The 57,671-nt window shown below is 34.3% G+C and carries 56 protein-coding genes (2 of these 56 only partly in view); 18 read left to right on the top strand and 38 right to left on the bottom strand.

All coding sequences use genetic code 11. The features are described from left to right. Nucleotides 1–2,199: the 3' portion of an AsmA-like C-terminal region-containing protein gene (locus tag H4V97_RS12345; RefSeq protein WP_209549858.1), read on the top strand. The gene continues 399 nt to the left of window position 1, outside the view; 2,199 of the gene's 2,598 nt are visible here — the last part of the coding sequence; its start codon lies off the left edge, out of view; it ends in the stop codon at nucleotides 2,197–2,199. A 54-nt stretch (nucleotides 2,200–2,253) separates the two neighbouring features. Here H4V97_RS12345 and H4V97_RS12340 read toward each other — a convergent pair whose 3' ends face one another. Continuing rightward, a complete protein-coding gene (locus H4V97_RS12340; protein WP_209549857.1) occupies nucleotides 2,254–3,048 on the bottom strand; it encodes a DUF2797 domain-containing protein in 795 nt (264 codons plus the stop codon). A gap of 255 nt (nucleotides 3,049–3,303) precedes the next feature. Here H4V97_RS12340 and H4V97_RS12335 point away from each other — a divergent pair, with 255 nt between their 5' ends. Further along, entirely contained in the window at nucleotides 3,304–4,830 is a 1,527-nt protein-coding gene (locus H4V97_RS12335; protein WP_209549856.1) for a GH3 auxin-responsive promoter family protein, read from the top strand. A gap of 118 nt (nucleotides 4,831–4,948) precedes the next feature. Next, nucleotides 4,949–5,473 carry an ORF6N domain-containing protein gene (locus H4V97_RS12330; RefSeq protein ID WP_209549855.1) on the top strand — a complete coding sequence of 175 codons (525 nt, stop codon included), beginning with the start codon at nucleotides 4,949–4,951 and terminating at the stop codon, nucleotides 5,471–5,473. Between the two features lie 320 nt (nucleotides 5,474–5,793). Here H4V97_RS12330 and serB read toward each other — a convergent pair whose 3' ends face one another. The 5 genes from serB to H4V97_RS12305 form a co-directional block, all read right to left on the bottom strand. Further along, on the bottom strand, nucleotides 5,794–7,023 hold the full coding sequence (gene serB, locus H4V97_RS12325; protein WP_209549854.1) for a phosphoserine phosphatase SerB: 1,230 nt from the start codon (nucleotides 7,021–7,023) through the stop codon (nucleotides 5,794–5,796). Nucleotides 7,024–7,565: 542 nt separating this feature from the next. Further along, complete coding sequence (locus tag H4V97_RS12320; RefSeq protein WP_196849732.1) at nucleotides 7,566–7,796, bottom strand: hypothetical protein; 231 nt, start codon at nucleotides 7,794–7,796, stop codon at nucleotides 7,566–7,568. 290 nt (nucleotides 7,797–8,086) lie between these two features. Then, nucleotides 8,087–9,319, bottom strand: a complete 1,233-nt coding sequence (gene clpX, locus H4V97_RS12315) for an ATP-dependent Clp protease ATP-binding subunit ClpX (RefSeq protein ID WP_196849731.1) — start codon at nucleotides 9,317–9,319, stop codon at nucleotides 8,087–8,089. Between the two features lie 86 nt (nucleotides 9,320–9,405). Then, entirely contained in the window at nucleotides 9,406–10,080 is a 675-nt protein-coding gene (gene clpP, locus H4V97_RS12310) for an ATP-dependent Clp endopeptidase proteolytic subunit ClpP (protein ID WP_126458632.1), read from the bottom strand. 419 nt (nucleotides 10,081–10,499) lie between these two features. Beyond that, a complete protein-coding gene (locus H4V97_RS12305; protein WP_209549853.1) occupies nucleotides 10,500–11,825 on the bottom strand; it encodes a trigger factor in 1,326 nt (441 codons plus the stop codon). A gap of 458 nt (nucleotides 11,826–12,283) precedes the next feature. Between H4V97_RS12305 and H4V97_RS12300 the strand changes: the two genes are divergently transcribed. The 7 genes from H4V97_RS12300 to H4V97_RS12270 all read left to right on the top strand — a co-directional run bounded on the left by H4V97_RS12300 (nucleotide 12,284) and on the right by H4V97_RS12270 (nucleotide 17,415). Then, nucleotides 12,284–12,883, top strand: coding sequence for a response regulator (locus H4V97_RS12300; RefSeq protein ID WP_196849729.1), 600 nt, complete (start codon nucleotides 12,284–12,286; stop codon nucleotides 12,881–12,883). Between the two features lie 6 nt (nucleotides 12,884–12,889). Further along, nucleotides 12,890–13,927 carry an ATP-binding protein gene (locus H4V97_RS12295; RefSeq protein ID WP_196849728.1) on the top strand — a complete coding sequence of 346 codons (1,038 nt, stop codon included), beginning with the start codon at nucleotides 12,890–12,892 and terminating at the stop codon, nucleotides 13,925–13,927. A gap of 167 nt (nucleotides 13,928–14,094) precedes the next feature. Continuing rightward, a complete protein-coding gene (locus tag H4V97_RS12290) occupies nucleotides 14,095–14,376 on the top strand; it encodes a hypothetical protein (protein ID WP_196849727.1) in 282 nt (93 codons plus the stop codon). A gap of 290 nt (nucleotides 14,377–14,666) precedes the next feature. Beyond that, nucleotides 14,667–15,215, top strand: a complete 549-nt coding sequence (locus H4V97_RS12285) for an REP-associated tyrosine transposase (protein WP_196849726.1) — start codon at nucleotides 14,667–14,669, stop codon at nucleotides 15,213–15,215. A gap of 416 nt (nucleotides 15,216–15,631) precedes the next feature. Next, nucleotides 15,632–15,850, top strand: a complete 219-nt coding sequence (locus tag H4V97_RS12280; protein WP_196849725.1) for a hypothetical protein — start codon at nucleotides 15,632–15,634, stop codon at nucleotides 15,848–15,850. A gap of 155 nt (nucleotides 15,851–16,005) precedes the next feature. Continuing rightward, nucleotides 16,006–16,755: a hypothetical protein gene (locus H4V97_RS12275; protein ID WP_196849724.1), complete on the top strand. Its 750-nt coding sequence runs from the start codon at nucleotides 16,006–16,008 to the stop codon at nucleotides 16,753–16,755. Between the two features lie 348 nt (nucleotides 16,756–17,103). After that, nucleotides 17,104–17,415 carry a hypothetical protein gene (locus H4V97_RS12270; protein WP_196849723.1) on the top strand — a complete coding sequence of 104 codons (312 nt, stop codon included), beginning with the start codon at nucleotides 17,104–17,106 and terminating at the stop codon, nucleotides 17,413–17,415. Nucleotides 17,416–17,592: 177 nt separating this feature from the next. On the opposite strand, the gene H4V97_RS12265 is transcribed toward H4V97_RS12270, so the two are convergent. Next, entirely contained in the window at nucleotides 17,593–19,137 is a 1,545-nt protein-coding gene (locus H4V97_RS12265; protein ID WP_196849722.1) for a hypothetical protein, read from the bottom strand. A gap of 321 nt (nucleotides 19,138–19,458) precedes the next feature. Here H4V97_RS12265 and H4V97_RS12260 point away from each other — a divergent pair, with 321 nt between their 5' ends. Together H4V97_RS12260 and H4V97_RS12255 are read left to right on the top strand one after the other, a co-directional pair. Further along, nucleotides 19,459–19,857 carry an NUDIX hydrolase gene (locus tag H4V97_RS12260; RefSeq protein ID WP_196849721.1) on the top strand — a complete coding sequence of 133 codons (399 nt, stop codon included), beginning with the start codon at nucleotides 19,459–19,461 and terminating at the stop codon, nucleotides 19,855–19,857. 277 nt (nucleotides 19,858–20,134) lie between these two features. Next, nucleotides 20,135–20,638, top strand: coding sequence for an SRPBCC domain-containing protein (locus H4V97_RS12255; RefSeq protein WP_196849720.1), 504 nt, complete (start codon nucleotides 20,135–20,137; stop codon nucleotides 20,636–20,638). A gap of 339 nt (nucleotides 20,639–20,977) precedes the next feature. Here H4V97_RS12255 and H4V97_RS12250 read toward each other — a convergent pair whose 3' ends face one another. After that, on the bottom strand, nucleotides 20,978–22,063 hold the full coding sequence (locus H4V97_RS12250; RefSeq protein ID WP_196851621.1) for a DDE-type integrase/transposase/recombinase: 1,086 nt from the start codon (nucleotides 22,061–22,063) through the stop codon (nucleotides 20,978–20,980). Further along, nucleotides 22,060–22,374, bottom strand: coding sequence for a transposase (locus H4V97_RS12245; protein WP_196851622.1), 315 nt, complete (start codon nucleotides 22,372–22,374; stop codon nucleotides 22,060–22,062). The genes H4V97_RS12250 and H4V97_RS12245 overlap by 4 nt, the downstream gene beginning before the upstream one ends. A 127-nt stretch (nucleotides 22,375–22,501) precedes the next feature. Here H4V97_RS12245 and H4V97_RS12240 point away from each other — a divergent pair, with 127 nt between their 5' ends. From H4V97_RS12240 to H4V97_RS12220, 5 genes are all read left to right on the top strand, one after another. Beyond that, nucleotides 22,502–22,804, top strand: coding sequence for a hypothetical protein (locus H4V97_RS12240; protein WP_196849907.1), 303 nt, complete (start codon nucleotides 22,502–22,504; stop codon nucleotides 22,802–22,804). A 270-nt stretch (nucleotides 22,805–23,074) separates the two neighbouring features. Further along, nucleotides 23,075–24,526, top strand: a complete 1,452-nt coding sequence (locus H4V97_RS12235; RefSeq protein ID WP_209549852.1) for a flavin-containing monooxygenase — start codon at nucleotides 23,075–23,077, stop codon at nucleotides 24,524–24,526. Between the two features lie 147 nt (nucleotides 24,527–24,673). Continuing rightward, nucleotides 24,674–25,045, top strand: a complete 372-nt coding sequence (locus tag H4V97_RS12230; RefSeq protein WP_209549851.1) for a hypothetical protein — start codon at nucleotides 24,674–24,676, stop codon at nucleotides 25,043–25,045. A gap of 52 nt (nucleotides 25,046–25,097) precedes the next feature. Then, complete coding sequence (locus H4V97_RS12225) at nucleotides 25,098–25,304, top strand: hypothetical protein (RefSeq protein ID WP_410505207.1); 207 nt, start codon at nucleotides 25,098–25,100, stop codon at nucleotides 25,302–25,304. A 206-nt stretch (nucleotides 25,305–25,510) separates the two neighbouring features. Next, nucleotides 25,511–26,419 (top strand): NmrA family NAD(P)-binding protein, encoded by a 909-nt coding sequence (locus H4V97_RS12220; protein ID WP_196849910.1) that lies wholly within the window; start codon nucleotides 25,511–25,513, stop codon nucleotides 26,417–26,419. 116 nt (nucleotides 26,420–26,535) lie between these two features. Here H4V97_RS12220 and H4V97_RS12215 read toward each other — a convergent pair whose 3' ends face one another. The 27 genes from H4V97_RS12215 to H4V97_RS12085 form a co-directional block, all read right to left on the bottom strand. Next, on the bottom strand, nucleotides 26,536–26,709 hold the full coding sequence (locus H4V97_RS12215) for a hypothetical protein (protein ID WP_196849911.1): 174 nt from the start codon (nucleotides 26,707–26,709) through the stop codon (nucleotides 26,536–26,538). A gap of 271 nt (nucleotides 26,710–26,980) precedes the next feature. Further along, the gene (locus H4V97_RS12210) at nucleotides 26,981–27,118 is read right to left on the bottom strand and encodes a hypothetical protein (protein WP_196849912.1); all 138 of its coding nucleotides are present in this window, start codon (nucleotides 27,116–27,118) and stop codon (nucleotides 26,981–26,983) included. Nucleotides 27,119–27,252: 134 nt separating this feature from the next. After that, the gene (locus H4V97_RS12205) at nucleotides 27,253–29,874 is read right to left on the bottom strand and encodes a multicopper oxidase domain-containing protein (RefSeq protein ID WP_231385428.1); all 2,622 of its coding nucleotides are present in this window, start codon (nucleotides 29,872–29,874) and stop codon (nucleotides 27,253–27,255) included. A 24-nt stretch (nucleotides 29,875–29,898) separates the two neighbouring features. Continuing rightward, complete coding sequence (locus H4V97_RS12200; protein WP_196849913.1) at nucleotides 29,899–30,036, bottom strand: hypothetical protein; 138 nt, start codon at nucleotides 30,034–30,036, stop codon at nucleotides 29,899–29,901. A 191-nt stretch (nucleotides 30,037–30,227) separates the two neighbouring features. Then, a complete protein-coding gene (locus H4V97_RS12195) occupies nucleotides 30,228–30,848 on the bottom strand; it encodes a membrane or secreted protein (protein ID WP_196849914.1) in 621 nt (206 codons plus the stop codon). 186 nt (nucleotides 30,849–31,034) lie between these two features. Further along, nucleotides 31,035–32,084, bottom strand: a complete 1,050-nt coding sequence (locus H4V97_RS12190) for a type II glyceraldehyde-3-phosphate dehydrogenase (RefSeq protein WP_196849915.1) — start codon at nucleotides 32,082–32,084, stop codon at nucleotides 31,035–31,037. 11 nt (nucleotides 32,085–32,095) lie between these two features. Then, complete coding sequence (locus H4V97_RS12185) at nucleotides 32,096–34,192, bottom strand: copper-translocating P-type ATPase (RefSeq protein ID WP_196850080.1); 2,097 nt, start codon at nucleotides 34,190–34,192, stop codon at nucleotides 32,096–32,098. 359 nt (nucleotides 34,193–34,551) lie between these two features. Beyond that, nucleotides 34,552–34,800, bottom strand: coding sequence for a hypothetical protein (locus tag H4V97_RS12180; RefSeq protein ID WP_196849916.1), 249 nt, complete (start codon nucleotides 34,798–34,800; stop codon nucleotides 34,552–34,554). A 22-nt stretch (nucleotides 34,801–34,822) separates the two neighbouring features. Further along, entirely contained in the window at nucleotides 34,823–35,851 is a 1,029-nt protein-coding gene (locus H4V97_RS12175; RefSeq protein ID WP_196849917.1) for a pesticidal protein Cry7Aa, read from the bottom strand. Between the two features lie 236 nt (nucleotides 35,852–36,087). Beyond that, nucleotides 36,088–36,450 (bottom strand): hypothetical protein, encoded by a 363-nt coding sequence (locus H4V97_RS12170; RefSeq protein WP_196849918.1) that lies wholly within the window; start codon nucleotides 36,448–36,450, stop codon nucleotides 36,088–36,090. Between the two features lie 108 nt (nucleotides 36,451–36,558). Further along, nucleotides 36,559–37,005: a universal stress protein gene (locus H4V97_RS12165; protein WP_196849919.1), complete on the bottom strand. Its 447-nt coding sequence runs from the start codon at nucleotides 37,003–37,005 to the stop codon at nucleotides 36,559–36,561. Between the two features lie 171 nt (nucleotides 37,006–37,176). After that, a complete protein-coding gene (locus H4V97_RS12160; RefSeq protein ID WP_209549850.1) occupies nucleotides 37,177–39,741 on the bottom strand; it encodes a heavy metal translocating P-type ATPase in 2,565 nt (854 codons plus the stop codon). Between the two features lie 143 nt (nucleotides 39,742–39,884). Continuing rightward, on the bottom strand, nucleotides 39,885–40,169 hold the full coding sequence (locus H4V97_RS12155) for a heavy-metal-associated domain-containing protein (RefSeq protein ID WP_209549849.1): 285 nt from the start codon (nucleotides 40,167–40,169) through the stop codon (nucleotides 39,885–39,887). A gap of 86 nt (nucleotides 40,170–40,255) precedes the next feature. Continuing rightward, nucleotides 40,256–40,774, bottom strand: a complete 519-nt coding sequence (locus H4V97_RS12150) for a helix-turn-helix domain-containing protein (RefSeq protein WP_196850081.1) — start codon at nucleotides 40,772–40,774, stop codon at nucleotides 40,256–40,258. Nucleotides 40,775–40,820: 46 nt separating this feature from the next. Further along, nucleotides 40,821–41,300, bottom strand: coding sequence for a DUF305 domain-containing protein (locus H4V97_RS12145; RefSeq protein WP_196849922.1), 480 nt, complete (start codon nucleotides 41,298–41,300; stop codon nucleotides 40,821–40,823). Nucleotides 41,301–42,026: 726 nt separating this feature from the next. Next, a complete protein-coding gene (locus tag H4V97_RS12140) occupies nucleotides 42,027–43,148 on the bottom strand; it encodes an efflux RND transporter periplasmic adaptor subunit (protein ID WP_209549848.1) in 1,122 nt (373 codons plus the stop codon). Nucleotides 43,149–43,150: 2 nt separating this feature from the next. Beyond that, the gene (locus tag H4V97_RS12135; RefSeq protein ID WP_196849924.1) at nucleotides 43,151–44,398 is read right to left on the bottom strand and encodes an efflux RND transporter periplasmic adaptor subunit; all 1,248 of its coding nucleotides are present in this window, start codon (nucleotides 44,396–44,398) and stop codon (nucleotides 43,151–43,153) included. Nucleotides 44,399–44,400: 2 nt separating this feature from the next. Further along, complete coding sequence (locus H4V97_RS12130) at nucleotides 44,401–45,597, bottom strand: TolC family protein (protein ID WP_245345235.1); 1,197 nt, start codon at nucleotides 45,595–45,597, stop codon at nucleotides 44,401–44,403. Nucleotides 45,598–45,640: 43 nt separating this feature from the next. Then, nucleotides 45,641–47,578, bottom strand: coding sequence for an efflux RND transporter permease subunit (locus H4V97_RS15955; RefSeq protein WP_196849926.1), 1,938 nt, complete (start codon nucleotides 47,576–47,578; stop codon nucleotides 45,641–45,643). Then, nucleotides 47,575–48,870: an efflux RND transporter permease subunit gene (locus tag H4V97_RS15950; protein ID WP_209549846.1), complete on the bottom strand. Its 1,296-nt coding sequence runs from the start codon at nucleotides 48,868–48,870 to the stop codon at nucleotides 47,575–47,577. The genes H4V97_RS15955 and H4V97_RS15950 overlap by 4 nt, the downstream gene beginning before the upstream one ends. 5 nt (nucleotides 48,871–48,875) lie before the next feature. Then, complete coding sequence (locus tag H4V97_RS12115; RefSeq protein WP_209549845.1) at nucleotides 48,876–49,346, bottom strand: heme-binding domain-containing protein; 471 nt, start codon at nucleotides 49,344–49,346, stop codon at nucleotides 48,876–48,878. Nucleotide 49,347: 1 nt separating this feature from the next. Further along, nucleotides 49,348–50,058 carry a DUF3347 domain-containing protein gene (locus H4V97_RS12110; RefSeq protein ID WP_196849929.1) on the bottom strand — a complete coding sequence of 237 codons (711 nt, stop codon included), beginning with the start codon at nucleotides 50,056–50,058 and terminating at the stop codon, nucleotides 49,348–49,350. 109 nt (nucleotides 50,059–50,167) lie between these two features. Continuing rightward, nucleotides 50,168–50,728 carry a helix-turn-helix domain-containing protein gene (locus tag H4V97_RS12105; protein ID WP_196849930.1) on the bottom strand — a complete coding sequence of 187 codons (561 nt, stop codon included), beginning with the start codon at nucleotides 50,726–50,728 and terminating at the stop codon, nucleotides 50,168–50,170. A 2-nt stretch (nucleotides 50,729–50,730) separates the two neighbouring features. Next, complete coding sequence (locus H4V97_RS12100; RefSeq protein WP_196849931.1) at nucleotides 50,731–51,606, bottom strand: DUF3347 domain-containing protein; 876 nt, start codon at nucleotides 51,604–51,606, stop codon at nucleotides 50,731–50,733. 149 nt (nucleotides 51,607–51,755) lie between these two features. Beyond that, nucleotides 51,756–52,121, bottom strand: coding sequence for a hypothetical protein (locus H4V97_RS12095; protein WP_196849932.1), 366 nt, complete (start codon nucleotides 52,119–52,121; stop codon nucleotides 51,756–51,758). A gap of 84 nt (nucleotides 52,122–52,205) precedes the next feature. Continuing rightward, nucleotides 52,206–52,550, bottom strand: coding sequence for a phage holin family protein (locus H4V97_RS12090; protein WP_196849933.1), 345 nt, complete (start codon nucleotides 52,548–52,550; stop codon nucleotides 52,206–52,208). Between the two features lie 54 nt (nucleotides 52,551–52,604). Then, nucleotides 52,605–53,366 (bottom strand): alpha/beta fold hydrolase, encoded by a 762-nt coding sequence (locus H4V97_RS12085; protein ID WP_209549844.1) that lies wholly within the window; start codon nucleotides 53,364–53,366, stop codon nucleotides 52,605–52,607. 248 nt (nucleotides 53,367–53,614) lie between these two features. Here H4V97_RS12085 and H4V97_RS12080 point away from each other — a divergent pair, with 248 nt between their 5' ends. Beyond that, nucleotides 53,615–54,973, top strand: coding sequence for a hypothetical protein (locus H4V97_RS12080; protein ID WP_209549843.1), 1,359 nt, complete (start codon nucleotides 53,615–53,617; stop codon nucleotides 54,971–54,973). A 51-nt stretch (nucleotides 54,974–55,024) separates the two neighbouring features. Here the strand turns inward: H4V97_RS12080 and H4V97_RS12075 are convergent, their stop codons facing one another. Both H4V97_RS12075 and H4V97_RS12070 read right to left on the bottom strand, forming a co-directional pair. Then, nucleotides 55,025–55,879: a DUF4249 domain-containing protein gene (locus tag H4V97_RS12075; protein WP_209549842.1), complete on the bottom strand. Its 855-nt coding sequence runs from the start codon at nucleotides 55,877–55,879 to the stop codon at nucleotides 55,025–55,027. Nucleotides 55,880–55,882: 3 nt separating this feature from the next. Beyond that, nucleotides 55,883–57,671 carry the 3' portion of a TonB-dependent receptor plug domain-containing protein gene (locus H4V97_RS12070; RefSeq protein WP_209549841.1) on the bottom strand. Its footprint extends 488 nt past the window's final position, so only the last 1,789 of its 2,277 coding nucleotides appear in the window; the start codon falls outside the window, past its right edge; it ends in the stop codon at nucleotides 55,883–55,885.

Below are 57,671 nucleotides of genomic sequence, written 5' to 3'. Positions count from 1 at the left end.
TTAAAAGACAAAACAAATAAAGACGGCGGAAAAAACAATCCACTTAAATTAAACATCCAAAATTATAAAGTTGAAAATTTCAAGTTTAAGTATTTTGACGAAAGTTCAAAAATAAAAATGGTAATCGATAGTTTAAACCATGAAGGAACTGGAAATTTTGCGGTTTCAAAATTAGATTTGGTGACTAAATCGACAGCTACTATTTCTTTGGACATGGACAAAGTCAATTACATGAAAAATGTACCGTTGACATTGGATGCCGTTTTGGGGATTGATTTAGAAAACAGCAAATACACTTTTAAAGAAAACAAAGCATTAATCAATCAATTGCCTTTAGAATTTGATGGATTCATTCAACTCGTTGATGCGGGTCAGCAATATGATTTAAAATTTAAAACTCCTACATCATCCTTTAAAAATTTCCTTGGGATTATTCCAGCGGCTTATGCTTCGAGTTTAGACAAGGTGAAAACAACGGGCGATTTTACTGTTTTTGGTTTTGCGAAAGGCTTGTATTCTGACACAACAGTTCCTAAATTCAATATAGCGATTGCCTCAAATAATGCTTCCTTTCAATATCCTAATTTACCAAAATCGGTTCAAAATATAGTTATTGACACTAAAATTATTAACGAAACTGGAATCCTGAACGATACTTATGTCAACCTTGACAAGCTTTCGTTCAAAATAGACCAGGATATTTTCAATGCCAAAGCAAATATTAGAAACGTCACTAAAAACCCTATAATCGATGCGGCATTGAAAGGCACCATCAATTTGGCCAACCTGACAAAAGCGTATCCAATAAAACTAAAAAAACCATTATCCGGTATTTTAAAAGCGGACGTCACCACTAAATTTGATATGGAATCAGTGGAGAAAAGCCAATATCAAAACATTAACAATGCGGGAACAATGAGTTTGTCCGGTTTTAATTATACCGATGAAAACGGCAAAACTATGAATATTAGTAATGCAATGGTTCAGTTTAATCCAAGTCAGGTCGATTTAAAGCAATTTGATGCAACCACTGGAAAAAGTGACATTAGCGTAACTGGGGTTTTGGAGAACTTTTATGGTTTTATATTTAGAAACCAAGAATTAAAAGGAAACTTCTATATGAATTCCAAGCAATTGGCGGTTAGTGATTTTATGACTGCGGGTGAAACTACTAAAACTCAAACCAAAAAAGCAGAAGCAATGAAGATTCCTGCTTTCTTGAACTGCACCCTTACCGCAAAAGCTAATACGGTTTTATATGACAATTTAACATTGAAAGATGTTTCTGGGAAATTGATTGTAAAGGACGAAAAAGTCACTTTACAAAATGTAAAAACATCTATTTTCGGTGGGACAATCGGAGTGAACGGAGCCGTTTCTACGAAAGGAAAGACACCTGTTTTCGACATGAGTTTGAATTTAAATCAAGTAGATATTGCGCAATCATTCACGCAACTGAACATGTTGAAAAAAATAGCACCAATTGCCGGAATCATCAATGGAAAGCTAAATTCAACCATCAAACTCAACGGATTTCTTGACGCTATTGCTCTTACTCCGGACTTAAAAACGCTTACTGGAGATTTATTAGGACAATTGCTTTCTACTACTGTAAATTCCACAAATTCCACTTTGTTGACAGCGTTAGGTTCAAATTTGAAATTTATTGATGTCAGTAAAATCAATTTGAATGATTTGAAAGCAGCCGTTACTTTCAAGGACGGAAAAGTAAATGTAAAGCCATTTAATATTAATTACAAAGATATCAAAGCAACTATCGGAGGAACGCACGGTTTTGACCAAAGCATGAATTACAACCTGAAATTTGATGTTCCCGCTAAATATTTGGGCTCAGAAGCCAATGCACTGATAGCAAAACTATCCGCTGCCGATGCCGCAAAATTACAAAGCTTTCCCATAAATGCTGTATTATCAGGTAATTTTACAAATCCAAAAATCACAACTGATATTAACACTGCTGTGACCAAACTAACGACTCAACTTGTTAACCAACAAAAAGAAAGACTGGTAAAACAAGGAACGTCTGCATTAACGGATTATATAAATAAAAACAAGAAACCAAGCGATACGACAAAAACTTCAACAACAAAAGAAGACGTAAAAACAAAAGCCACCGATTTACTCAATGGCTTATTTAATAAAAAGAAAAAAGTCGAGGAGCCTACTAAAACTAATTAACTTTATTTATTCCAGTAACAAAGCCTATAAGTAATTTAACTTTTAGGCTTTTTTTTATACATTAATCGTTACTACATATCCTTCGGAACTACGGACATTAAAGACCGTTCCGTCTTCAAAAATGAGATATTGACCTTTTATTCCTGTGAGTTTTCCTTGAAATTGCGGTGTTTTGTCTAAACTTAAGCTGTTTACTTTCTTCGGATATTGTAAAACGGGATAATGCATTTCGTACAAATCATTCTTTTGCGAATAAAAATATTCCTGCACTTCTTTTGGAATTAAATGCTCCACTTTCAATCTTTCGGCAATCAAATCGACATGTTCAATCGTATTGGTTAACATTTTTCTCCAATTCGTTTTATCGGCATAATGATTTTTCAAGGCAACTTCAGTAATTCCGGCCAAATATCTGTTTGGAACTTCCACAATCGAAATGGCTTCATTTGCGCCCTGATCAATCCATCGCGTAGGCATTTGTGTTTTCCGGGTCACGCCTACTTTTACTTCGCTTGACAAAGCCAAATACACGATATGAGGTTGCAACTGTACTTTTTCTTCATAAACCAAATCTCTGTCGGCAATCCCAAGATGAGCAGTACTTAATTCAGGTTTCATAATCCAATCCCCAACGGCTGCACTGGAATAAAAACAATCGTAACAAAACCCCTGACGGAATATTTTTTTCTTTTTTCCGCAATTCAAACATTGGTAACCAACAAAATTAATTTCTATTTTTTTGTCCAATAATTGATTTACATTCAAGAAACTATTTTCAAAAACCAGATAATATTGAATTGGATTTCCAAATTCGGTTTGCATTTTGGTAAGTACACCTTCGTAAGTCATTGTGATTTTTGATTGTTGATTAGCGATTTATGATTTTAGATTTAGCAATCCCATTGTAGAATTCCGATTAGTAGAATCCCTTTACTGAGTTCAAATCTTTACTGTGATATAGAATTGTTTTTTGCAAAAAAACACTATTTTTGATATTTTGACAAAGTTAGTATTTGTCAATCGATATTCAAATCTTAAATTTCAGCCTTTTCCAATAGAAAAAACCTGAAATTTAAAATCGCTAATCAATAATTTGAAATCTATATGGCTTTAACCATAATCAATTCGTTTGCTTCCTGGGTTCTAAAACAACGAATCCATCAGATCGAACTTTTCTTGAAATATCCAAATGAGGTTCAGGAAGAATTGCTTATGAATTTAATTCAGTCTTCTAAAAATACTGTTTTAGGTAAAAAATATGAATATTCTTCGATAAACTCCTATGCTACTTTTGCAGAAAGAATTCCTATTTCGACTTACGAAGAATTGCAACCAATGATAGAAAGGACTCGTAAGGGAGAGCAAAATGTTTTTTGGGAAACGCCTATAAAATGGTTTGCCAAATCCAGCGGAACAACGAATGCCAAAAGCAAATTTATTCCCGTAAGCAATGAAGCGCTGGAAGATTGTCATTATAAAGGAAGTAAGGATCTATTGTGTTTGTATTTGAATAACAACGAAGACTCCGAACTCTTTGTTGGAAAAAGTCTTCGCCTAGGCGGAAGCTCCCAGATTTATGAAGACAATGATACTTTTTTTGGGGATTTGTCTGCCATCCTTATCGAAAACATGCCCATTTGGGCTGAGTTCAGCAGCACTCCAAGCAATAAAACATCATTAATGAGCGAATGGGAAACCAAAATAGCCGCCATTATAAAAGAAACCAAAAACGAAAACGTAACCAGTTTTGCAGGAGTTCCTTCTTGGATGCTGGTTCTAATGAATAAAGTTTTAGAAGATACCGGTAAAGGAAATTTATTTGAAATCTGGCCCAACTTAGAAGTTTATTTTCATGGCGGAGTAAATTTTGAACCATATCGCGAACAATACCAAAAAATACTACCCAAAAAAGATTTCAATTATTACGAAATATACAATGCCTCCGAAGGTTTTTTCGCCATTCAGGATTTGAACAATTCGAGTGATTTATTGCTAATGTTAGATTACGGGATTTTTTATGAATTTATTTCAATGGATACTTTTGCCACCGCCAATCAAAAAATAATTCGATTGGCTGATGTACAGCTTTTCAAAAATTATGCTTTGGTTATTACCACCAATTCCGGTCTATGGCGTTATCTAATAGGCGATACGGTTCGTTTTACTTCTTTAAATCCTTACCGCATTCGGGTTACGGGCAGAACCAAACATCATATCAATGTTTTTGGCGAAGAATTGATGGTCGAAAATACCGATCAGGCTATCGCCAAAGCCTGTAAAATGACTCAAACTCAAGTAGTCGATTATACCGTTGCCCCAATTTTCATGATTGATAAAGAAAAAGGAGCACATGAATGGGTGATTGAATTTAAAGAAAACCCAAAAGACATTGCGGTTTTCCAAAAAGCACTGGACGAAGCCATACAATCTCTAAATTCCGATTACGAAGCCAAGCGATACAATAACATGACATTGAATCCATTGGTGATCAATGTAGCGCGTAAAAATTTGTTTTATGATTGGTTAAAAGAACACGACAAATTGGGTGGTCAACACAAAATCCCGAGACTATCCAACCAAAGAGATTATCTGGAACAATTGAAAAATATGCAGGTTAAAATTGTTGTTTAGATTAACTAGCTAATCTTTGTTTATTTAGCAGAATGTATAATATCGTATAAAATTTGGAACCTTTATCGAGTAGGAATGTTTGAATAATAAGATTACTTTTACTACAAAACGATGAAATATGAGTAACCAAATTACTATTCCTGACGAAATCATCAGTAGCAAAATTTATTTGATTAGAAATCAAAAAGTAATGTTGGACAAAGACTTGGCGGAACTTTACGCTGTAGAAACCAAACAACTCAAAAGACAAGTACGCAGAAATATAGAACGATTTCCCGATGATTTTATGTTTGAACTTAACCAACAAGAATTTGAAAACTTGAGGAGCCAATTTGGCACCTCAAGTTGGGGAGGAACAAGATATACACCTTTAGCATTTACAGAACAAGGAGTAGCGATGTTATCGAGCGTGCTTAATAGTGCAACATCTATCAAAGTCAATATCCAAGTCATTCGGGTATTTACCAAAATAAGAGAAATGCTTACTGATACTTTGGGCATGAAACTTGAGATTGAAGAAATCAAAAAAAAATTGACGAACAACAGCAAAAATATTGAACTCGTTTTTAATTATCTTGATGAATTGATTGATAAAAAAGAAAATACTGAACCTAGAAAAAAAATTGGATATAAAAATGATTGATAGGATTACAAGATTATCTCTATTTCAAAGTTAGAAACTTTACGGAGCTGAGATTATTTGGAACAATTGAAAAATATGCAGGTTAAAATAAAAGTCTAAAAATGAAAAAAATAACTTTCTTAGTAATTATAACGTTTTTTATCTTTTCATGTTCCTCATCAAAAGTGTGTGGTGGACGCGGCGGGAAAAGATGCGTACAGATTGAAAACAAAGAGATACTTCATACAAAAGAAACATAAGAAACAATCCATTCGACATCAAGAAAAAGCCCATTTCATCATCAATGGAATGGGCTTTTGATTTATAATTTTGACATTTAACTACATCATATCGATATGCCTGTCATGATATCCCAATAAGTATAAAACACCATCAAGGCCTAGGCTGGAAATAGAACTTTCTGCATTTTCTTTAACCGTAGGTTTTGCATGAAAAGCGATTCCTAAACCCGCTAAGTTCAACATAGGTAAATCGTTTGCTCCATCACCAACAGCTATGGTCTGATTGATGTGTATCCCTTCTTTATCTGCAATGGCTTGTAAATACTCGGCTTTCTTATCGCCATCTACAATTTCGCCTAAATATTTACCAGTCAATTTACCGTCTATAATTTCCAATTCATTGGCATGAACATAATCAATCCCCAATTCTTTTTGCAAATAATGACCAAAGTAGGTGAACCCTCCAGATAAAATAGCGGTTTTATATCCGTAATACTTTAAGGCTCTCATCAAGCGGTGCGCCCCTTGTGTTATGGGTAGATTTTCGGCAACAGTTTGCAGCACATCTTCGCTTAAACCTTCTAGCAACGCCATACGTTGTTTAAAACTTTCTTTAAAATCAATTTCACCATTCATCGCCGATTCTGTAATTGCTCTCACCTGCTCCCCTACACCTGCCAGTTCCGCCAGTTCATCAATTACTTCGGTTTGAATCAAGGTTGAATCCATATCAAAACAAACCAATCGTCTGTTTCTTCTATACATATTGTCTTCTTGAAAAGAAATATCCACATCTAAAGATCTGGAAATCTCCATAAAATTGGCAGTCATTAAAGTCTTGTCTACAATTGTGCCTGATACAGATAATTGCACACAAGATCGAGGATATTCCTCTTTAATAACAATAGACGCTCTACCCGTCAACCTTTTGATGGAATCAATATTCAAATTTTGGTCAGACATTATTTTGGTAACAGCAGCCAATTGCTTTGCAGCCAATGTTTCGCCAAGAATATTAATGATGTACCGTTGTTTCGATTGTGTTTGTACCCAACTTTCGTAATCATCAATAGAAATGGGAACAAACTTCACCTTAATCCCCAATTCATATGCTTTAAACAACAAGTCTTTTAAAACGGGTGCAGAACTAGAACCTGCTTCAATTTCGAACAAAATCCCTAAGGATAATGTTTCATGAATATCTGCCTGACCGATGTCTAAAATAATCGCATTGTACGTCGCCAACACAGAGGTTAAACCAGCAGTTACCCCGGGTTTATCTTGTCCAGAAACTTTTAATAAAATAATCTCCTTATGTTCCATTGTCATTTTAACTCCATATTGATTTAACAGTAACAAAAATCGGCAATCTATTTGTTTATAGAAAAGAATATCCTTTGTTTTTTCAAACAATAGCAAATAGTTCAAGTTACCCACAAAAAAACCCGTCCAATTGAATGAACGGGCTTCTGTTTTTGAGAAAAATGCAATTGTTAGAATGCAATCTCCAGTAGTTTGAATCAATTTAATATTACCATAATGAAATAATTCCCTCTTTTGAAACCAAAAAAAGCATCACTTTAATTTTTGTTCTAAATTTTCAGGATTTTCGAGGTTTTTCCAAAATAAATGAACCACAATTTCGTCTGATTCTAAGGTATAAAAGAAACTTGTTTTTGAATTTATAACTCCTTTTAAATAAGAATTATCATGCTCCCATTTTTGAAAGCAATGCGGATATTTTTTGATCGTAAGCATAATTTGCCTCACCGAAATTATAAACTCTTGAGTTATTTTAAAATTCCAACGAACCATTAAATATTCCTCAATTTCATTATAGGATTCTTTAGCAATTGGTGTCCAAACTACTTTTATTTAGAAAAATACTTCATTTCCGATTCGTTTAGAATACTTTCGTAATCGATTCCTTCCCCGTTTTGATATTGTTTTTCGCTTTTTTCTAATTGTTTTTTTATTTCAATCACATCAGTCTCGCTTTCAGAACTACTTTGCAATATTTTTTTAATCGCCAGTAATGATGACTGATTATTTTCCTTCAAAAGCATTTCAATCAATTCTATTTTTGTGACTTGAGTATTCATTTTGTTGTATTTTTAACAAAGTTAAGCAAATTTACAATACGCTAACTTCTGCCTATTGTTTATTAACACATCTAAAAATAACTACTGACTCCCAACACATTAATTGTACAAGTTAAATCAGCTCAAAAAATTTCGCCCTCATTTTTTAAAACTAAAAGACAATTCAAATAAAAAAGAAAACAAGTAAAATCAAAAAATAAAACCTTCTAATTAAGTGCACTTCTAAAACAAATAAAGCTCAAAAACGATTGTTTTTGAGCTTTATTTTAATTTAAATCTAACCTTAAAACTTATGAAGCAATCTCCAATCGTTTCAATAAATTTTTATTCAAAGTTTCTTTGGCATAATCCACGTCGATTTCTAATATTTTAGTATCAGAACTTGGCAATTCATACATCGCATCCGTTAAGACTGCTTCACATAATGAACGCAATCCACGAGCCCCTAATTTGTATTCCAATGCTTTGTCAACGATAAAATCCAATGCCTCATTTGTAATGGTGAATTCCACATCATCCATCAAAAATAATTTCTCATATTGTTTGATTAAGGCATTTTTAGGTTGTGTCAAAATCGCACGCAAGGTTTCTCTGTCTAAAGGATCCATGTGTGTCAATACTGGTAAACGACCAATAATCTCCGGAATTAATCCAAAATCTTTGATATCCTTTGGAATAATATATTGCAACAAATTGTCTTTATCAATATTATCCACATTTTTTGAAGTACTGTAACCAACTGCTTGACGATTCAATCGTTTCGAAATAATTCTTTCGATTCCATCAAAAGCACCACCGGCGATAAACAAAATATTCTGTGTATTTACCTCAACAAATTTTTGATCTGGGTGTTTACGTCCACCTTTTGGTGGTACGTTTACAACGGTTCCTTCTAGTAATTTCAATAATGCTTGTTGCACTCCTTCACCCGAAACATCACGAGTAATAGATGGATTGTCACTTTTACGCGCAATTTTATCTATTTCGTCAATGAATACAATTCCACGTTCGGCTTTGGCTACATCATAATCAGCGGCTTGCAATAGACGAGTCAAAATACTTTCGACATCTTCCCCTACATAACCTGCTTCAGTAAGAACTGTCGCATCCACAATGGCTAAAGGCACATCCAACATTTTTGCAATGGTTTTAGCCACTAATGTTTTTCCTGTTCCTGTTTGTCCCACCATGATGATGTTACTTTTTTCAATTTCAACCTCATCGTCTAATTGCTGTTGCATCAAACGTTTGTAGTGATTGTAAACCGCAACCGACATTACTTTTTTAGTTTGGTCTTGTCCAATTACATATTGATCCAAGAACGCTCTGATTTCTTTTGGTTTTTTCAAAATCAAATCACCAACGATTTTTGAACTTCCGCTGGATTTTAATTCTTCTAAAACAATTCCGTGTGCCTGTTCGATACATTTATCACAAATATGTGCATTGATTCCAGCAATCAATAAATTGGTTTCTGGTTTCTTTCTTCCACAAAACGAACACTCTAATACTACTTTTGCCATTCTTTTTTTGTTTAAAGTTTAAAAAGTTTAAAGTTTAAAGTTCCCGCAGCAACCTTAAACCTTAAACCTTAAACTTGTAACTATTTTTATCCTCTTACTAAAACTTCATCAATCATTCCGTATGCTTTTGCTTCTTCGGCAATCATCCAATAATCGCGTTCGCTATCCGTATGCACTTTGTCAAATGTTTGTCCGGAGTGGTGAGAGATAATTTTGTATAACTCATCTTTCAGTTTCAACATTTCGCGTAAGTTGATTTCCATATCCGTAGCAACTCCTTGCGCTCCTCCTGATGGTTGGTGAATCATTACTCTTGAATGAGGTAATGCCGAACGTTTTCCTGCTGCACCTGCACATAAAAGCACCGCTCCCATAGAAGCTGCCATTCCTGTACAAATAGTTGCAACATCTGGTTTGATGTATTGCATTGTGTCATAAATTCCCAATCCTGCGTAAACGCTTCCTCCTGGAGAATTCAAATAAATTTGAATGTCCTTAGAAGCATCTGCACTTTCAAGGAACAATAACTGTGCTTGAACAATGTTTGCAATTTGATCATCGATTCCTGTTCCAAGGAATATAATTCGGTCCATCATCAGCCTTGAGAAAACGTCTAATTGAGAAATATTCAACTGACGTTCTTCAATGATATATGGAGTCATGTTTTTAGGAGTCATTGCGCCTACGATTTTATCGTAATACATGGAGTTTACGCCGTGGTCCTTTGTAGCAAATTTTTTAAATTCTTTACCGTAGTTCATTTATATAAGTTTAAAAGTTTGAATATCTTAAGTTTGAAAGTCGTAAAACATAACGCAAAGGTCGTACCTCTTTACAAATAATGTCAATATGTCTTATTTTTAGCCCAGATAGCAGTGAAAAGCTTTTTGAAATCTTGTCTCATTTTTTCTTGCACGAAAAGAGCGACCAACGGAAGCTCCTTTTCTTGCTTAGAAAAAAGGGAACAAGATGAAAAAACTTGCAACGAATAGCTGGATTGGCTCCTGAAAAAAAAATCCAGAATAAATTCAAACAAAAGAGCGCCAAAAAAATATTTTTCTGACGCTCAAATATAACTATTTTTTATTGTTTACAATCTGTAATAAAATCATAAAGTTTTAATAATCACTTGCGCTCTTAGGGCTTTTGACTTTCGACTTTACGACATTACAGACTCGATTTATTCTCCGTAAGACGCAGCAATAAATTCGTCGTAAGTAACTTCTTTAGTCGTTGGATTTGCTTTTTCTTTAAATAATTCAAGCATTTTCTCTCCTACAACTTGGTCAGAAAGTCTTTTTACTTCGTCTTGGTTAGACAAAACTCTTGCTACAATTCCTTGAACTTCTTCGTCAGTAGGATTTGTTTGTCCGAATTGCGCCATTTGTTGACGGATATTTTTAGTTGTGAATGCTTTCAAGTCTTCAAACGTAACTTTGATATCGCTTGTAGCCATTGCTCTACCTTCGATCAACTGAAAACGCAATCCTCTTTCAGATCTTGCATATTCTACTTCAGCTTCTTCTGGAGACAATTTTTTCTCACCTACAGTTTGCAACCATTTTTTCAAGAATTCAGATGGCAAGTCGAATTTTGTATTTTCGATCAAGAAATCCTGAACATCAGCTAATAATTTTTGGTCAGCTTGTTGCGCAAATTGGCTTTCAGCATCTTCCTTGATTTTTGCTTTCAATTCCTCTAGAGAAGCTACCGTTCCAGCTCCAAAAAGTTTGTCGAACAATTCTTGGTTCAATTCTGCTAATTCAGCACCGTTGATTGCTTCGATAGTAAAATCTACATCAACCTCAAGTGTATGAACTTCATCATGACCTACTTTCATTACGTCCATCAATTGATGAGCGTCTTCAAATAAACCTTTAGTATTTACCGTAACCACATCGCCTACTTTTTTACCGATGAATTTATCAGCAGTCGCTTTGTCTTTGAAAAGTTCCAAAGCAATAGTCGTTGCATTGTTGATTCCAGCTTCTTCATTTGTGAATGTACCAGTAATATCTGATCCTGCTTCAACCACTTCTTGAGGAATGGCTTTACCAAATTGTTTTTGGATTCTTTCCACTTGACCTTCAATCAATTTATCATCAGCCGAAACTACATATTTTACGATGTCGTTTTTAGCCTCTAAGTCTAAAGTGAAGTTAGGCACTAAACCAATTTCATATTCAAAAACCAATTCGTCAGCATCCCAAGAGAAATCCTCGTTTACTTTAGCAAGTGGCGTTCCAAGAAGGTTTAATTTTTCTGATTGTACAAAACGCTCTAGAGCCAAGTCAACTACTTTAGTAATTTCTTCTTGTTTTATCGCTTTCCCGTATTGTTTTTCAACAAGATCTTTAGGCACAGCCCCTTTTCTAAATCCTTTAACGGTTGCCAAAGGCATTTTTTCGTTTATTCTTTTTGCTACTTGACCTTTGTAATCCATAGGAACTACAGTCATTACAATTGTCTCGTTTACTGCGTCTATTGCTACTCTTTTGATATCCATCTTCTTCTTTAATTTACATTATAAATTCGGTGTGCAAAATTATAAAATTTTTCCAAGCCAACCAAGTTTTTTACCGCTGAACCTTCTTGATTGAATTTCAGCGGATTCTAAAGCCAGAAATCTAGGATATTTCGATTGTTTTGGGCGTGTCCCGCCTTCGTTTCACTGCGGCGCGTCAGGCTTTGCGCTGCAATCTTTTATTACGCTACGCTTCATAAAAGGATTTCCACTGCAATCCTTCACGCTGGGAAGTCAAAAGTTAGAAAGTTCCAACAGAAAAGACACAATCTAATTGTTGACAACGAATACTAAAAGACAGAAAAAAATTACAAGTCTTACACCAAAAGCGAAAAAAGTTGTATACATTTGATGTTATATGCTAGTTAGGGCTAATACTAGGTAAAGCTTGAAATAAATAATGAAAAATAATTTAACCAAAAAACAAACCAAAATAAAAAATGGAAATCATTAGAAATAATTACGAATGGATATTTAGCGGAGTCGGAGTTTTAATAATTGGCTACATTATCACATTTTTTTTATCACATAAAAATCAGAAACAAGAAATTCCAATAATCAATACACCTAGTACAAACACAAATACTAATTCTTTCGTAGTTAATAATATTATGGGAAATACAAACCAAATTGACAAATCAAGTACAGAAAATACTGATGATCGATTAAAAGGAAAAACTAAAATTTTATTTATTGACGATAATCATACAGAATATAAAATGGTGTCAATTCTAAAAAAATCCGGATGGATAAATACCAAATCTGTAAAAGATGTTATCGACCTTGATGACCCTAAAGTTAATGAAGCAGATATTATTTTTGTTGATATTAATGGAGTTGGAACTACTATGTTTCAAGATCAAGGGTTAGGATTGGCCTCAGCATTAAAAAAGAAATATGAGAGCAAAAAAATCATTTTGTATTCCGCAGAAATTACTGGAGATAGGTTTCATAGAGCCTTAAGAGAAGTTGATGGGTGCTTATCAAAAAATGCTGAACCATATCAGTTTATTAATTTAATTGAGGAATTTGCTAAATAATCAGATATGAAACATTTTTCAATTATAGATTTTTCTGGTGTTGTAATTTCCGATAATTTAGAAAAAGAATGCAAGGTCTGTTTTGACAATAATAATACAAGAGGCAATTTAATTCCAAATTGTCCAAAATATAGCGGAGAAAGACGTCAAGGTAAAATAACTAATAATAAAGGCATTACATTTTTATGTTGTGACACAACTAAAACAACAAAACTATTTAAAAGTAAATTAGAAGGACTGTCTTATGCCTATTACGACCTTATAATTCCGAAAAAGCAAATTGAGGATGATATAAAGAAATCTGAGCAGCAAAAAGTAAATCGCCTAGTACATAATTTAACTTCAATAAACGCACACAATATCCAAGAAATTTATGACTTAATCCCTCAAGAAATACTTTCTTCTAATTGGCGGACACAAATTGAGTATATTGAAAATGAACTAAAGAGAAATTCAAAAAAAGCATCAATGATGTTTTTAAGAATTGCTAAACATAATATACACATGAAGTCAGAATTTTCAATTTACAGAAAACTTGATAGAACTGATGCAGTATCTCTTGAAATTAGAAGTTGGTCAGTTCGAAATGTTTTGCTAAATGTTCTGCATACTTTTTTTGCAGATTTCACAAAAAACAGAATTTACGTTCAAGTAAACGATTTTTTTGGTAAAGTAAAGTTCGATTATGAGACAATTCAGGTTGCTTTTTATCATTTAATCGAAAATGCGTCAAAATATGCAAAACCAAATTCTACAATAGATATTAATTTTGTTGACAATCTCGATTCAATTACTTTATCTATAGTAATGATAAGTTTATATATTAGTCCATTAGAAAGAGAGAAAATATTTTTAGAAGGTATATCTGGCAGCTTAGCGAAATCAATTGGGAAAAGTGGTGATGGAATTGGAATGTGGAGAATCAAACAAATGATGGAATTAAATGAAGGTACATTTGAAATTGTTTGTGGTGAGAATTCGGAAAAATTAAGAGGAATACAATTTAGCGAAAATCGATTCAATCTATCTTTCAAAAAGTACTAGCCCTAAACGCCATTTAGCGAGATTGTGGGTTTAGTAAAATTTCAGTTTTTAATGACGATTACGTTCAGCCGAAAGTACTCGTTTTAAAAAGTTCACAACCGCGGTAAGTAGCAAAACATTATATGCAAGCTTACAGGAACTCAACGTAAATCAACAAAACATAAAAAATGAGAGACAAAAAACATGAAATTTTCGAAACGATTAAGAATCTAGTTGAAGCAAGAGATATCATTTTTACACAAATTGTAAACCTTGCAATGTCGGGAGAAATGAGTGGTATCGAAAGTGCTTTTGATATTGGAGAAGAATATAGTTTTACTCTCTCTCATTTTGAAAATGTTGAAGATGAAAACGTGAAAAAATTAGTTTCGCTTTGCAAAAAAACCGAAAAAACTATTTTCTCCCTTATGAACTTAAATGGAATTAGCGAAAAAGACATAAATTTATGAGAAATAAAACCACTTCATTTATTGGTTTAAAAAAAACAAACTGACGAAACCAATTGATTAAATTGAAACTCAACAACAATGGATGAAAATTTAAAAAATTTCCTATTATATTCTGCTCCAAACGGCGAAGTTCGTGTGGATGTATTATTGCAAAACGAAATGTTATGACTCTTGCAAAAAGCCATCCCGGCAGTGTTTGGGTGTAGTACTGATAATGTTTCATTGCCCCGCTAGCGCGAGCGTCCCGCTCGTGCCCACAAAAAAGAGTTAGAAAACCAAAAGCTAAATCTATGAGCACAAAATATAAATTTGGAGAAAGTACAGGAGCATATTTTGTAAGCTTTGCCACAGTAAATTGGATCGATGTATTTACTAGAGATGCGTATTTTGGGAATATCATTGAATCATTAGACTTTTGCAGAAAAAATAAAGCAATGGAAATTTACGCATATTGTATTATGCCAAGCCATATTCATTTAATTTTTCGTTCCGGAAATGGTGATCCTTCGGGACTGATGCGAGATTTCAAAGGATTTACATCAAAAAAAATGCTCCAAACAATCGAAGAAAATACTCAAGAAAGCCGAAGAGAATGGATGCTCTGGATGATGGAACGAGCAGGTAAAAAGAATAGTAATGTGACGAATAGACAATTTTGGCAACAAGATAATCATCCAATTGAAATTTGGTCCTTAAAGGTTTTTGAACAAAAACTTGATTATATACATTACAATCCCGTAGAATCTGGCTTTGTAACAGATCCAATAGATTGGAAGTATAGCAGTGCGAGAAATTATGGAAACAATGATCAAACCATCTTAGAAATTGATTTGAATTGATTTTGATAATGGGCACGAGCGGGACGCTCGCGCTAGCGGCGCTTCAACAAAAGCAAAAAAAAAAATGTTAATCAAAAAATATTAAATAATGAAAATTGAATGGATAGCAAAACACGAAGAACCCAGCTCCGCAAAGTGTTCATTCAAAGAAAAAATTTGTCGTATAAGCTGCGTAAACGTCTCTGAATTTGCGCCCCACAGCTCCGCAAAGTGTTCATTTAAAAAATAAATTTATCGTTTAAGCTGCGCAAACGTCTCTGACTTTGCACCCACAATAATGAGCCAATAATCAATTGATGTAAAGTGTTACCAGCATATAGGATTTGGTACAAAGTCGAGAGACTTTGCGCAGCAGGAAAGTTGGTAATATTTTGGAAAAAAGGCGTAAATTTAACAGCATTTTAAAAATATAAATTATGATGAAATTTTGGATAATTGCAATTCTAATTTTTATTGTTTCAACATATATACTGGCGAAATATACTTTAAAATCAAACAGAGAAGAAGCTGGTGAACGAATTTGGAGATTTGGGAATGGAAGGTCTGTTTATTGGCGAATTCTTACTTTGTGCAGTTTTGGAATAACTGTTGTAATAATGCTTATTATGCATTGGATAGGAATTCCTATTCTGTAAAAAATTGAAATATTTTAAATAAGCAATTTAGGTCCAAACACGTTGAAGTAGCAGAACGAAGTTTAAAAATTAAAACCTGCCAGCAGAAACTTGAAAAGTTTTGCCCCGCGAGGGCGAGCGTCCCGCTATCAACAATGTCGTCAAACTTAACATCTATGTACACAATCAATACTAGAAGATCATTAATATTTATACCTATTACTCTATTAATAGTCTATTTTTGTGCTGGAGTTTTTTATAATCCGGCACATATAATTTATATTAAACCTTTTATAATTCCAACTTTTATAATTTATGCCGTATTGAGTAATTTTGAGAAACTTACTCTAAATTATTATTTATACGTTTTTTTCTTTTATCTAAATGAGATATTACTTTTGTTGTGGGAAGATGCAATACCGCTGTACAGAACTGCATTAGTGGCATCCTTCTTTTGTTATTCAGCAATAATAAATTTAGGCTACAATTCAATCAAAACTAAAAAACTTTACACGATACCAAAAGGATTTTCACTTTTTATATTAGTCATAAATTGTGTGTTTTTAGTAGCAATCTTATATGTTTTAATGTCTATTATTGATGATAATTTTCTTAACATCATTTTGATTTTTAATGCAATAGTAGCTGTATTTCTTGGAGTTACAGCAGTTTTATATCTGGGGAAATTTGGAAACAAAAAAGCGTACTATTACTTTTTTGGTGCATTTGCTTTAATTTTTAACGATATTTTTGCCGCTATTGGAACTTATTTTATTGAAGATGTAGTTTTGAACACCTTTGATAGAATATTGCATTTCACTTCGTTTTATCTCATTTATCGATTCATTATAAATGATAAAAAAAAGGTTGAAAATCTTTCGACAGATTCTCAATCCCGCTCCGCAAAGTGTTCATTCAAAGAATAAATTTGTCGTATAAGCTGCGTAAATGTCTCTGACTTTGCGCCCACAATAATGAGCAAATAAAATACAGCAAGTGTAAAGTGTTAATGGTATATTGGATTTGTCACAAAGTCGGGAGATTTTGCCACCGGCGAAGTTCGTGTGGATGTATTATTGCAAAACGAAATGTTATGGCTCTCGCAAAAAGCGATGGCGGCATTGTTTGATAGTAGTACCGATGATGTTTCATTGTATTTAAAAAATATTTTTGAATCTAATTAATAAGAAGAAAATTCAGTTACCGAGGTTTTCTCGGCAACTGCTTCTGACGGCAAAAATTATAAAGTAAAACACTTTTAAATAATATCTAACATGAAAAAGAATCCAACGATACCGATTACCTCCAACAAAAGACTGTTGGCTATTTTAGTTGGCATAGCTTTTATACTACTCGTTCCTTTGGTAGCCATGCAATTCACTGATGAAGTAAAATGGACATTCTTTGACTTTATCGCAGCAGCTGTTTTACTGTTTAGTTCCGGACTTGCATTAGAACTTATTCTGCAAAAAGTAAAAACAACCCGATCCAGATTTATAGCTGGCGCTGTCGTTTGTATAGCTTTGATGCTTGTATGGGCAGAACTAGCTGTTGGTATCTTCGGGACTCCTTTTGCCGGCAACTAAAATAGAAAAATAAGCGCGTACAACGACAATTATTTCTCCTGCTCGAGCAGCCGTTCTGCTTTGGTCAACAAGTACGTACCATCCTAAAATAGAGAAGCAATCCTACTTTACTCCGCTACTAAAAACGCAAAAAGGGGATGTTTTACCATCCCCCATTTACAATCTACAAATTTAAAACTAGTTGGTAATGGTAATCGTTCCCGTCATCAAACCGTGAAATTCACAGTTATAATAAAGGGTATTTGGAGCATTTGCAGGAACAACGATTTTTACTGATCCTGATACTGCACCGTTATTTGTAACTCCTGAGGTAAAGGCATTGGCTGTACCAGTTCCTTGTACTGTATTCAAATAGAAAGGGTGACCCGGAGTGTTAACATTGAAAGTGTAGGTGCCACCTCTTTTAAAAGTAAAGTTTGGATTGCTTACGTTAGTTAATCCTTCACCGTTAAAAATATAAGCAGTAGTCCCACTATTGGTTACACTATAAGTTTTTGTTTCCACACTTCCAGAACCACTTCCTACGCTTGAACCAATATTCCCTTGCGCCACTATGGTAGTTAAATCAGCACCACTTAAATGGACATTCACATAAGCGCTAAGTGTTAAAAACTGAGTGTAAGTTACCGCAGCACCGCCTACTAAACTAGCTACTTGTGTTTTACTAATCCCAGTGTCTCCGTTTACAGGATTCAAACCAGCAATGATATTTCCTGATGTAGCAACATTGTTTTCATGAATGTGCGCTGGATGACTTCCGCCAGCAGGAGTGCCTACAAGTTTAATGGTTACCAATGTCGTTTGGTTGACACGTTCCGCAAATTCAACCGTTCCATTGATACCGGCAACGTCTTTTTGGGCTAATACGTAACTTACTTTTTTGCCAGTCAATTCATTCTGACCAATATCCCCTTGAGCAACTAGCGTAGCTAAATTAGTTGCACTTAAATGAAAGTTGATGTAGCCATTATAGGCCAATACTTGATCGTACCCAAAAGCAGTACCATTATCTAGTTTAGAGACGTTAGTTGCGCTCAATCCTGTATCCCCATTTACGGGCTTAAATGAAAAAGCAATTCCACCTCCTTGAGCGGCTGTATTGGTATGGATGTGTCCAGGGTGCAATCCACCAGCTGGAGTATTTTGTAATTGTACTATCGCTAATGCTTCTCCATTTACTCGTTTGTAAAAAGTAGCAGTACCAGATATTGCCGGAACAGCGACGCTGCCTAGAGGATATACTTTAGAAACCCCTGTAAGGTCATTTTGTCCAATATCACCTTGTGCAACAAGTGTAGTCAATTTGTCGGCACTCAAATGCACATTGATGTACCCGTCAAAATCAAGTAGCCCTTGATATGTGATGGGGCTGCCGTTATCCAGTGCTTTGAATGTAGTAACACTTTTTCCAGTCGTACCATCGACCGGTTTTAAGGTAAGTGCAATATCGCCACCCTCAGCAGCCGTGTTCAAGTGAATGTGTGCGGGATGTAAACCACCTGCAACAGTGTTTTTTAAATCTAATTCAATACTTAATGTGGCATCACTTTTTTCAATTACAGTTGCTGTTCCGGTTACTCCCGAAGTCCCAACCGCACCTAAATCATACACTTTTGAATTCAAAACTGTTGGGGCTGGAGCATCATCATCATTGTTACAACTACTAAAAATGAAGGGAACCAACATCACTAGTACTACTAGACTTTTTTTTAAATGTTTCATTTTGTTTATTATTTTCAGGTTAATGTTAAACAAATTTAATATTATTTTTTTTTAAATCCAACTAATATTTTGTTTAAATAAGTAAAATTTAATTTTAACCAACTGATATATAGAATTATAAAGATATAAGTGGATTTTAGCATAGCTGCAAAATAATTACAAAAAAAAGTATCATTAATCGCAAAAGAATTAAACAAAAAAGGAAGTGCATTTTCGGCTATACTGGAATAGCTAGTTTCATGCTAACATTTTTGTTACATTCACAAACGTCAAGAATAGGAACACTTACAAAACACTCAAAAACTAAAACAGTATCCATATATGAAATCAATTGACAAACTGGCTTGGATTGAAATGCAAAACAAATCCATTCTCTCTACAAAAAGTTATGGAAAGGACAAATATTATATTCCTGGCGGTAAAAGAGAAATTGGCGAAACGGACCAGCAAGCTTTAGTGAGAGAAATTCAAGAAGAACTTAATGTGAGTATTGATACAAATACATTAAAATTTGTTGGCGTTTTTGAAGCGCAAGCTCACGGACATCCGGAAGGCGTTTTGGTAAAAATGACTTGTTATTCTGGTGCATTTTCCGGAGAACTAAAAGCAAGTTCAGAAATTGAAGAAATAATGTGGCTTACATACGCGGACAAAGACAAAATTTCAGAAGTGGATAAATTAATTTTTGACTATCTGAAACAACATAATTTATTAGACTGACAATATTATTTTTTTGAGGGCATGCGCTAGATGGTGTACTATTCTAGAACTTGGCTTTCTCGTTCTACAAACTAACACCAAATAAAGACAATGATTTATTTGCTGTACGATTAATTGTTATATTTGATAAACCGAAAAAGGATGCTATTTGGTAGAATTATCAACTTCTATCCGCTTGTTTTGGTGACACTTTATTCTATTAATCCACAATTCAGCAGTAATTTAGGACGACCAAGCAAATCGACAATTACTAATAACCTTTTTAATATTCCGAAAAATGAAGACTAATTTGTTATTTGATTTTACCGTTGACAAAGCAAGCAAAACTGTATTCGTAAACAGAGAATTTGCTGCCGATCTTTCTCTGGTATGGGATGCTTTTACCAAACAAGAAATTCTTGACCGATGGTGGGCACCTACTCCTTGGGAATCCAAAACAAAATTTATGAATTTCAAAGTTGGCGGACGACGATTTTATGCTATGGTAAGCCCGGAAGGACAAAAGCATTGGTCAATTCAGGAATATTCTTCTATTAGTCCAAAAACTAATTTCAAAATGAATAATGCTTTTGCAGACAAGGATGAAAACGCAGAATTACCCGGTTCTGATTGGGATTTGAATTTCAGCGAACAAAACGGAATTACAAAAGTTAGTATTATTATTAAAAACGAATCCCTTGCGCGCTTCGAGAAGATGATTGAAATGGGCTTCCAAGGAGGTTTTACGATGACATTGAACTTCTTGGACAAGCTGTTGGAAACTTTATCACAACAACAGTAGAAAGAAAATTTGCTAGTTAAACCATATATTAAACATAACTAATATAGGCTTGCCGCAAGGTTGTTGTTTGTTTTCAAAGAACGCCAAATAAAATAGTATGGGACCGCGAAATGTACTTTTTTGACTTTTAAAATAGAACAGATAAAAACGGTTGTAATGCACTTAAAAAGAATCCTATGAAAGCACTATTTACTTTTTTAATTTTAATTTCCAATTTAACTTTATTCGCACAATCGGATGGTTTAGCCCCCTAATAATCGGACTTTAACATTTTAAGTTTTACAAACATACGCAATTAGTCAATATCTTTGTCTTGCAAGGAACAAACGAAGGCGAGTTTTACACCGATGTTTGTAGAAATGTTTCAGGCCTGGTCATTTCGATTTCACTAAAATTTAGTTCACCCACAAAAAAAGGCGGAATCTCTAAATTTTGCAAGGAACTGCACTTCAGACTCGTATTGCCCGATATTTGTTGGTATGGGATTTTGAGTTTGAATGTTATTTTTCGTTTTATTTCATCTCTTTTTTGTTCGATTAGCCCTTTATTCCAGCATTCTAAAAAGATATTTGGAGGTAAATTACAAACTGAGGAATGTAGACGTTCATTATTGTATTTCTCATAAAAAATGGTCAAAACACCTTCCAATTCATCGATTGTCCAAAAATGAAAAGGTCTTAGTTTTTTTGCTAAAATAGCATGAAAACTCTCAATATGTCCATTTTCCTGTGGGGTATATGGATGTGTAAAGACTTGATTCAGGTAGTTATCTTTGAAGAAATTTTGAATCATTTTTGCCGAAAATCGACTGTCATTATCATTGCGAACCTCAATATGAATCCCTTTTTCTAGGCAATTATTTGGTTGTAAATGATTTATTATAATATGTTCCCATGCCCTTTTAACATCTTCTTTTTTGATGGAATAGGCAACCGTCCAATGCAAAACAAGTCTGGTAAAAGTGTCAATAGTTGTTAGCACATAGCTATGCATTTTATACTCCTCGACCCACACAAATTTAATGTCCATTTCCAAAACTTCAAAGGGCTGACTTGGAAAAACCTTACGGTATTTTACCCTGGTTTTACTAGGCTTTTGATGTTGTTCCTTCAATAATTGTGCGCCTTTCATCAATCGATATACTTTCTTATGATTAATATCGTAACCCATCAGTTGTAATCTAGTTTCCATTTTCCGATGACCATAATCTGTGTCGAGATCTTGATGAGCTTGCTTTATTTCTTCAATAATCACATCATTTGAAACTTCAAATTTTTGCCCGTACTTGTCAGTGTAAAAAGTCGTCGTAGAAGGACTTCTTCCTTGATTAGTCCGCTTGTTTTGATAATAATACTGGTGCTTGGTTATTGCTGAAATTTGAAATGCTACTTCTTTCTTCAAGCCCTGAAAAATGTAGCCTCTCACGAGTTCCTTTTTTTCTCCAAGGCGAATTTCTTTTTTAGCAATTCGTCTTTTAACTTGCCTTCAAGCTCTTTTTGAATAACAATTTCTTTGAGTAGCTTGTTTTCTTTTTCCAGTTCTCTGATTCGTTTAAGCTGCGCGGGGGTCATTCCATGTGCGAAGCCCTCTTCGCCCATAGTATCCATCTTCTTCTTCCATGAGTAATAACTCGCAGGAAATACCGAATATTTCTCTAATGTAGGTTTAACACCTTGTTCTGAAGCTTCCTTTATGATCTTTAGCTTCTCTTCTTTGGTAAATTTTCTCTTTTCCATCGTACAAAATTATAGATTTCTATTTATAATTGTGTCCGATTATTTAAGGGGCTGAAACACGGATAAAGTAGCTGGTGATTATACACTTACATTTGGAAATAAGGAAAATCACTTATTTGAATATAACTTGAATTTAAATCAAGATGGAACATTTTTCTTCCAGTATTACTCAAACATTAAAAACGGGATTCCGCCTGAAGTAAATAAATACGGAAAAGGGAAATGGACTATAGAAAACAATGTGATATCATTTTTTGTCGATAAGCAAAAAGACTTTGACCAAAAACATACGTTGGACTTTACTAAATCCAAAGCCAGACTTATAATAAAATCTCCGAGAGACAAAACTGACCGAATAATTAAAACAAGGCTCAGGTACTTGGAATCTGAAATCTTCTGGATGAAAGGAATTGAAATGATTAAAATATAAAAAGGTCATAAAAGCGCAACACGTTTTTTTAACGATATGCTGTGATTGTCAAGAACAAGATACAAAATGCCGCAACTAGGAATGCTTGATTCCGATAGCTGTCTGAACTCGCAATGACTGAGCAAAGCGCTAACCAAATCCTCCTTGATTTTCCTCTTCTAAAAAATCATCCTATAAACTAAAAACACCATTAAGCTTGAAAATTTAATGGTGTTTTTTTGTTGATTCTATTTTGTATTTTGCAACAGCATTTCATTCTAAAATAACAACATGAACACAACGCATACCGATATTATCATAATAGGAGCTGGCTTGTCCGGAATAGGGGCTGCCTGTCATTTATCCCGTAAAAATCCTGAGAAAACCTATGTTATTTTAGAAGCAAGAGCGGAACTTGGAGGCACTTGGAGTTTGTTTAAATACCCGGGAATCCGTTCTGATTCGGATATGTATACTTTTGGGTATTCCTTTAAAACATGGGATGAGCAAAAATCTTTCGCGGACGGACCTTCAATCTTGAAATACCTGAATGAAGCTGCCGACGAATATAAAGTACGAGATCATATCCGATACAGACAAAGTGCTGTTTCTTATAACTTCGATACCAAAGAGAAATTATGGACGATAACTACCGTAAATACAGCCACAGAAGAAGAAACAGTTTATACGTGCCAGTTTATCTTTAGCTGTAGCGGCTATTATAATTATAGCAAAGGCTACACCCCAGAATTTAAGGATCAATCCAGTTTTGAAGGACAAATAATCCACCCTCAAAAATGGCCTGAAAAATTAGATGTCGCCGATAAAAAAGTGGTCGTAATTGGCAGCGGAGCAACAGCGGTCACCATCGTACCCGAGCTTGCCGCCGAAGGGGCGCAAATTACAATGTTGCAGCGATCGCCAACCTACATTGCTGCTTTGCCCAATGAGGACAAGATTGCCGCCAGACTGAAACGACTATTTCCAAAAAAAATAGCGTATAAGCTGATTCGATATAAAAACATTTTTTATGCGATTGTCTTTTTTAATCTCTGCAAGTTCTTTCCCGAAGCGATGAAAAAATTCATTATCAAAGGTGCTAAAAAAGGTCTGGGTAACTTTCCGGTGGACCCTCATTTTATACCCAACTACAATCCGTGGGAACAACGTTTTTGTATCGCGCCAAACGGAGATTTTTTTAGAGCCATCAGGAAAGGGAAAGCGACAGTAGTTACCGAACCTATCGATCGTTTTGTAACCAATGGAATTTTATTGAAGTCTGGTAAAACATTAGCCGCCGATATTATTATCACGGCAACAGGACTTAATTTAGTGGCGTTTGGAGGAGTGAAAATTCAACTGGATTCAAAACCATTTGATGTTTCTAAATCTTTTGTCTATAAAGGCCTTATGTTAAGCGACCTGCCCAACTTCTTTATTTTTGTAGGCTATACCAATGCGTCGTGGACGTTGAAAAGTGACCTTACCAGCGAATATATTTCACGGGTTTTAAAATATTTAGACAAACATAATTATAAAGCGGTGCAGGCAAAAGTAGTGGAGACTGATTTAAAACCAGTTCCGTTACTCAACCTCAATTCCGGATACATTAACCGGTCAGCGAATATGCTTCCCAGTCAAGGGAATAAAGCGCCTTGGCGCATATACCAAAATTATGTTCTGGATTATAAAATGCTTCGTCTGGATTCAGTTAAAGACAAACGTCTTACTTTTTTAAAATAAAGGTGGTTAAAGAGTATTTAAATCCAATAACACGGATTTGGCCAATGGTATTAATCCGAAAAATAAATAGTATTTCAGCTCCAAAATCCTAACCAAGATTAGGAAACTTGTACAGATCAATAAAAATGATAATTCAAATTAAATAAATTGACAAAGTATTTAAAATATCTGATTTCACTCTTTCTGGCTTTTGGCCTGATGGTCAATGATTGTATTTTAGATTCTCAATCAAATTCAGCGGATTATTATCAAGTTTCATACGTCAAGATTAGAAATGAATTTCGTGATGCTCATTCGAAATTATACCTATTCAATCAGATAAATTCGTCTGAAAAAACCCCATTCGTATTTCAGTTAGCTTATCTCCAATTTCAAGATATTTATAGTCTTCAAATTCGGGTTCTTCTAAAATTACAAACGCTGCTTTATCAAAAAGTAAGTTCATTTACCATAAAACATCTCTTTCTAAATGAGATGATTACCTCAAGAAATTCCTATAAAAATTTATACATAGCCTAGAAATTCCTTTCTAAGCATTTATGCAACTCCATGCATAAAGATGATAAAACAAATGTCTAAATCATTTATCATTTACACAATGTATAAACACAATAAAAAAACACGTTTGGAGAAATCTAAACGACCTACTCTTTGGATAAAAAGAAAAATAATGCTAATTATCACTGCCTTCATGATTGGAATGTCAAACGGAATGAACGCGGGAGATCATACGATTAACGGAAATCAAAATCACACGGAACAACATAAAAAAGATTGATTTGATTGCTTGCAAATATGTTCCGCTAAAGCCCATTGCTTAGATTTATAATCCAATCTCTTTTTATAAAAAAACTAATTACAATCTTAATCATCTATATTTACTTTGTAATTAAGACGAAACAACCCAATTTGCCGATTTTTAGGTAAACTGACGTTGATTAATTATAAAACCTTTCTACGGACAATAGAAAATAGTATAGAAAAATGAAAAAAATAATTTTAGTAGCAGGTGCGACAGGTAATTTAGGGCTAAGAATAGTAAAGGCTTTACTAAATAAAGATACTGAAATACGTGTAGTTGTTCGTTCGACCAGTGATATTGAAAAAATAAAAGAACTTGAAAATTTAGGTGTTAAAATTTATAAGGTGAGTAGTTGGAATTTGGAAGAATTAAAAACTTCTTGCATTGGTGTTTCGTGCGTAGTTTCCGCTTTAGCCGGATTACGTGAAGTGGTTATAGATGCCCAAAAAGTTTTGTTAGATGCCGCCATTGCAGCCGGCGTTCCTCGCTTTATTCCATCAGACTATTCATTAGATTTTACTAAGTTTTCATATGGCGAAAACCGAAACTTGGATCTAAGACGTGAATTTCACGAATACCTTGACAAAACTTCAATTACAGCAACTTCAATTTTTAACGGAGCCTTTACTGAATTGTTAATAAATGAAATGCCTATGATCCTTTTCAAGCAGAAAATGATTCTATACTGGGGAAATAAGGATTACAAATTGGGCTTTACCACAATGGATAATACCGCAGAATTTACAGCTAAAGTAGCTCTGGACTCAAATACTCCCCGATACCTTAGAATTGCAGGTGACCTAGTAAGTCCGCGCGAAGTAAAAGCAATAGTTAGTCAGGTAACAGGACAGAAGTTTCGCTTATTTAGACCTGGCGGACAAAGACTTCTTACGATAATTATAAAGATTGCACGAAAATTAGCGCCAGGAGAAAAAGAACTTTATCCTGCTTGGCAAGGAATGCAATACATGCACAATATGATCGATGAACGTTCGAAAATAGCAAAACTCGATAGTAGTCGCTACCCAGAAATACATTGGACAACGGTAAAAGATTTTCTATTCAAACATCATGGGAAAAAAAATATTTAAACTATCTGAAAGTTAAGTTATTTAGCGAATGAAAAAATCGACTAACGCTAGAAACAGATTTACACTAGTCAGGATTTCTTGCTATGAAAACTCTTTTATCAGCTACATTTTTTTATCTAAACTCCTTTTACAGTAGTTCCTATTGCCAAAACAACAAAACCAATTAGTAATAGCGTGTAATTATACTCCGATAAAATCTGAATATGTGCAAAATGTCCGATGATTCCTAGTATACCGCAAATCAATCCTATAATCCAGGTAATTTTCTTTGGTGCTGAAGGGTTATTCATATAAATAATTTTATAGTTGCTCCGAAGTTAATATATTTCGGCAAAACAAAAATAACGGTATAAAACTGATAAAATCTACCACAATTAGAGATTATAATTACATGATTCACACATTTTTAGCAAACAAGCTAAAAAATCTAATGTATTTGTGGATTTTAAAAAATTATCTTGTAACTACAAATACCACTAAATAATCAGACTTTAGGTCGATTTCCTGCATTTTTTAAAAGTTAATATCTATTTCAAATTAATTATGGAGTAAAATTCAGAATCATTTTCTTCTTCTGTAACGGTGCGCCACTGCTAATAACACAAGTGCAAAAAATATTATAGAGACCCACCAAAACATATGTAGTCCCATGAATGTGTAGGCGTTCATGTGCATTTCTCCATTTCCTTTATCCATCATAGCATTATTTTTTTAAAAAGTTAACAACAATTTTCATTGCAGGATTATGATCCTATTTATTACTTCCGTCTTTTATCCATTTCTTTTATCAATACGCAGCTGCGCATTCGAAACAAAAACTTCCCAAAGGATATTTAATAATTCAAATTCACACCAAAACCAATTCCCATATCGCTATCATAATGTGTAGTCACACCAAGATTTCTCGTGATAATGTATCGCAAACCTGCCATGTATTCTTTATCTGTATTCCACATTAAATTCATGCGCAATCGTTTAGAAACCGGAATATCCATACGTTCAAATTGCAATCTGAAATTTCCGTCCGTATAGACTTCAGCTTGTGCTTTGATGAGCATGGGCAAAGTATATTCCACCCCTGCACTGAAAACGGCGCGATTGTCTTTGGTATTAGTTTGACCAAAAAGATTTTCTTCCATTACTCCCATTTCCATTTTTCGATACCTCCAGTCAAAACCAATGAACGGCATCAGCCATTGCATTTTTCCAATGTATCTTCCAATATGAGTTTCGGTTTCATATCCATGATGATCGTTGTAACCCAAACGCCATTCGGTACCAATACTCCAACGCGTGTTTTGAATCATCAGCATTCCATCGTTTCCATTAGTAGCAAAATCATTTTCCGCCATCACATGGAAAGCTCTGTCATCTGCGAATAATTTGCGTTGCGCCAATTTAGGATTTGGTATTTCTGGATTAGCAGGAGAATTTTCATAAGAGAAAACCCTTCCCATTCCGCTCATCATGTGATACAGAATATGACAGTGAAAAAACCAATCACCACTTTCGGTGGCTGCAAATTCCAACGTATCCGTTTCCATTGGCATGATGTCAATGATGTTTTTCATGGGGGCAAAATCGCCTTGACCGTTGATTACTCTAAAATCGTGTCCGTGCAAGTGCATCGGGTGACGCATCATCGAGCCGTTATGCAATATCAAACGGATATTTTCTCCTTTTTTAATTAGAATCTTATCTGCTTCCGAAACTACTTTGTTGTCTAAACTCCAAACGTAACGGTTCATATTTCCGGTTAGTTCAAATTTCAATTCTTTTACCGGCGCATCTTTTGGAAGTGTTGTTTTGATTGGCGATTTCAGCATCGCATAGTTCAATGTAACAATATCCGAAAGTTCGTTGCTGTTATAATCGTCCTCCGTCATTTTCATACCGTCCTTTTTTGGCGAAGAATCATCCATTTTCATTTTTCCCATATCATGTGAAGAATGATCCATTGCACTTTCCATTTTCATTTCGCCTTTAGGAGTTAGAGGCCCTGTAATTTCCGGATACATCACTACGTTCATGTCCATTTGGTTCAGTGACATTTGCATTCCCATATCGTCTAAATCACCATTCATTTTCATCATTCCGTTCATCATCTTCATCCCTTCAAAATATTTTAATTTTGGTAAAGGAGTTGTCAATTGCTTAATCCCGTCACCTAGATACAGGGAAGCTGATTTTGTGCGATCTTCTGAGGTGACCAAAAATTCATAAGCCGTTTTATCCGCAGGAATGGTAACAATAACATCGTACGTTTCAGAAACGGCAACAATTAGTCTATCCACCTCAACTGGCTCTACATCATTACCGTCATTGGCAACAACGGTTATTTTTCCGCCTGCATAAGTAAGCCAAAAATAAGTGGAAGCGCCACCATTTGAAATTCGCAATCGGACTTTATCTCCCGCTTTAAATTGGGACAATTGACTTTCGCTTTTTCCGTTGATTAGAAACTTATCGTAATACACATCACTTACGTCCATGGCGTTCATTCGTTTCCACTCATTCTTAACTTTAGTTTTGAAATGACCGGCTTTTATCGCTTCCGAGTAGCTTTGAGTTGTTCCTTTTTGAATCGCAAACCAATCCGAGGCGTTATGCAACATTCGATGCACATTTTTCGGGTTCATATCCGTCCATTCACTCAAAATTAGGGGAATGGTTGGAATATCAAGATCTTCTCTTTTGTTCAAAATCATAGAACCGTACATCCCAATTTGCTCTTGCAAACCAGTATGACTGTGATACCAATGTGTTCCATGTTGAATAATTGGAAAAGTATACACATGTTCCGTATGTGGTTTTATAGGCATTTGTGTCAAATTAGGCACGCCATCATATTGGTTGGGCAGCATTAGTCCATGCCAGTGCAACGATGTCTCTTCATCCAATTCGTTATGCACATGAATTTCAGCCGTATCGCCTTCGGTAAAAGTAAGCGTTGGCATCGGAATCTGACCGTTTACGGCAATGGCTCTTTTAGGAGTTCCTGTAAAATTTACGATGGTATCACGAACGTATAAATCGTATCTGACTGTTCTTGGAGCAATTTTACTTACTACTGTTTTGATTGGTCCTAAGCTAGCTTTTGGCATATCCATAGTACCCATATCATGTCCTTTATGAGCATCCGCCTCATTCATTTTCATGCCATCCATTTTAACTTCTTTTTTGGAAGTTTTCGTCATGGGTGTTTTGACACTTTTTGGCTTTTGTATTACTACTTTCTTAACTGTTTTTGCCTTCTCCTTTATTAATACCATTCCGCATTTTGGACAATTTCCCGGTTTACTTGCGTGAATTTCGGGGTGCATCACACAGGTATAAGTGGTTGCCTGTACCTTTTGTTGCTTTTCATTTTTTGACATATTCATCCCTTTCATATTCTGCGCTTGCGCACCGGAATAAAAAATCAATATGAACGCTGCTACTATTATTCTTCTCATTTTTATTATTCTAAATTGTACTAATTATTTTCTTTTTCTGAATCGGCTAAACATTACCAATATGAAAACAAGCAATACAATTATTAAAACCAACCAATACATTTGCATTCCCATGAAAGAATATCCGTCCATGTGCATTCCATTGTTATCGCTATCATGCATAATTTTATAATTTTAGAGTTAACCCGTAAAGTGTAATTTATTATTTTAATTTATTGATATAGGTATTATTTATATTTCTTGACTAAATTTATTTATGAACCACATAATTCCATTAACTATCGGGACTATGTGGTTAAAACTAATAAACATAATTAATATAATTACATGAAACAGGTAATTATACTTAAATATTAATGATGTGCTTTATGATCTTCTTTCTTTTCCATTTTTTTATCCATCGTTTTCATTTTTTTCATGTCCATTTTTTCACCTTTCATTTTCTCCATCATTTTCATCATTTCGGGATTTTCCATCATCGATTTACACATTCCAGACATCATAGCTTCATCATTTTTACATTTTTCCATCATTCCTGCCATCATACTTTTCATCATTTCTGGATTATCTTGCATCATTTTCATCATTTCCGGCATCATGCTTTTCATCATTTCGGGATTATCTTTCATCATCCCCATCATTTTAGCATGATTTTCTTTCATCATTTCTGGATTATTCTTCATCATTTCCGCCATCATATTTTTCATCATTGCAGGATCGTCTTTCATCATTGCCATCATTTTAGCATGACTTTCTTTCGTCATCATCATTTCCTTTTCCTGCATCATCATTTTACCGCTTTTGCTATTCATAAGCATCCCCATCATCTCTTTGGACATACTATCATCATTAGCAATTTCATTCATAATTTCCATTCTCTTATCTGATTTTGAGAGAACCTGTTGTGTTGACTGGCAAGAATATAGAAGACCAACTAAACCAACCATTAACGTAACTTTTTGTAATGTTTTCATAATTTTTATTTATTGTTTTTAAATTCCACTTTGTGACTATCACTCCGTTTTACTTTTAAAGTATTTATTACATTGTCTTTTTTTATTCAATTTCAAGTCAAAAAAAATATTATTTTTAATTCATTGTGCCTGTAACTGATTTAACTACTAATCGTTTTTAAACTTTTTATGAATGAACTGCATTTTTTATTTAAACAGATTTTTGAAAACATCTCCCTGAATTATTCCCATTGAATTATTTGTTTTGTTGATGGAAGCAGTTGCCTCTTTCTCTATACCTGTCAAAGCCCTGATGGCATCAATGGTTTCGGGTACAACGATGGCTTGATTGTACACTTGGTAATTGAAATAAAGTTCATTGCCTATCACTTTTAAACTATCGATCCATAAACCTACTTCCCACATATCACCTCTTGGCCTCCCTAAATCACTCATCAATTCTATGGTATGATTTAATGCTGTAAGCCCATCACTTTCCCTGAGAAAAATAACTCTTGGCGTTTTTTCAAAAATTGAAATTATTTCTTCCCTTGAACAAGGACGTGCAAGTTCTACATGCCAGCTATGAAAATGACTGGTTGTTTGGGCAGCAACTAATGCAACGGTTGTAATTTCAAGTCCAGGAATTATTGTTTGTGCATCAGGACCCTGATGCGATGGAACCGTTGTTTCAGGAACGATAGTATTCATAATTCCTGAATGGTCAGATTCCCAAGGATCGGTAGCTCTGCGAACAAGTACTCCATTGCCTTTTTTGAATAAACCTGATTGATGCAATGCGCCATTTATACGAACGATGCTCGTTGTATTACACGAAACAACTCTTGTAGAATCCCTTCCTATAGCACTTGCATAATTTGCTTGTGCAACAAATGAATGTCCAGTAAGCTCATGTTTTTCTCCGCCCTGAAAAATTGATTTCACGCCTGCATTTTTATACTTTTCGAAATTTAAAGCAGCAACTTTTTTTGGTGTTGCATCACAAACCAAATCAACATTTTTAAGCAAATCATCTAATGTTCCTTTAACATCAATACCTGATGCTTTCATTTTTTGAAATGAGTCATTATCAAAAGCAAAAACAGGAAGATTGTTTGTTGCCCCTGCTTTAATTCTCCAATCAGTTACTAGGTCGACAATTCCAACTAGTTCCATATCATCCTGTAAAAGAATGGCATCGGCGATACGTTTTCCAATGACTCCATATCCATTTACTGCTACTCTGATTTTTTTCATTTTATAATTATTTATTTTTCATCTTTTTTGGAAACTGACTTTACCTTCAACATTTTCGCATTAATGGCAACTACAATCGTACTCACACTCATTAGCACCGCGCCAACCGCTGGAGTTAATAAAATATCCCATTTGTAGAGCGCACCTGCTGCAAGCGGTATGGCAACTACATTGTAACCTGTCGCCCAAATTAAATTCTGAATCATTTTGCGATAGGTTGCCTTGCCGAATAAAATCAAACTTGCAATGTCTTTTGGATTGCTGTTCACTAAAATTATTCCTGCTGTTTCGGCTGCAATGTCGCTTCCGCTCCCCACAGCAATTCCTATGTTTGCTTGTGCTAATGCAGGGGCATCGTTTACCCCGTCACCTGTCATGGCAATAAATTCTCCTTTCGCCTGCAGCTCTTTTATCTTTTCTAATTTTTGTTCTGGCAACACTTCTGCAAAATAGCCATCCATTTTTAATTCATCACTAACACTTTTGGCAACGGCTTCATTATCGCCAGTAAGTAAAATTGATTTGATTTTATTGTCGTGAAGTGTTTGTATTGCTTCGGCAGATTCAGGTCTTATTTTATCTCCCAATGAAATAAATCCTCCCAGTTTTCCATCTATAATAATGAAAACAATTGTTTCGGCTTTGTTCCCTGCATAATTTTCAGGTAATTCAATTTTATTTTCTTTAAGATAGCCTGGACTTACAACTTTGATATTTTTCCCATCTACTTCGGCTTCAACTCCTTTGCCCGTTATTGCTTTAAAATTTGAAACTTCTGGAATTGTAATAGACAATTCTTTTGCTTTGGTGAGTATTCCTGTTGCAATAGGATGTTCGGAATTTTGCTCCAGCGCAGAGGCAAGCCTAATAATTTCTTTTTCGTCTCCGATAGATAGAGGAGTTATTTTTGCTACTTCAAATTTTCCGATGGTAAGTGTCCCTGTTTTGTCAAAAATTATAGTTGTTATTTTTCTTGAGTTCTCAAATGCTGTTCTATTCTTAATGAGTAATCCGTTTTTTGCTGATAACGCTGTTGAGATAGCAACCACTAATGGTACTGCTAAACCTAGTGCATGAGGACAACTAATAATAATTACAGTTACCATTCTTTCCAATGCAAATTGAAGTGTCTCACCATATATTAGCCAAAAAGCAAATGTTCCGAAGCCGAGCGTTAATGCAACAATGGTAAGAACGAGTGCAGCCCTGTCAGCTAGCAGTTGTGTTTTTGATTTTGATTTTTGTGCATCATCTACCATCTTAATTACCGTAGAGAGATAAGAATCTTTGGAAGCATGACTAACGGTAACTTTTATAGAACCATTACCATTGATGGAACCCGCTATTACTTTTTGCCCTTTCGATTTTTTTACTGGAACGGATTCGCCAGTGAGCATAGATTCGTTTAAATAACTTTCTCCCTCGGCAATTAAGCCATCGGCAGCAATTTTTTCACCAGGTTTAATAAGGATAATGTCTCCTTCTTTAAGTGAATCCGTTTTTACATCACTGATTTGATCTCCAGTGACAAGATGTGCTTGGTCGGGCATTAACTGTACAAGCAATTCCAATTCTCTTGACGCACCTGCAATAGATTTCATTTCGAGCCAATGGCCAAGCAACATAATGGTAATTAATGTTGCTAATTCCCAAAAAAAATCTTCTCCCTTTAAACCAAAAACAGTTGCTGTGCTATATATGTATGCAGTTGAAATAGCCACTGCAATCAATATCATCATTCCAGGTGTGCGCGTTTTTATTTCGTTCCAAAATCCTTTCAGAAATGGTAAGCCACCATAAAAGAAAACTATTGAAGATAGTGCAAAGGCAACATATTGTGAACCCGCAAATTGCCAATTTATACCAACGAGCATTTGAAGCATGGGAGATAAAATCATTATCGGAATGGAAAGCCCAAGACAAATGAAAAATCTCAATCGAAAATCTGCAATCATTTTATGATGGTCATGACCTTGCATTCCCATTGGTGCATTGCCGTGTTCCATCTTTGCATGCTCTTCCTCAGACATCTCCATTTTCGTCGAGTCCTCTTTCTCTGGAGATTCATCCTTAGTGAATTCTTTTTCTGAAGGTTTTTCATCACTCATTTTTGCATGCTCTTCCTCAGACATATCCATTTTCGTCGAGTCCTCTTTTTCTGGAGATTCCCCTTCATTGACATCATTTTCCGAAGAAGTTTCTTCTTTCTTTTCTTCCTCGGGAGATTCCTCTACTGGAGTAACTTCCTTCGGTTGTTCGTTCGGGGCTTCCTCTTTTGTTAGCTCTGCTTTTGGAATATCTGCGTTGGAATTTTCCGTTGTGGCGGTAACCTTCGGTTCGTCACCGTCCGTGTCAATATTGATAGTGATTTTAGTCATAGTTGTCAATGTTATTCTGTTTACACTTTATTGAGCAATCCTTTTATGAGATAAGCTATACCATAGTTGAAATAGCTTATCTCAAAAGTCTATTTTTTAGAACCCATTTTTGCATGCTCTTCTTCTGTCATGTCCATTTTTTTTGAGGCGGCTTTCTTTGGAGACTCTTTATCCGTAGAAGTTTTCTCCTTCGTATCTTTTTTTGGAGTTTGTACTTTTGGTGATTCTGCTGTTGGGAATTCTGTTTTTGGAACAGCAACTAAATCACTGTCTGTTGTTGTAACTTTGGGTTCGCTATTGTCTGAACCTGTTTTGATGTTAATGGTGATATCTGTCATAATTTTAAATTTTAATTGATTACTAATTTGTTTTTTTTAATTCGTCTAAAAGTGTATTGAAATTTACCGATGCTACAGCAATTTGCTCGTCACCAGCACCGTAATAAATGTATAATTGATCATCAAATAAAGCTGTACCTGTAGGAAATACTACATTATTCACAACACCTTTCTTTTCATAACTTAATTCTGGTGAGAATAAAGGATACTTTAACCTTGAAATTTCTTTTGAAGGATCTTCCAAATCAAGTAAGGCAGCGCAGGCATGATAAACACGCCCATCGGCTGTACTCTCAACTCCATGATAAATTAATATCCAGCCATCTTTAGTTTCAATTGGTGGACAACCAGCACCGATATACGAAGCTTCATGATTAAATTTAGGTTCAAGCACAATATATTCTGAAAAATTTTTGAAATAGTTGTCCCAAAAAATTTGTGTTAAATCCTCTATTGAGTTAAACGAGACCATCTGTATGCCAGGGCGTATTCTTTGAAGAAACACAAATTTTTTATTTATTTTTCTTGGAAAGAAAACAACATCTTTATCCCATAAATTAAAAGAGTTTCCAGACATTTCTATTTTTAAGAATTCATAAAAACGGGTATATTTTTCTTCTGTTTTTGTTTCACAATATTCCAATAGGCATTTAAACTTTTCAAAATTCATTTGAGGGGTGATTAAACCTAATTTTTGAAAATCTTTTAAATTTGTTGATGTTGCAAGTGCACTTAAAGCATTATTTCCATCAAAAGCGGTATAGGTCAAATAATACGTATTCTCTATTTTTGTTATTCTAGGGTCTTCAACTCCATGACTTTCATAATCATATTGCGAGTATATTATAGGTTTTTGATTTCGTTCAATTATTTTAAGTGGTCCATCCAATCTGCAATATCCAATGCTTGAATAATTTCCTTTTTTTAATGCACGATAAAAGATGTGAACATTATTTCCCTCCTTTATTACGGCAGGATTTAATACACCTTCATTTTCAAATTCAAATTCTGTTTTTTCTAATAAAATCCCCAATTTTTTAACCGCTATCATATTGATTTATTTTGGATAATTCATTTTTAAGTGCTAATGTGTTTCAACAATCGTTTTAATACTAAATAATTTCGATTCCATTTTTTATTAGATTAAGGAATTAATCAGTCTTTATTTTAAACTATGCAATCGTAATTTTCTTTTTCTGAATCGACTTAACATCACCAATATAAAAACAAGAAATACAATTATTAAAACCAACCAATCGATTTGCATTCCAATGAAAAAATGCGCTCCTATATGCATTTCTCCATTTCTGGATTATCTTGCATCATTTTCATCATTTCCGGCATCATGCTTTTCATCATTTCGGGATTTTCTTTCATCATCGACATCATTTTAGCATGATTTTTTTTCATCATTTCCGGATTATTCTTCATCATTGCCATCATTTTAGCATGACTTTCTTTCGTCATCATCATTTCCTTTTCCTGCATCATCATTTTACCGCTTTTGCTATTCATAAGCATCCCCATCATCTCTTTGGACATGCTATCATCATTAGCAATCTCATTCATAATTTCCATTCTCTTATCTGATTTTGAGAGAACCTGTTGTGTTGACTGGCAAGAATATAGAAGAGCAACTAAACCAACCATTAACGTAACTTTTTATAATGTTTTCATAATATTTTTTTTAAAAATTTCAATTGTTTTTAAATTTGAACTTTGTGACTATCACTCCATTAATTTGAATGCAAACTATTATTATTTTTTCTTCCGTACAATTTCAACAGAGCATTTGGCATGCAATGCAACAGACTGTGAGACCGACCCTAATAAAAGACGATCAATAACACTATAGCCATGCGAACCAAGAACAATTAAATCTGCACCAAACTTTTCGGCTTCATCGACAATAACAGTTTTAGGAACTCCTTCTATTGTTGCCGTGACAATTGAAAGTTCCGGGTTTTTATTTCTAATGATTTTCGCTGCCTCATCTACAGAGTTTTCTGCAAACTTTGATGAGTTTACATCTTCATTGCCATAATATTCCGTTAAGACACCCATAGGAGCAACATTCATAAGAGAAGCTCCTTCATAAACTGAGATGATTTTAACTTTTGTATTGGACGGCAAAGGTCTCTTTGCAAACTCTTTTACCATTGCGATACTAAAAAGTGAACCATCAGTTGCTAAAATTATTTTCATTTGACTACAGTTTTATTATGTTATTCAAATTAAGACAGTTAAAAATTAAATTTATTAAAATTACATTATAAATTTAAGATATTTTCAACAGCTTTAGTGGCGATTTTCTATAATTATAACAATAGGACAACAATTTCCTTTTTTCGAGAAACAAGTTCAGATCCTTTTTTTTTAAAGCTTTAAACTTCTTAATCGCAACGCATTTGCAATTACAGAAACTGAGCTAAAACTCATCGCCAAAGCTGCAATCATTGGCGAAAGCAAAACTCCAAAAAACGGATACAAAACGCCCGCGGCAATTGGTATTCCTAACACATTGTAAAAGAAAGCAAAAAACAAGTTTTGCTTGATGTTTCTCATTACGGCATGACTTAAATTTTTGGCTTTTACAATCCCTTTTAAATCCCCTTTTACTAAGGTAATTTTGGCGCTTTCTATGGCAACATCCGTTCCTGTTCCCATCGCAATTCCTATATCCGATTGTGCCAATGCCGGAGCATCATTAATTCCGTCGCCAGCCATAGCCACTACTTTTCCTTCTGCTTGCAAACGCTTAATTTCTTTGAGTTTATCTTCGGGTAAACATCCCGCTATGTACGAACTTAAATGCAATTCGGCAGCCACAGCTTTAGCAGTATTTTCATTATCTCCAGTCATCATAATCACTTCAACACCCTGACGCATCAGCTCTTTTATAGCTTCGACACTGGATTCCTTAATAGCATCGGTAATGGAAACAAACCCTAAGGCAACCCCATCAATGGAAATATAGGAAACCGTTTTTCCCAGTTTTTGTTCGGCTATAATTTGACTCTCTAAATCAGCAGAAATTGTTGCACTCACTTGTTCCATCAGGCTTTTGTTTCCCAATGCCACTTTTTTATTGGTCACTGTCCCTAAAACTCCTTTACCCGAAACGGCTTCGAAATCTTTCACTTCGATTAATGAAACGGTTGCAGCTTTCGCAAAATTGACTACGGCTTGCGCCAATGGATGCTCGCTGTATTGATTTAGCGAAGCTATATTTTGTAATAAATCAATTTCATTATTTGGTACAGAATATACTTGTCCAACGGAAGGTTTTCCTTCGGTAATTGTTCCTGTTTTATCAGTAATTAAAACATTCACTTTATTCATATTTTCTAAGGCTTCGGCATTTTTTATCAACACCCCAGATTGCGCTCCTTTCCCCACTCCGACCATCACGGACATTGGCGTGGCTAATCCCAAAGCACACGGACAGGCAATAATTAAAACCGCAATCGCATTAATAAATCCGTAAACCAATGCAGGTTCCGGTCCAAATTTTGCCCAAACAAAAAAAGTGATTACAGAAGTAAGAACAACTATTGGCACAAAATATTTGGCAATTTTATCGGCTAGTTTTTGGATTGGGGCTCTGGAACGACTCGCATCATTTACCATTTGTACAATTTGCGAAAGCACCGTTTCTGAACCTATTTTTTCGGCAATCATCACAAAGGATTTGTTACCGTTTATGGTCCCGGCAATAACGGAATCATCTATCGTTTTGTCAACGGGAATAGGTTCTCCCGAAATCATCGATTCGTCTATTGTACTTTCACCATCAGTTATTTTTCCATCCACTGGAATTTTATCTCCCGGTTTTACACGCAATAAATCTCCTTTTTTAATGTCGTGGATCGAAATTACTTTATCCGCTCCATCCACAACCAAAGTCGCTTCAGTTGGAGCCAATTTCAACAATTCTTTTATCGCTCCGCTGGTACGGCTATGTGCTTTGGCTTCTAAAAGCTGACCCAGCAAAACTAAAGTTAGGATTACCGTTGTTGCTTCAAAATACAGATGCACTGTTCCGCCTTCTGTTTTGAATTCATTTGGAAAAAGTTCCGGAAAAAACAGTCCAAATACACTAAATAGAAAAGCGACCCCAGAACCAATTCCGATAAGGGTAAACATATTTAAATTCCATGTAATTACAGACTTCCAGGCACGCACAAAAAACATCCAACACGCATAAAAAACCACGGGAAGTGATAATCCAAATTGTACCCAGTTCCAACTTGACATATCCATTAATTTCATCAAAGGATTATTGGGTATCATATCTGACATTGTGATGATAAAAATAGGCAGTGTAAAAACGACTGCGATTTTCATTTTGCGAACCAAATCGAGATAGGTCTTGTTATCTTCACTTTCGGTAGGCTTCATTGGCACCAAATCCATTCCGCAAATGGGACAGGATCCCGGCCCTTCCTGAATTATTTCGGGATGCATCGGGCAGGTGTACATTACTTTCGATGCACTTAATTCGGGGGCTTTTACCAAATCCATTCCGCAAACAGGACAATCTCCTGGTTTGTCATAAACTTTATTGCCTTCGCAATGCATGGGACAATAATATTTTCCTGCCGCATTCAAGGGAATTTTGGCTTCTTCGTTATGAATATGATGATGACTGTCTGTGTTGTGTTGATGTGGTTCAGTACCGCAACACGATTTTGCAGTTGGTTCTTCATCGGTTTTTTCAGCAGCGGCTGCCGGCTTGCTCATTTCAATGGTATAATCGCCTGCAGCAGTTAAAGCTTCCTGCAACTGTGAAGTAGGAATGTGTTTTTCCATTATTATGGTTGCCATCGGTGGATCCAATGAAACTATAGCTTCAATTCCCTCAACGGCATTCAGTGTTTTTTCTACTTTGGTACGGCAACCATCGCACGACATTCCGGTAATAGTATAGGTATGTTTCATGAATAATATAATTAATTCCTTATTTTTTGGAAGTTTTTCTAGAACAACCCCATTTATCTTATTAGTCTTTAGATTCTGATAAATTTATTTTTACAACAATAAGGCTAAAAGTAAATTACTTTTAGCCTTAGATTTATTGAGATTTATGCTGTTTTTTTGGTACCGCAACAACAAGAATTTTCTTTTGCACTTTCCTCCGTTTTATGGATTATGTCAGTAGAATTTCCCATTTCTATAGTGTAGTCTCCAGCTTTAGTCAAAGCTTCTTGCAACTTTGAAGTAGGAATGTGTTTTTCCATTGTGATAGTCGCTACTGCTGGGTCTAAGGTAACAACAGCCTCAACCCCCTCAATAGCATTCAATGTTTTCTCCACTGTACTGCGACAACCATTGCAACTCATTCCAGTAATGTTATAAGAGTGTGTCATTTTTTTGAAGTTTTAAATTAACATAACAAATATCGGAATGAATCTACTTTATGTTGTTACATAATTCTGGGTAAGCTTTGTATAATTTATAATTCACCAATCTGCTTTTTCTTTTTAACTTTCAATTGCTTGAAATGCGTAGCAGTAAAACCAGTAGTTTTTTTGAATTGATTGCTTAAATGCGCGACATTACTATAATTAAGCTGAATCGCAATTTCACTTAACGTCATTTCACTATAGATTAAAAGTTCTTTTGCTAAATCAATTTTTTGAGCGATAAAATAATGTTCAATTGTTACCCCTTCTTTTTCTGAAAATAACTTGCTTAAGGTACTGTAATCTTGCCTTAAATCAGCTGACAAATAGCTTGATAAATTACTTTTAAGTTGATCTCTTTTATTATGTACCAACTCAAATATTAGATTTTTGATCTTTTCGACCGACTTATTTACCTTATCATTTAACACTTCAAAACCAAGCAAATTCAGGTTTTTCGACAACAGTTGGATTTGGCTTTCGTTTAAATTATTTGCAATTTCAACTTCACCTAATTGCATCTTAACGATAGAAAGTCCCATTTTTATGAACTCTTTCGTCACTGCCATTTCACAACGGCCACAAACCATATTTTTGATGAAAATTTTCACTTTATTATTTTTTGCTTTCTAAACGAACAATCATTTCATTCATTTGCTTAATTTCTTTTTCTTGGGCAGCGATTATATCTTCAGCTAATTTTTTGACTTCTGGATCTTTAAAATCTACATTACTACTTGTCATAATGGCGGATGAATGATGAGGAATCATAGCTTTCATATACTGTATATCTCCAATAAAAGTTTGTGTTCTTAAAAGATATAGTGTTCCAAAAAATGTAAAAGAAGCAAAGACTATTATCGCAAAATTAATTTTAGTATTTGGGTACATTTTCCACATAAAAAGTAACATACTGACTGTCATTACCGCAATCATTAAAGTAGTCATATAAAAACGAGTAATACTATTATAAATATGACTGAATTCAGCAACATTTAAAAACATTATCAGATACATGAGTATAAATGAAACGGCCATTATTAGGGCAAATTTTGCATAAGGGTTGTTCTTTGATTCTGTGTTATTATGTTCCATAGTTTTGTTTTTTTTTATTACAGTTCTTAAATGACATTCGATTTAATTATCGGATAACGTCTTTTTTATAATTATTTTAATTTTGAAATGTTTTCAAAGCTCCTTAACGCAGTACTAATTCAGCCAATTTTTTTTATTATAAATATCTATAAACCAATGATATAAATCCTCACCTTGGCCATTAAATCGACTCCCTTGCGGAGTATATACCTTAACTAATTATGGTTTAGGCAGCGGTAATTACTACTTTTTGGGTTGAGTCCATTTCTGATTTAATTTCAATCATTGCGTTAGATTCAACTACACTTTCAACAATCCCGTTTTTAATTTTCCGAACCAAATTTAAGTTTCATCTTTTCCTCAAATGACAGCATACGTTGGAATAAATTACCTTTCCTATCGGTTTGGGTTTATTTTGCAAGTACCCGCATATTTGACCGCAACACCAGGTTATAATTGAGTATTTTCATTCCAATTTGTACTAATTTTCAATCCGAATTAAAAAAAATCTGAAGTCTGGATTTATTAATGAAGGAAACTTTGGCTACAATATGTTCAACAACCGTAACGGTTTTTTTTCAATTTGACATGATAATCATTGCAGGAGCTTCCGGTGATAGTATAGGAGTAGTGTGTCATTTTTTTACTCGTTTAAATTATCATTACAAATATCCAAATGAAATGGCTTTAAATAGTTGTACAATTTTGGAAAAAATTTGCAAAATATCACATTTTCATTCCTTCCATTGGGTCGGCACCTTTACGGAATTTATATTCACTGTTTATGCCATACGCACCTGTAACAACCACTTTTTGGGTTTTATCCATTTCCGACTTTATTTCAATCATGCCATTGGTTTCCACGCCGGTTTCTACCATTAATACTTCAAAAACGCCATGACTTTTTTCAATCCAAATATACGACGAGTTTTGTTCTCGAATAACGGCATCGGCCGGTATAAATAATCCTTTTAGATTCGATTGCGTTAATTTTGCAATTCCCTGCATTCCGGGTTTCAGGAATGAGTTTTGATTCGGGATTTCCATTCGTATTAAAAGCAGTCTGGTGTCTGGATTTATTTCCGGATTAATAAATGAAATTCTAGCATTTATTGTTTTATCGGGATAATCGGCAAATGTAACTTTTGCGTTTTGTCCAATATTTATACTTTTTGCATAATTTGCGTTTACCTGCGCTTCAAGCCAAAGACTGTTTAAATCGGCCAATTTAATTATAGCGGAACCTTCCATGGCGTAACTGCCTTCTGTGACTAGTATTTCCGAAACATAACCGCTGTAGGCACTGTAAAAAGTGGTATAAGGCGAGACTTCATTACTGCTTTTTATATATTCAATTTGTTTATTGGTTAAACCAAAAAACAAAAGTTTTTGCTTGGCTGCATTGAACATAATTCGAGCGTTTTTCCCAAAATCACCCGGCATTGCAAGCTGTTTGTATGCCGTAAAATAGTCTTGTTTGGCAATTGCGATATCTTCGCTGTATAATTGATAAACTGCTTCATTTTTATTAATATAATCACCGGCAGTTTTGAAATATAACTTTTCGATTCGTCCCATTGCACGCGCCGAAATGGTTCTAATTTTTTCCTGATTAATCGTAAGAACGCCAGTATAGCTTTGTTCCAGACTGCTACTTGTTTCCGAAATAGTTTGGGTGGTAATATTACCCAGTTTAATTTGCTGGTCACTCAGGACAAATTCATTAGAAGCAGAATTATTTTGTTCTTCCGCTTGATGAGCGTTTTGGTCCTCCTCCTTTTTAGTATTACAGGCTAAAAATACAGTAAACAGTAATAATATAAAACTGAATTTTTTTATCTTTTGCATAATTATTCTGTTTTTATAAAGCTTTCGCTATCAATTAAATATTGCCCATTTTCAGCAATTGTATCTTGAACGGAAATCCCATCGATAATTTGGACAAAATCATTGATTTCAATTCCAGTTTTTATTTCTCTTACTTTGAATCCGTTATTCATTTTTATAAAAACAATTTTTTTACTGCCGATACTTACCAGTGCCTGTTTTTGAAGCCAGATCCCTTGTATCGGATTTGTTTCAACAATGCCTTGCAACCTCAAACCGATGGGAAATTTTAAAGTGTTGTTATTTAAATAAACTCGTATTCTATTGCTTTTATCAGTCGGGTTGAATTGCGTTTCAATAAAATTTACTTTGGCATCAATAAAATCATTTTCGTCTAATTCCGAGGAAATCCGGATGGATTGATTTGTCTTAATCAAGCTATTGTATCCTTGCAGAACATTAAAAATAGCCCACACTTTATCCGTATTCACTAATTTAAAAACGACCTGATTTTTTTTAATGTAATCCCCTTCTTTTACGGTTAAATTCTCTGTGGTACCGCTGGAGTTTTGCATAGGACTCTCTGCGCTTTTAGTCATGCTTTCCGTTCCTTGAATAATACCGAATGCAGGACTATAAATGGAAATTACGGGGCTTGACCTTCTGGTTGAAACCAGCGAATTTATTTGATTATTAGTCATTCCGTAAAGAACCAATTTTTGTTTTGATGCTTTAATAATCGATGTATTATCGGCATCATTTGTGATTAAATAGATGAAATTTTGCTGTTCAGTCAGTAGTTCCGGACTGTATAAATCAAAAAGTTTTTGTCCTTTATTTACTTTTTGGTATTTATAATTGACATACATTTTTTCTATTCTGCCGCTTATTCTTGCCGCCACATTTACTCCAGCATTTGGATCATAAGTAACAATTCCCGGTAAACTCATTTCACTGCTTATGGCGGTGTCTTTTGGTGTTGTAGTTTGATAATTACCCACTATAAAATTATCGGTTGGCGTTAATAAATCTTCAATTGATTTACTGTTTACAGCCTGATTCCGAATTGTTTTTTTCACCAAAGCCATTCCGCAAATGGGACAATTACCCGGTTTGTCCCGAATGATTTGGGGATGCATCGGGCAAGTGTACAATTCCTTTTGATGCCCATGATTTGATTGAGTATTGGATTTGTTTATAAAATAATAAGTAGTAATTCCAATAATCGAAATGACCAGTACCACTAAACTATATTTCAAATACTTGTTCATAATTATTTGGTTTCCAATTGTTTTTCAATTTCCACTTGCGTGCTCAAAACAGTTTGCAATTTATCTAATGCATCGATTTGAGCCATGTTCAAAGCTTCCCAAGCATCCAGAACAACAAACAAATCTCCCGTGTTATTTTGCCAAGCTATAATTGCCGTATCATAATTTCTTCGTAAGGCGGGAATAATACTTTTCTCGGCAATTTCATATTGTTTTTTTACGTTTACCAATTCGGTATTCATTCCTGAAATCATTCCGCTCGCTTCATTTAGAATCATCTGTTTTTGCCAATAAAGGCTTTCATTTTTCAGTTGAAAACTATTGATGTTGGCTTTATTCATCTTTGTTGACCAAGGCATTGGAATATTTATCATTCCCATTAAAGTGAATTGTGGCGGTTGCTCACCAAAGGCAAACATGTGTTCATATTTGACACCAAATTCGGGTAATAATTTTGTCTTTTCGGCTTTTATTTTCAATTGATTTAAGGCAATTGTTTTTTCGATGGCTCTAAGGTCACTTCGATTTTGAGAAAGTGATGTGGTATCTGATTCCATCTGATTGAAATCAATTAATTTATAGATTGGATCTATCTCAAAAGCGGTGTTTTTATCTCTTGCCATCAACGTATTAAGCACAATCCGTTTTTGGGATATATCATTTTGCAACATTACAGTCATGCTTTGCAATTTACTGTATTGTGATTTCGCTTTGTAATACGTTGGTAATTTATCCATATTATATTGGTATCGTATTTCCATACTTTTAATCATATATTCCAAAAGCAATAAATTATCATTGGCAATTTTTATTTTTTTACTGAGTACCAACCATTGATAATAATTCGTTTTTGCTAAAGCATTCAACTGATTGATGGTGTAATTTTTATTTTCGGCTTCAACCGAAGACATGGCGCTCATATAATTAAAATCAGCCTTAAGTTTTGAAACATTAGGAATCATTTGTGTAACGCCTAACATATAATTCCCCATTCCTGGTCCCATTTCGTCGGCTTTCCACAATCTTGGATTGTAAGGAGTCATAAAAAAACCCGTATTCACTTGCGGTGCCATCCAACTTTTGGCTCCTTTTGCGGCAGCATTCATAGTTTGAATATCGGCATCGTACATTTTCAGTTGCGGATTATTGGTTTTGATTTTGGCCAAAACGGCATCCAAAGATAGCGTTTGTGCTACCATAACAGTGACATTTAGAACCAAACAACTTATAACGAGAAAATATTTATTCTTTAGCATCTATAATTTCAATTTTACCTTTTGTTTTTAATTCACGTAGCTTAACCATTTCAAAAACAACTGGTGTTACCAATAAAACATAAATAGTTGAAGTTATCGTCCCTCCAATGAGTGGAACAGTAATAGGTAGCATCACATCGGCACCAGTTCCTGTTGCCCAAAGAATGGGTATTAGACCAAACAACGAAACGGAAACCGTCATCAGTTTTGGTCGTAACCTTTTTGCTGAACCATCAATAATATACTGTCGTAAAATAGCCTCAGTGATAGTCTCATTACTATTGCCGTATTTTTCTACCATTTTATTCATGGCTTCATTCAAATAAATGGTCATTAACATGGCTGTTTCTATAGCCAGTCCAAACAGTGCAATAAAGCCAACAGCCACCGCCACCGATAAATTAATACCATAAAAATAGACCATAAATATTCCGCCAATTAAGGCAAATGGTACGGTTATCATCGTTATTAAGGCCTCTTTCATTGAATGATAGGTAAAGTATAAAACAAGAAAAATAATAACAAGAACAATTGGTAATATCATGGTTAGTGTTTTGTTGGCCCTAATTTGGTTTTCCCATTGACCGCTCCATTCGACGTAATAGCCTTTAGGCATTCTGGTCATCAACGCATTCAATTTTTCCTGCGCTTCTTTTACGGTACTGCCCAAGTCGCGCTCCCGAACATTAAACAATACACTGCCGCGAAGCATTGCGTTTTCGCTATTGATCATCGGTGGTCCATCACTTATTTGTATATCTGCTATGGTTTCCAATGGGATTGGTCCAAATTGCATGGTTTGCACCTGCAACTTTTTTAATGCCTCAATACTATTTCTGTATTCTTGTGCATATCTGGCATTTACTGAAAATCGTTCTCTACCTTCGATGGTTGTGGTCAATTTCATTCCACCAATAGCCGCTTCAACAACATTATTTACATCGTCAATCGAAAGTCCATATCTGCCAATTGCTTCGCGTTTTGCTATAATATCAATATATTTTCCGCCAGTTATGGGTTCGGCATACAAATCTTTAACACCCGCAGTACCTTCTAGTGCTTTTTTAATTTTTTGGGATAAGGCATCAATGGTATCCAGACTTGCTCCGTAAATTTTTATTCCCACATCAGTTCTGATACCGGTAGAAAGCATATTGATCCGATTAATTATGGGCTGGGTAAATCCATTGGTTACCCCAGGTATTTGCAGTTTATTGTTTATTTCTGTTACAATATCATTTTTTGTTTTACCGTCTCTCCATTCTTGTTGCGGTTTAAGCAAAACAATCGTTTCAATCATACTTATTGGACTATTGTCGGTTGCTGTATTTGCTCTTCCGGCTTTTCCCAAAACATGAGACACTTCCGGTATCGATTTTATCAGTTTATCCTGAACCTGCAAAATTCGTTTTACTTCGGAATTTGACACATCAGGCAACGTTACCGGCATGAACAAAATGGAACCTTCATCTAAAGGAGGCATAAATTCCGAACCTAAGCGTGTAAACATAAAAACCCCAATTAATAATGCGAGGATATTGATTCCCAACAATGATTTTCGCCATTTTAAACAAAAAGTTAAAATCGGTGTGTAGATGCTTTCTAATTTTTTGTTAATTGGATTTTTGTTTTCTGGGCGAAGTTTTCCTTTCAGTAAATAACTAATCAAAACCGGCGTAAGCGTGATGGCTAAAAACGCATCGACAATGAGGATGAAGGATTTTGTCCAGGCCAGCGGGCTAAACAATTTACCTTCCATACCTGTCAAAAGGAATACCGGTAAAAATGAAGTAATTACGATTATAGTGGAATAAAAAACACCGGGGCCAACCAATTTAGAAGAGGTTTCGATTATTTTCAGTTTTTCTTCCGAAGATAATGGGTCGTGTTCTTTTTTGAATACATTTTTTAAAAAGCTTTTCATTTATCAGTCGATTGTTGATTACTATCCATCTCTTCTTGTTTTTCTGAAATACTTCTATATGCATTTTCGACCATTACAATACCGTCATCGACCACAACGCCTATCGCAAGTGCAATTCCCGTTAATGACATAATATTGGATGTAATCCCAAAAACTTGAAGCAAAATAAAACCTACAGCAACGGATATGGGCAACTGAATGAGGATAATTAGTGCACTTCTCCAATGAAAAAGGAACAGAAGAACTATAATAGATACCACAATCATCTCTTCGATTAAAGTTCCTTTAACGGATTCGACTGCTTGCTCTATTAGTTCGCTTCTGTCATAGGAAGTTTTGAAAGTAACACCTTGTGGAAGTCCCTTTTCGACTTCTTTCATTTTCAATTTCACCGCTTTTATTACTTTATCGGCATTTTCCCCATATCGCATGACCACAATTCCACCGACTACTTCTCCGTCGCCATTTTCGTCAAAAATTCCCAAGCGCAAATCGCCTCCCATTTGTACAGAACCAAGATCTTTTACTCTTACGGGAACAGCATTGTAATTTTTAATGGCAATATTTTCTACCTCTTTTATGTTTTTGATATAACCCAATCCTCTCACAATGTAAGACATGTTGCTCATTTCAAACTTTCGTCCGCCAACATCGTTATTGTTGGCCTTAACGGCATTCATCACTTCCATCATGCTTACGTTATAGTACTGCATTTTTAAAGGATCCAATACCAATTGATACTGTTTTTCAAAACCGCCAAAGGAAGCCACTTCCGCCACACCGGGAACGGTTTGCAATGCAAATTTCACATACCAATCTTGCAGCGCTCTTTGCTCTCCCAAGTCCATACCATTGGCTTTTAAATGATACCAAAAAATATGTCCGACACCCGTACCATCAGGACCTAAGGTTGGCACGACATTTTGAGGCAACAATCGTTGCGCATAGTTTAATCTTTCCAAAACGCGGGTTCTAGCCCAATAAGCATCGACGCCATCTTCAAAAATGATATAGACAAAACTCATCCCAAACATGGATGCACCCCGAATGTTCTTCACTTTTGGAATGTCTTGCAAATTAGAAACCAAAGGATAAGTTACCTGATCTTCAATAACCTGCGGACTCCTTCCCATCCATTCGGTAAAAACAATAACCTGATTTTCTGATAAATCGGGTATGGCATCAATGGGATTTTGTTGCAAGCTATAAATACCCCAACCAAATAGACAGGCGGAAACAAGCAATACTATTACTCGATTTTTCAGAGAAAATGATATGAGTTTTTCTACCATACTATTTAATTTTCTATAGAAATACTATCTCTCATTCGCTCCATCCAATGTATCAATACTGCTTTATTCTCTATAGTGAGTTTAGCATTTCTGTGGATTAAGGTATAAGAAGACAATGGCATTTCATCTGATTTAATTTGTTTGATAATTCTATCTAATTTATTCCCTTGTTTTCGTTTAGAATAATTACCAAATTCACTGAAATTTAAATTCTCTTTTCCTTCAGTAGTATGGCTATCCATAAACATTCTCGTTGGCTGAATATAGGAATACCAAGGATATTTTGTATTATTACTGTGACAATCATAACAGGAAGTCTTTAAAATGTTGTTAACATTTGAAGGAACATTATATGTTTTGTTAAAATGAATTGGTAGAACCCGTCCATAATCTAAATTACGGACGGGTTGATAAAATTGTAATAGCAAAAGAATAACACAACCTGAAATTATTATTCTTTTGATAACGATTTTCATTTTAAAAGGTTTTTTTTATTCCTCCGCAAGTAAGCATTTGCGAACCATAATACGGATTTTTGATCTCTTTAATTTCGCTAATCCAATATCCGCTTTTCCCTTGGTCATACATTGGGCAATAATCCTGATACAATTTTTGAGTCGTTCCAAAAGTTTTTATCAAATCATTTATGTCTTTACTCAACATAGCAAAATGTTCTCTTTGGTGTTCAATATTTCCAGCATTGCTACCAATGTGTTCCGCATGTTCTTTAGCATCATCTTTTATATCAATGTATTCCGCTTTCATTTTCGTGTCCAATGACTTGCCATCTAAACTATTGAAAGTCGCATATAATGCTTTAGCTGCATTCGCCGCACCTTTTGAATCGTCCTTAATAAATGCATTTTTTATTTTCAAATAATTTGCTACAATTTCACTTGTAGAAAATGAAGATTGGGAAGTTGTTGTAACAGTTGATTCTGTTTTTGTTTCAACAGTCGTATTTGGAGTAACAGTTGTAGCTTCATTAACCGGTACTGTTAGTTCCATACCACAAATAGAACATTTATCCCCTTTCTTTCCCGTTACTTCGGGATGCATAGAACAAGCATATAAATCTGTGGTTGCAACAGTTTTTTCAACTTTTGTTTCTTCAACCTGCTTGACTTTCTGATTACAAGCTGTTAAAGTTACAGCCATAATTACAATTGATAAGAATACTTTTTTCATTTTAATATTTTTTAGTTTTATTTTTACTTCTAGCTTTATTTTAACTATTCAAAGTTCTAAAAATAATCGTTTTAGATTATTGTATAATATTGATAATAAATTGTAAAATTTATAATTTGTCAATTTCGAATCGGATGGCTTCTTTTGCTTTTTTGAAGTATGTTGGCGTCAAACCCGTTACCTTTTTAAACTGATTGCTCAAATGCGCTACATCGTTATATTTCAATTGAATAGCAATTTCGCTCAATGTAAATTCATCATACAGAAGCAACTCTTTTACTCTTTCAATTTTTTGAGTAATAAAGTAATGTTCTATAGTTTTCCCTTCCACTTCAGAAAACAGATTGCTTAATGTGTTATAATCTTGCATCAAGTGTTCCGCTAAATAATGTGATAAATTGATTTTTAATTCGGTATTTTGATAATGTACCATATCAACAATCAGATTTTTAATCCGCTCAATAGTTATACTTGTTTTATCATCTAATAATTCAAAACCAAGTTCGTGCAAACTTTTTGACAATCGCTCTTTCTCGCCCTCCTTGAAATCTTCTGAAAGTAGTACTTCGCCTAATTGAACTGAAATAGCGTGAAGTCCAATTTTTTCAACTTCGGACTTCACGACATTTATACAGCGATTGCATACCATATTTTTGATATAAATCTTCATTTTTATTTAATGGTTTCGACCGTTTTACCACAAGACATCATTTGAGAACCATAATATGGATTTTTAATTGCATTGTCTTTGCTTAACCAATTGGCTCCTTTTCCTCCATCTGCCATTGGACAAAATTGATAAAAAACTGGAGTTTCGTACTTCGCCACTTTTATCAAAGCATAGATGTTTTTAGACAAGCCCATAAACACGGTTCTTTGTTTTTTAATATCTTCTGTTTCAGAAATACTCTTGGCATCAGCCATTAAATCTTTCATTACTTTCATCCAAACCATGTGAACATCCATTGGCAAGTCGTTCATGTTTACAGCGGTTAAGGAATTCAATACTTCTTTCGCTTTGGCAGCAGCCATTTTACCATCCGTTTTCACTAAACCATCTTTCAATGAAAAATAAGTTTCAAAAACAGGATTCAATTTATTTTCCTTTTTTTGAACGGTCATTGTTGATTCTGATGCCATAGCGTGTTGACTGTGATTTTCCATAGTTCCCATTTCAGTTTTAGTTTCGCTTTTTACAGCAACTTTTGCCTCACGGTCATATTGACAACAACCGGCAAGACTATTATAAGCAGTATCAGGAGCCAGGAATTTTTCGCTGTCGTAACCCGCCAAAGCGATGCGTTTTAAGATTTCATCTTGATTTGTTTTTTGTGAATCGTAAGTAAGCGTTGCCATTTTGGTGTCTTTGTTCCAATCTACCAGCGCTACTTTTTTAAGATTTCCCGCTTTTTCAATAGTAGTCTTGCACATTCCGCAGTTCCCATAAATTTTTATAGTTTCTGTTTTAGCATTTTTAATTTGTGCATTAGTTATTGTGATTGAAAGCAATAGTGTAACTGCCATCAATAATTTTTTTATTGTGTTCATTGTATATAATTTTAAGTTGAATTAGTAAATAGTCATTTTCAAATTCTAACATTATCGTTAAAATTCAAATTAAATATGACTATAAATTTAATGATTTTAAAGCATTTTCCGCTTTGAATTAGACCCTTTTATGGCTGTGCATAAAAGATTTAGCTTATTTTAGGTGGAAGCCAAATCGAACGGAAATCAGAAGAGATAAAGATTTCTGAGTAATAATAATTTTGTTTCTCAGGTGAAAAACTAAAAAGTTGCGTATTGATTTCAACATAAAATGGAGAAGACAAAGCCAAATTAACTACTGAGCTGCCGCATGAAACATGTTTACAGCCTCCGTCACAGCCCTCATGGCTTTTTGATTTTTTTTCCTTGTTGCAACATTCTTTTTCACAAGTTTGCGAAGCAGATTCTTTTGTACAACTCGTTTTCTCCGATTTAGATTCACATGCAAAAGCCATGCTTGGCATCATAAAGAAACCAAGCATAACCAATAGTAATATGTAAACCTTTTTTGTCATAATTTACTTTTGTAAAAAACAAAGGTATTGAATTAACTATTACAGCTAGTTCATTAACTCATAATTACTTGTTAAAATAAGCAATTACTTTCCTTCTCCCAATATACCATTCATTATAGATTGTAATAGTGACAATACAATACTAAAGATTAAGGCAGTCCAAAATGAATCAACATGAAATCCGCCTACTATATTAGTACACAACAAAATAATTACCGCATTTATCACTAGTAAAAACAATCCTAATGTAACAATAGTAACTGGCAAAGTCAGTAGCACCAATATAGGCTTGATAAATATGTTAAGCAAACCAAGAACTATCGCCACGATTAAAGCTGTAGTAAAATTATCCACATGGACTCCTGGCATAAAGTGGGCAATTAGCAATACTAAACCGGATGTAATAAGGATTCTGAGTAATAAATTCATAGATTTTTGTTTTAAAATTTTAATAAATGTAGTAAATATTTAAATCTGTTTAATTTATTTTAAAAAGGAACTTGCTATTTGATGAAACAGAATTGGATTTTCGGCATGAAGCCAATGCCCTACATTAGGAATCGTTTCTAAACTTGCATCAGGGAAATGCTGCTTTATATTTTCGAAATCGCTGTCCAAAATATAATTAGATTTTCCGCCGCGTATAAATAATGTTGGTTTCTCAAAAATAGCATTGGGAGGCAATGGAACTCCTATTTCTTCCATTTTTTTATTGAAAACTTCCAGATTAAATCGGAATGCGAGTTGTCCCGGTTCTTGCCAATACAAACTTTTCATTAAAAATTGTCGCGTTCCAAAATCAGGAATATGTGGTGACATAATTTCTTCGACTTCACTGCGTGTTGGTTTTTTGGAAAAATCAACTGCATTTAATCCCGCTAAAATATCCTGATGGTGTTGCGGATAAAATTTTGGTCCAATATCAGCAACAATCAATTTATCTACTAATTCCGGATGAGTTGTCGCCAAAAGCATGGCCACTTTTCCGCCCATGGAATGACCGATGATATTGATGTTTTGTAAACTATTGGCTTGACAATAGTCAAAAATATCCTGAACCATGATTTCATAACTAAATTCCTCCGAATGTAAACTTCGTCCGTGATTGCGTAAATCGATCATATGAACTTGAAAACCATCGGCGGCAAATTGAGCTCCAAGTGTTTTCCAATTATCGGACATTCCCAGAAAGCCGTGGAGGATTAAAAGCGGTTTGCCTGAACCTTCTATTTTTGAGTAGAGCATTTTATAAGGATTAGGTAAATTTATTATTAAGAAATCTTACAAAGATAAATAAACTAATTTCATCCAACGAATATTCTAAAGCTAGGTTACGATTGAATATCACTAAAAGTGGGTATTGTGAGAACACTAAAAAAGACTAATTTTGGACGCAAATTTAGATGTTTTATTGTTAAAAAAACAAAATCTAAATTTTACAATATCAATCAAAAAGATTGATTAAACAAACCCCCTAACTTAATTCATTTACCATGATTAAAAAAATTTTCTTGTTTTCAGTAATTATTTCGCAACTTACCGTCTCTTGTACCAGCAATGACAATCCAGACACCACTACTGAAGGAAGTCTAACCGAGCAAATTGCAAACATCATCAAACAACCTTATTCTAAATTAACTCCAGCTGAACAAAAAGTGAAATTAGAGGCTGAAGCCAATGAAATGGTAGTTCAAATGGATAAATCAAAAACATCTGGAGCTATTGAAGCCATTCAAAATTTAGGTAATTTATTAAGTATCAGTTCTGTTGACATTTTCAATGGAAAAAACGATAATGAAATAGAAGATATTCTAAATGTTTCTGGTGTATATGGAATTTACACCTGGAATAATTCAACAAAAATTTGGGTTAAAACAGCTTCAACCACTGAATTAAAATTTGTCTTCCCTGCAAAAGCAACTCAAACTGCTAACAATGCAACACTATCCTCTAAAAGTAACTCATCAAACATAAAAGTAAAACTTGAAGACAGTTATAATTGGCAATCTGGAACTACTATAAATGATGAATTTTATTTACCAACTTCAGTAGATGCAATTCTAACTATTGATAATGTGCAAGCTGCAACTTTTACAACAACTGCAAAATATACCGGTACTGTAGAAACTCCAGATGAATCTAGCTTCAAAATGGTTTTAAATGATGGCTATACATATGAAATCACTGGAAGTAAGAAAGCAACTCAAAACACGGCTAAATCTTCATTTACTTACAACGGGAAAAATTTAGTTTCATTTACCGCAGGAAGCACTGCTGACATTGATGCTTTAATAGAAGATGAAGACCTTATTCAATACCAAGGCAAAGCAAATGGTCTGGTTCAAATCATGGATAACTTTATCATTGTAGCCGATATGGATATCGCTACACAAACTAAAGATGAAGAAGCTTTAGAGAAAACCTTGGTCTATCCTACTGATCCTGATTACCAAAGCCCTAAAGCTGACTACAAAGCATATTACACGGCTCAAAACACATACAATAAAAAGTATTCTGAAGGGAATGTGGTCAATTCAAATAAAAACTTGAAACTGATATTAGTATCCAAAAAAGACGGAACTAAGATAGCTGACGTTGTCTACCGTTCAGAAAAAGGGTATAGCTACGATAATGAAGTACCAGTATGGGTTAAAGATTCATTTTATACTAATGGAGGACATTGGTCATATAATGGCAATGGCGAAACAATTACTATCCAATATTACGACGAAGTACTTTACTTAAAATTCAATGACAGTACCGAAGTTGCTATGAGTTCTTATTTTTCTACAGGATTTGATAATCTTGAAACTAAATTCGAAAATTTCTTGAAAGCTTTTGAAAGAAATTAAGAAGCCATTTTTAAATAATTAAAAAGAATGAGGCTGTCCGAAAAGGGCAGCCTATTTTTTTGGAGGTGTTTTAACTAATATAGTGTTTTGACCGTAGCCAGCCCAAATGCCAACCCCGCCTTTTATATTTGATTCCAGACTTGTATTGGATGGATAAATAGGATTTCTGCTATTTACAATTTCATCCTGCCAACTATTCCAAAAATCAAATGCTTCTTTATTCATGGTTCTTAATTTTACAAAAATTAAATCACCATCGGTAAAATAGGGTTTAAATTTAGTTTTAGGAAAAAGTAATACTCCTCTATTTACCTGCATTGAAATTGAGTGAGATTTAAATTTTTCATCATCTAGATTACCATAAAAAGCAGGAACAAAAATAGGTTCTTGTCCATCTATTCTTGTTGCAACCTGATAATAATTCTTTTCATTTATAGGATCATCAAAATTTATAAAAACATATCCGGTAGTATCCGTGGCATTCTTTTTTACATATTCTGCCGTTGCAATTGCTACTGTTTTAGGAATACTTGTCGTGGCTACTACTACTCTATTTAAATACTCAATTTTCAAGGTATAAGTCTTCCCTGCTTTCCCGATTATTTCTTTTCCAAAATACACAAACGGCGGAACTCTATTATCATCATTTTTAACACGTAAAACTTCCACCGTTTCTCCATCAGAAACCGTTATTCTTGCCGAACGTATCACGTGCTCCAAAACATTTGTAGAATCAACAACATCATTTATTGGTATCGTACTGGACAATATTACCTGCGGAACATCTCCTTCTTCAATCCAGCCTTCTACCGCTAATTTTGATTCCAACTTAATTCCATCACTAAACCTGTCATTGTTGCAACTACACGCAATAATCATCAAAAGAAATAAACTATACTTTTTCATCATCTAAAATTTAAATCTCCAACTTATGGAAGGAAGTATTCTATACAAAACCTTCTTTTCAGGCTTAACAACTACACTATCTTTATTTTCATTGACAACCACATTCAAAACAACATAAATAGGGTTTTCGATATTGAAAGTATTGTAAATAGAAAAATTCAGTGCACTTTCTTTTTTAGAGTTTTTTATAAAAAAATAATTACCAGAAAGATCTGTTCGAATATAATTTGGCATTTGGGCATTATTATACTCCGAATATTCTTTGACAGGATTGTTATTTATAAAATACCATGATGTAGGCATTGTAAAACGATTTCCTGAACTAAAAATCTGAGTGACACCCAAATTCCATTTTGAATTTAAATTATACGTTCCAACCAATGATAAATTATGGCGTCTATCGTATTTAGCATAATAAGTATTTCCATTATTGAGCTTTTCAAAGTTTCTGTCAGACCAACTCAAAGTGTAGCTTAGCCATCCTTTAAACTTACCATTATTTCTTTTCAGCATCATTTCTAATCCGTATGCTTTTCCCTTCCCTTCCAACAAATCATTTTTCAATGTGGAAATTTCATTAAACTGTGTAACTCCGTACGGATATTCCAGTAAATTATTCATTGAACGATAAAATGCGCCAAATGAAGATGTAATGCTTTTAGAGATAGTTTGATTTGAACCTAAAGCAAATTCATTGGAGGATTGCGCGGGGATACCATCTGAACTTGCAATCCAAAAATCGGTAGGAATCCCTACACTTGAAGTTGTGATTAAATTTAAATATTGATTTTGTCTATTATAAGAAGCATAAAAAGAAAGATTTCTATTCATATAATAATTCAGAACAACACGAGGTTGAAAATGCAAATATGATTTTACCCCCGAATTATAATAGCTAATCCTTAAACCTAATTCTGCAATTAAATTATCAAGTAATTTTGGTTTTGCAGTTGTAAAAACAGCAAATTCGCTAGCTTTAATTAAATTATTTTGTTCTGTATTATTGGCAATGCTTAAATTTTCAATTTGGATTTTTTGTGGTTGTAAATTATGATAAACATATTGCAAACCTGATTCAAAAGGAACCTCATTAACCGAATAACTAACTGAATTTGTAAATCCGAAATCTTCAACAAATGAGGAAACGCCCATTTGAATTGTTGATTGCTCCATATTTAACTCATTTGTATATCGCGTATAATAGACAGCATTCGACATACTTGTTTTAGAAGATAATTTAGTAAATAAAGCAGGAGATATATTTAAATTACTCCATTTTAAACTTGTATGTAAGGCTAAATTGGCGTCTTTTATTTGTAATTTATCGGCACTTGAAAAAGCAGAAACAGTTAACAAGTTGTTTTTATAAATTTCTGTAACAAAAGTTAAATTACCATCCACGAATCCATATTTCATATCTTGGACATCGCTATTTTTTGAACCTGAATTTAATATAGGAGCGACTATTTCATCAATATATGTTTTCCTTCCTGATATGGTAATTCCAGATTTTTCGCTAATCGGAATGCTCAAAGTAGCCTGAGAAGCCAGTAAACCAACATTTCCTTGAATTGTAAATTGCGAAGGGATTTTTTTATTAGGAATCAATAAAGTTGTGGAACTTAAACGTCCTCCATATTTTGCATTTGAGCTTGATTTGTCAAATTCAACTTCCTGTATATGATCCGTATTGTAAAAAGGAAAAACACCCAGCAGATGTGACATTCCATAAATTGGTATCCCATCATATAATATTGTATTGTGTCCAGGATCACCTCCTCGTACATACAAA

Origin of the sequence: Flavobacterium sp. CG_23.5 (assembly GCF_017875765.1) — a bacterium.
Taxonomy (GTDB): Bacteria; Bacteroidota; Bacteroidia; order Flavobacteriales; family Flavobacteriaceae; genus Flavobacterium.
Note: the sequence above shows the minus strand (reverse complement) of the source record. Positions and strands in the feature narration are given on the sequence as shown.

Excerpts from the sequence above, each read along its gene's own strand:
- H4V97_RS12340 (WP_209549857.1), bottom strand. The coding sequence starts at position 3,048 with ATGACTTACGAAGGTGTACTTACCAAAATGCAAACCGAATTTGGAAAT.
- H4V97_RS12335 (WP_209549856.1), top strand. The coding sequence starts at position 3,304 with ATGGCTTTAACCATAATCAATTCGTTTGCTTCCTGGGTTCTAAAACAA.
- H4V97_RS12330 (WP_209549855.1), top strand. The coding sequence starts at position 4,949 with ATGAGTAACCAAATTACTATTCCTGACGAAATCATCAGTAGCAAAATT.
- serB (WP_209549854.1), bottom strand. The coding sequence starts at position 7,023 with ATGACAATGGAACATAAGGAGATTATTTTATTAAAAGTTTCTGGACAA.
- H4V97_RS12320 (WP_196849732.1), bottom strand. The coding sequence starts at position 7,796 with ATGAATACTCAAGTCACAAAAATAGAATTGATTGAAATGCTTTTGAAG.
- clpX (WP_196849731.1), bottom strand. The coding sequence starts at position 9,319 with ATGGCAAAAGTAGTATTAGAGTGTTCGTTTTGTGGAAGAAAGAAACCA.
- clpP (WP_126458632.1), bottom strand. The coding sequence starts at position 10,080 with ATGAACTACGGTAAAGAATTTAAAAAATTTGCTACAAAGGACCACGGC.
- H4V97_RS12305 (WP_209549853.1), bottom strand. The coding sequence starts at position 11,825 with ATGGATATCAAAAGAGTAGCAATAGACGCAGTAAACGAGACAATTGTA.
- H4V97_RS12300 (WP_196849729.1), top strand. The coding sequence starts at position 12,284 with ATGGAAATCATTAGAAATAATTACGAATGGATATTTAGCGGAGTCGGA.
- H4V97_RS12295 (WP_196849728.1), top strand. The coding sequence starts at position 12,890 with ATGAAACATTTTTCAATTATAGATTTTTCTGGTGTTGTAATTTCCGAT.
- H4V97_RS12290 (WP_196849727.1), top strand. The coding sequence starts at position 14,095 with ATGAGAGACAAAAAACATGAAATTTTCGAAACGATTAAGAATCTAGTT.
- H4V97_RS12285 (WP_196849726.1), top strand. The coding sequence starts at position 14,667 with ATGAGCACAAAATATAAATTTGGAGAAAGTACAGGAGCATATTTTGTA.
- H4V97_RS12280 (WP_196849725.1), top strand. The coding sequence starts at position 15,632 with ATGATGAAATTTTGGATAATTGCAATTCTAATTTTTATTGTTTCAACA.
- H4V97_RS12275 (WP_196849724.1), top strand. The coding sequence starts at position 16,006 with ATGTACACAATCAATACTAGAAGATCATTAATATTTATACCTATTACT.
- H4V97_RS12270 (WP_196849723.1), top strand. The coding sequence starts at position 17,104 with ATGAAAAAGAATCCAACGATACCGATTACCTCCAACAAAAGACTGTTG.
- H4V97_RS12265 (WP_196849722.1), bottom strand. The coding sequence starts at position 19,137 with ATGAAACATTTAAAAAAAAGTCTAGTAGTACTAGTGATGTTGGTTCCC.
- H4V97_RS12260 (WP_196849721.1), top strand. The coding sequence starts at position 19,459 with ATGAAATCAATTGACAAACTGGCTTGGATTGAAATGCAAAACAAATCC.
- H4V97_RS12255 (WP_196849720.1), top strand. The coding sequence starts at position 20,135 with ATGAAGACTAATTTGTTATTTGATTTTACCGTTGACAAAGCAAGCAAA.
- H4V97_RS12245 (WP_196851622.1), bottom strand. The coding sequence starts at position 22,374 with ATGGAAAAGAGAAAATTTACCAAAGAAGAGAAGCTAAAGATCATAAAG.
- H4V97_RS12235 (WP_209549852.1), top strand. The coding sequence starts at position 23,075 with ATGAACACAACGCATACCGATATTATCATAATAGGAGCTGGCTTGTCC.
- H4V97_RS12225 (WP_410505207.1), top strand. The coding sequence starts at position 25,098 with ATGTCTAAATCATTTATCATTTACACAATGTATAAACACAATAAAAAA.
- H4V97_RS12220 (WP_196849910.1), top strand. The coding sequence starts at position 25,511 with ATGAAAAAAATAATTTTAGTAGCAGGTGCGACAGGTAATTTAGGGCTA.
- H4V97_RS12215 (WP_196849911.1), bottom strand. The coding sequence starts at position 26,709 with ATGAATAACCCTTCAGCACCAAAGAAAATTACCTGGATTATAGGATTG.
- H4V97_RS12210 (WP_196849912.1), bottom strand. The coding sequence starts at position 27,118 with ATGATGGATAAAGGAAATGGAGAAATGCACATGAACGCCTACACATTC.
- H4V97_RS12205 (WP_231385428.1), bottom strand. The coding sequence starts at position 29,874 with ATGAGAAGAATAATAGTAGCAGCGTTCATATTGATTTTTTATTCCGGT.
- H4V97_RS12200 (WP_196849913.1), bottom strand. The coding sequence starts at position 30,036 with ATGCATGATAGCGATAACAATGGAATGCACATGGACGGATATTCTTTC.
- H4V97_RS12195 (WP_196849914.1), bottom strand. The coding sequence starts at position 30,848 with ATGAAAACATTACAAAAAGTTACGTTAATGGTTGGTTTAGTTGGTCTT.
- H4V97_RS12190 (WP_196849915.1), bottom strand. The coding sequence starts at position 32,084 with ATGAAAAAAATCAGAGTAGCAGTAAATGGATATGGAGTCATTGGAAAA.
- H4V97_RS12185 (WP_196850080.1), bottom strand. The coding sequence starts at position 34,192 with ATGAGTGATGAAAAACCTTCAGAAAAAGAATTCACTAAGGATGAATCT.
- H4V97_RS12180 (WP_196849916.1), bottom strand. The coding sequence starts at position 34,800 with ATGACAGATATCACCATTAACATCAAAACAGGTTCAGACAATAGCGAA.
- H4V97_RS12175 (WP_196849917.1), bottom strand. The coding sequence starts at position 35,851 with ATGATAGCGGTTAAAAAATTGGGGATTTTATTAGAAAAAACAGAATTT.
- H4V97_RS12170 (WP_196849918.1), bottom strand. The coding sequence starts at position 36,450 with ATGGTTGGTTTAGTTGCTCTTCTATATTCTTGCCAGTCAACACAACAG.
- H4V97_RS12165 (WP_196849919.1), bottom strand. The coding sequence starts at position 37,005 with ATGAAAATAATTTTAGCAACTGATGGTTCACTTTTTAGTATCGCAATG.
- H4V97_RS12160 (WP_209549850.1), bottom strand. The coding sequence starts at position 39,741 with ATGAAACATACCTATACTATTACCGGAATGTCGTGCGATGGTTGCCGT.
- H4V97_RS12155 (WP_209549849.1), bottom strand. The coding sequence starts at position 40,169 with ATGACACACTCTTATAACATTACTGGAATGAGTTGCAATGGTTGTCGC.
- H4V97_RS12150 (WP_196850081.1), bottom strand. The coding sequence starts at position 40,774 with ATGGCAGTGACGAAAGAGTTCATAAAAATGGGACTTTCTATCGTTAAG.
- H4V97_RS12145 (WP_196849922.1), bottom strand. The coding sequence starts at position 41,300 with ATGGAACATAATAACACAGAATCAAAGAACAACCCTTATGCAAAATTT.
- H4V97_RS12140 (WP_209549848.1), bottom strand. The coding sequence starts at position 43,148 with ATGCAAAAGATAAAAAAATTCAGTTTTATATTATTACTGTTTACTGTA.
- H4V97_RS12135 (WP_196849924.1), bottom strand. The coding sequence starts at position 44,398 with ATGAACAAGTATTTGAAATATAGTTTAGTGGTACTGGTCATTTCGATT.
- H4V97_RS12130 (WP_245345235.1), bottom strand. The coding sequence starts at position 45,597 with ATGGTAGCACAAACGCTATCTTTGGATGCCGTTTTGGCCAAAATCAAA.
- H4V97_RS15955 (WP_196849926.1), bottom strand. The coding sequence starts at position 47,578 with ATGAAAAGCTTTTTAAAAAATGTATTCAAAAAAGAACACGACCCATTA.
- H4V97_RS15950 (WP_209549846.1), bottom strand. The coding sequence starts at position 48,870 with ATGGTAGAAAAACTCATATCATTTTCTCTGAAAAATCGAGTAATAGTA.
- H4V97_RS12115 (WP_209549845.1), bottom strand. The coding sequence starts at position 49,346 with ATGAAAATCGTTATCAAAAGAATAATAATTTCAGGTTGTGTTATTCTT.
- H4V97_RS12110 (WP_196849929.1), bottom strand. The coding sequence starts at position 50,058 with ATGAAAAAAGTATTCTTATCAATTGTAATTATGGCTGTAACTTTAACA.
- H4V97_RS12105 (WP_196849930.1), bottom strand. The coding sequence starts at position 50,728 with ATGAAGATTTATATCAAAAATATGGTATGCAATCGCTGTATAAATGTC.
- H4V97_RS12100 (WP_196849931.1), bottom strand. The coding sequence starts at position 51,606 with ATGAACACAATAAAAAAATTATTGATGGCAGTTACACTATTGCTTTCA.
- H4V97_RS12095 (WP_196849932.1), bottom strand. The coding sequence starts at position 52,121 with ATGACAAAAAAGGTTTACATATTACTATTGGTTATGCTTGGTTTCTTT.
- H4V97_RS12090 (WP_196849933.1), bottom strand. The coding sequence starts at position 52,550 with ATGAATTTATTACTCAGAATCCTTATTACATCCGGTTTAGTATTGCTA.
- H4V97_RS12085 (WP_209549844.1), bottom strand. The coding sequence starts at position 53,366 with ATGCTCTACTCAAAAATAGAAGGTTCAGGCAAACCGCTTTTAATCCTC.
- H4V97_RS12080 (WP_209549843.1), top strand. The coding sequence starts at position 53,615 with ATGATTAAAAAAATTTTCTTGTTTTCAGTAATTATTTCGCAACTTACC.
- H4V97_RS12075 (WP_209549842.1), bottom strand. The coding sequence starts at position 55,879 with ATGAAAAAGTATAGTTTATTTCTTTTGATGATTATTGCGTGTAGTTGC.